The organism is Sphingobacterium multivorum (assembly GCF_900457465.1).
GTDB lineage: Bacteria > Bacteroidota > Bacteroidia > Sphingobacteriales > Sphingobacteriaceae > Sphingobacterium > Sphingobacterium multivorum.
This window is the reverse complement of the sequence record NZ_UAUU01000009.1, coordinates 1-57,671: the sequence shown is the minus strand read 5'-3', so window position 1 is coordinate 57,671 and position 57,671 is coordinate 1. Positions and strand designations below refer to the sequence as shown.

Below are 57,671 nucleotides of genomic sequence, written 5' to 3'. Positions count from 1 at the left end.
ATTCCGTTCGCGAACGCCGGGCACCAAACAAGTGCTTAACAGTCAAAGATAAACCCTTGATTGCCGTACGAAATGCATGCGAAGCCGTTTTAAATATCATATCCTATGCTATAACTAAAATTCGCCAAATTGCAGAGATGGCCATACAAAGAAAAGCCAGCGGTGTCAATACTTTCCAACATAAACTCATCAGCTGGTCTGCACGTAACCGTGGTAATGTCCATCGAATCCACATTTGGATACCAACAATAAATAATGATTTGGCTAATGTCCAAAATATTCCCCACACTAAACCTGTGGTCCAATCGGCCAAGCGTATTGCACCTATGTTTGGTAATGGTGTATTCCAAGCGCCTAAGAAGAGAACAACTCCCAACATCGATACCAAAAACATCATGGCATACTCCGCCAAAAAGATAAAGGCAAATTGTATCCCGCCGTACTCCGTATGAAAGCCTCCGACCAATTCAGATTCGGCTTCCGGGATATCAAAGGGAGCACGATTACACTCGGCAAGGGTAGCAATAAAGAATATGATGTAGGTGATAATCAAATGTGGAGCCTGAAAGATGTTCCAGGCGAAGAGGCCTCCGATCTCATTGACTTCCCAAAAACCTAAGAATTTAATGCTTCCATTAGTTAGGACTCCTTGTCCAATGGCGATTTCATTCAAATTTAGGGTCTGGGTCAGCATAACGACCGTAATCAGCGAAAGGCCTACCGGTATTTCATAGGATACCATCTGTGCAATGGCACGCATGGAACCCAATAAAGAATATTTGTTGTTAGATCCCCAACCTGCCATTAAAATACCCAAAGCATCAATGGAGATGATGGCCATAATAAAGAACAAGCCTGTATGTGTATCCGCAGGGATAAAATCTTTGGCCCAGGAATAACGGCAAAACCTGTAAATACAGCAACGAAAATAACGATAGGAGCAACTCTAAAGAGTATTTTATCGGCCGATGAGGGGGTAATTAATTCTTTTTGTAATAATTTGAGAATGTCGGCAATCGTTTGGAGACTGCCATACTTTCCTGTTTCCATCGGTCCTAGACGATCTTGTACAAATCCCGCGATCTTACGCTCGGCATATACTGCAAATAAGGTAAAGGCTGCTATAAAAGTGAAAATAGCAATGGGAACCAAGATATGTAGTATTGTTTCTAACAAGTCTTATTTATAATGATTTTTAATAAGAGACCAATGAATACGCAAACTTAACGAAAAACAGGGAATTTAGATAAGGAAAAATTAAAATATACTTAACAAGTAGATTATCGTGACAATAACGTAACGACGGTGCATCCGATAGTGTTCGAGTGGGTGGTTTCGGACAGCTGTAAAGTTCTCCATGTTGGTTGGGGTAGAAATAAAAAAAGCATCCCCGAGGGATGCTTTTTAAGGATATAAATCGAAATCGGATTAGCGATTTGAAAATTCAACGTAGTCGCGTTCTGTGTGGCCAACGTATACTTGTCTAGGACGACCGATAGGCTCTTTGTTTTCACGCATTTCTTTCCATTGTGCAATCCATCCTGGTAGACGGCCTAAAGCAAATAATACGGTAAACATATCTGCTTTGAAACCTAATGCGCGGTAGATGATACCTGAATAGAAGTCAACATTCGGATAAAGTTTTCTGTCGATGAAGTATTGGTCATTCAATGCTGCTTCTTCGAGTCTTTTAGCGATATCCAATACCGGATCTTGAACGCCTAATTTTTCCAAGATGTCATCACATGCTTTTTTGATGATCTTAGCACGAGGGTCGAAGTTTTTGTAAACGCGGTGACCGAATCCCATCAGACGGAAAGGGTCGTTTTTGTCTTTTGCTTTAGCAAGATATTTTTCAGCATCACCACCATCATTTTTAATGGCCTCCAACATCTCGATTACAGCTTGGTTTGCACCACCATGTAATGGTCCCCATAATGCATTGATACCCGATGCAACAGATGCATAAAGGTTTGCATTGGATGAACCAACGATGCGAACAGTAGATGTTGAACAGTTTTGCTCATGATCAGCATGTAAAATCAACAATTTGTGCATGGCGTCAATCACCACAGGATCGAATGTTTTTTCATCATTCACTTCTCCAAACAGCATGTTTAGGAAGTTGTCAATGTAACCAAGGTTGTTTTTTGGATAAACGACAGGATGACCCAATGATTTCTTTTGAATCCAGGAAACGATCGTTGGCATTTTTGCCAAAAGATTGATGATCGTTTGATCCTCTTCTTCGTCAGTTAAGTTAGGATTTAAAGATTCTGGGTAAAATGCCGATAATGCGCCTACTAAACACGAAAGTTGGCCCATTGGGTGAGATTTGGATGGGAATCCAGCGAAGAAGTTTTTCATGTCTTCGTGAATCATCATTTGCTTTTTGATGTCAGCTCTGAATTTTTCCAATACCTCTTTTTTGGGAAGTTCTCCATAAATCAACAAATAAGCAACTTCCAAGAAAGTCGATTTCTCTGCCAATTGTTCAATTGGATATCCTCTATATCTCAATATGCCTTTTTCACCGTCAAGGAAAGTAATCGCACTTTTCGTTGCACCTGTATTTTTGTATCCTGGGTCTAACGTAATAAATCCGCTTAGATCTCTTAATTTCGAAATATCAACTGCTTTTTCATTTTCAGTACCGACAATGACCGGAAGGTCATACGAAGTGCCGTCTAAATTTATAGATGCTTTATCTGACATGTTTATATATTATCTTATATCTGATTTGTTATGCTAATCTCACAAATTTAACTATTTGATATTTAAAATTGAAAGTTCTTTTGGAATTAAAATGACATGACTGCGTCATTTTGGATAATATTCACGAATTATTTACTTAAATAAGCAAATAATTTATTCAAATTTAACATTATCTTATTCTGCAAAAATATCAATCTATTTTTCGTTGCGCAACCTTTCCATTGTCTTCGTAGTTGCCGTGTTTGCCCGATCCGAAAAAAGGTAGTATGACAAAACAAACCAGAATAATGGACGTTAGTGTCAGAATTCCTGTAGTCCACAATATTTTGCTGAAGTTTTCCGCCTCCAATAGCTTAATACCCCAAAGTCCCAAAAGGAAATAGGTGGCAACGAAAAGGATCACCAGGGTGAATAATATGCCGAATATATATTTCATAGCTGAATTAATTTATGGGTTGTGAATGGATTGACCTCAGTATATTGAGCTGAATCGTACCGATTTACATTTTAAAATATCTCATGGGATAGCTATCACTTTTAAGGTTGAATCTCCCGTAATACACTAGATTTTATTGAGAATCTGTTTTTTTAATGTGTCGAATTCTTCTTGGGTAATGATATTCTCACGAAGCAGCAGCTGTAGCTTTTGGAGTTTCTCGACAAAGTCACCCTCTTGCTGAATATGATCTTTGATCTCCTCTTTTTGAAGGTCGAATTGCTTTCCGAGTTCCATACCGACTCCCAGTTGTGCACCTACACCAGCAATTCCGCCTTCATTTTTAGCTGCGTCGCGTAGTGCCCGTAATTTTTCTAATTCAACATAGCTCAGACCTGCCTGTAGCGCTGCTTGATTTTGTGTGCTTAAATCGGCGATTTCTCCAATTCTTCGTTGTGTATTGGCATCAAATTGAGTTCCTAGGATTTTGAAATCCGTAATGTCGAGACCAAGGTCATTAAAGTCTTGTGTAACCGCGGTCTTGATGTCGTTGGAAAGTAATCCCAGTTGACTGTCAATCTCATTGTAACCCAGTTTCTTTTGTGCAATCTGCGCGATAATTTGTTGGGGGATCCGATTATTGATGATGTCTTGAATAACAGCTGTGTTAACCGTATTTTGATTCGCCACAATGTTTTTATAGAAATGTACAGGTTCCTTGATGAGGTAAGAGAACGTACCATTCAAGCCGATTTCTATCGGTAAATTGTAATGGGGGTCGATATATTTAATAGGTGTTCCCGTTCCCCAAGATTGATTGACAATAGCGGCTGTACGGAAAAAGTAAATGTAGAGCTTATGTTCTGATTCAAAATTTTGCCGCAAACGTGCTAAAGTAGTAAAGAATGGATGGTTGTCCGTTTTCAGATTGTATGTGCCTGCCTCGGTCAGCAAGTTTTCACCTTTTCCTTCGTAGACGAGGATGCAGCCCTGCCCTGGAGCAAGGATCAGCTTACTGGAATTTTTGATCTCATTCCTTTCAGATGGAAATTTATACCATAATATTCGGGGATCCTGGTTTTTCCACTCAATGACCTCAGAAAGCTGGTTGTTAAAAAGATTAAATAGTCCCATAGTGTTTAATTTAGTGTGTCGAATTTGGGGTTATACCCTTCAAACTTGTTGATTTGTTTGCCATTATTATCAAAATAATAATAATTGCTCCCGTCTTTTACAATAAAACCATCCTTTAACAGGCATCCATTTCCATAAATGGACTTTAGGTCTGTGCTGATCGTTTTTTGTATGGCCCCCGTTGTTATATCCAGCAACTGGATCTGTAAGGGGTCGTCCTCAGCAGGTGTCGGCTTATACGCAATGAGAAGTGTTTTGTCATTTTGAGCAACCACTACGGGCTGGAAGTAAAGTCTGCCCGGTGTAAAGTCTTTGAAACTGATCAGACGGGCTCCTTTAAATTGCCATGGATTTATCAAGACCTTTTTGTATGGATCGCGGTCGGTAAAAATACCTGATCCGCCGTAATCCTTATCCCAGGAAAAGCGTGGGCTATCTTTGGGAAATCCATATTGATATTGGTAGCTGTACTGGATTAACTGAATTTTTTCTTCTGGGTAATAACTTGATTTACTTGAAAAGGTGAATTCCGTTTTTGTTGTTGGGTTGGGCAGCTTTTTCCTTCTTTCATCGTACAGTTGTTTATCGGGAATAGATTTGTTAATTAAGGGGTAATAAGCTAGGTTTTGTCCTTCATTGTTGACAATCTGATAGGCAGAGCCATAGTCTTCGTATTTAAATTCAACTTTAGCGATGCCTGTGCTTAAAGATGGAGCATCTTTTACATAGTTCTCTAGAACACTTTTATAAGTGAGTGTATTTCTGTCCAGCTGATAAATATATTTGGATTTGACGATGATATAAAGATGCTGATCTTCAAATACCTGAAGTTTGACGTCGCTGCTCGACAGTTCGACGGGAGTTTCCATCAAAGTCTTAACCCATTCTTTCTTACCAGTTTTTGGGTCGAAGAGCCCAATATAAACCTTATTGTCCTTGCCTTCGTCCATTCGCCCCCTGAAGGTTCCGACATTACCGACGACGACGATATGTGGCGTATTATCTTTATCCAAAAATAGCGTGTTACTTGCGTAATTCCATTCCAGCGGTTGGGCTTCTTCTTTTTTCTCTGCTGTATTGGAAGTGCTGTAAGTTGAATAATTAGACGCTGGCTTTTTGGAAAATAGAGCACTTAGGGCTCCAATGACAAACATCAGCGCAATAAAGCCCACAACAGCAAATAATACAATCCGTATTGCTTTATATTGATCTTGGTTGTTGCGTGGGTAGTTATAGTTGTGGTTGATATTGATGTCATCACTATCCAGAAAAAATTCTGTTCCACAACTATCGCATTTGTAATAATCGGGGCGTAGTGTGGTGATTTTTATACTACCACAATGCGGACATTTGATCGCTTTGATATTTTTGGCCATTTATCTTTCTTGTATTTGTTTAAACCATCTCCTTTTGGAGTGAACGGTGCGACTGATTGCTATCAATTTCACACAGCGAAAACTCCTGTTTTTTCCATTGATGAAGCGATTTATGAATGAATTTAGAATTAAAATAAACGTATAACAAATTTTTTGCCAGCTAACTTATATTCGTCGGATTTGAGTTTAAATGCGCAGGAAATGAGCTATTTCTTTTTTTTAAGGGGTTACAAAGTCCCTATTTGCGTGAAGATCACAAAGGCAATAAAAAATATTTTTGGTATTTACGAATTATTCGTAGATTAGTAGTGGATTAGAAAAAGGAAGATAAAGATATGGAAAAATTAACAGCACAGGAAGAGCAGGCAATGCAATCGATTTGGAGCCTCAATGGAGGTTTTATAAAAGAGATCTTGGATAATGTAAAAGGTGAGAAGATGCCTTATACGACTTTGGCTTCGACAGTAAAAAATCTGGAGCGCAAGGCTTTTGTGAAGGCAGTACGCTACGCCAATGCCAAACGCTATGAGCCGATGGTGAGTGAGGAAGATTATAAGGCTAAGTTTATGAATTCCTTTGTGGGCGATTATTTCAAAAATTCCTATAAGGAAATGGTTTCCTTTTTTGTACAGGAAGAAAAACTGACCGCCGATGAGTTAAAGGAGATTATGGACATGATTAAGCATAATAAATCTTAATCGCATGGAAAGTCTACTAACCTATATTATACAAGTCAATCTGTTGTTGGGTATTATCTATCTGGGATATATCGGACTGTTGAAAGGCTTGACATTCTATTTTTTAAATAGAGCCTACTTCTTAGTAGGGGGGCTATTTGCTTTCCTGTATCCATTTTTGGATTTAAAGTCTTTGTTTGTACAGCGCGGATTGAATATGGGGGTCGTAGGCGAGCAAATTTCGCTTTATATGATGGAACCGGAGGTTCAACAGCAGCTGACATTAGGGAGGTTGGTGGAAATCATATTTATGGCCGGTGCTGTTTTATTGTTATTAAAATTTGTATTTCAATTATTGAGTTTATTGCGAATTCATCTGAATTCGAGGTCCGATCAATGGCGGACGTATCTATTTCGGAATGTACTGATTCCTATTGTTCCGTTTTCGTTTTTGAATAAAATCTATGTCAACAAAGACCAGCATCTGGATGCTGAGCTAAAAGATATTTTTAAGCATGAGGATATTCATGTGAAAGGCCTTCACAGTTTGGATATTTTATTGTTTGAAATGATATTGGTGTGTTGTTGGTACAATCCTTTCGTCTGGCTCATGCGCAGGGCCATTCGCCAAAATTTGGAGTTCTTGACTGATCAACAGGTTCTCGATAAAGGAATTGACAAGCAGACGTACCAATACAGCCTATTGAATGTGTCCAAAAAGGGCACTTCAGTAGGATTGAGCAATCAATTTAATTTTAAACTTTTAAAACGTCGTATTATGATGATGAACAAGAAGCGATCATCGAAAATAGAGCTTAGTAAATACGCCTTTCTTTTACCCATATTTTTGTTGACGGGAGCAGCATTTACAGTAAGTAAAGCGGAGGGTAGTATTGAGGGGGTCGTTGAGAAGGCAAATGAAACTGTATTACCTATTCCGTTGCCAACAGTTGATTTAAGATCTCAGACAGATCAATCAAATATGAAGGCTACTTCGTTAACGGATACTTTGGCTAAAGCACATCAAGTGGAGACAAAAGATTTTACGGAAATCAAGAGATCCGCTATTGATTTCTCTAAAGATCAAAAGTATTTTGTGGATAATAAATTGGTCTCTAAAGCAGAGTTTTTGGCTATTCCTGAAGGAAAACTGGCAAAGTACTGGTTTTCGAATGATAGTGATCTGATCAAGTATCGGACGAAGTCTTCAATTGATATTGCTGGCGGAGCAGTTTTGGCCAATACTGTCGAGATGCAACAACATTCGGATATAGCGCAAAAGAAATTGCGCTGTGTTATGAATGGTATTGTGCAGGAAAAAACGTTTACTGTAGATGATATCGATCCAAATGCTATAGCGTCAGTCTCGGTATTACAGGGTAAGGCTGCTATTGATAAGTATGGTGAAGATGTTGGGAAAGATGGCATCCTTGAAGTGGAATTGAAAGAAGGAGCTCATATTGGTAAAGACGCGACTAGATTGAAAGGAAATACTATTGGGATAGAGGTTCGTGCCAATGCAGACCCTAGAAGTGAACCGCTTTATATTGTGGAAGGAAAGGAAGTTAATTCAACCATTATGTCTGCCATTCCGGGGACGGAAATCCAATCGATTGATGTGATTAAAAATAATGCTGCATCAATATATGGTGAAAAAGGGAAGAACGGAGTTATTCTTGTTAAGTTGAAGAAAAATGGTTCACCAAAGATCACAAATCAGACCCTTACTTTTACTTATGATAAAAAAGAAGATGCAGGTAACGTTGACAAGATGAAGGTGAATGGAAACCTCTCGGAAGTTGTTGTAATGGGTTATAAAAAAGAAGATGCGAACGAACCCGAGCTCAAGGGCCGAGCGCAGGGAATCCCTGGAAATATCATCCGATTGACAGATGATGGATCTGGAAAAGTCGCTGCCCGTAATATTAAATTTCGCAGAGTTCATGGAGCTAAGGGCAATCCACTATTTGTTGTCGACGGAGAAATTGCCGCAGACAAAAAAATCAAAGATTTGGATCCGAATACAATTGATAACATTACGATCTTAAAAGATCAAAATGCTACTGCACTATATGGTGATCAGGCGGATAATGGCGTCATCATTGTGAACACCAAGTCTTATGTAAAGGAACACCCTGAAATATCTTCTGATGTAAAGGACCGTCTATCGGGAAAAGTGAGAAAAGTAATTAAGACTGAGTTGGGGAAGGAACAAGGTGAAGCGATTAAGAAATAGACAAGGTCGATACAATAAAAGCACAAGAGTTACACAGGAAAAAGCCGATATATTCGGCTTTTTCTGACTTATTTTGTATTCAGATTTGTCATCGTCAGCTCGATGCCGATATTGATAAAACTCTGGATCATTTTAACAGAATGGTCAATTAAAGCCGGTAGTTCAGCTTGTTCCTCTTTGTCAAAAGGACCTAGTACATAATCGACTTGTCTACCTTTTGGGTAATTATCGCCAATACCGAAACGTAAGCGCGGATAAACCTGTCCGCCACAAAGCTGTTCTATGGATTTAAGTCCGTTATGACCGGCGCTGCTTCCTTTGGGTTTCATGCGTAGCGAGCCAAATGGAATGGCCAGATCATCTACAATCACCAATACATTCTGAATTGGAACTTTGCATTGTTGCATGTAGTAGTTGACGGCCTTGCCACTTAGGTTCATGTAAGTTGTAGGTTTAATCACAGTAACATTGTGCCCCCGTTGCTTAAATTCGCTATAGTAGGCCAACTTGAGCAAGGAGAAACTGGCGCCAGCCTGTTTAACCAGCTCGTCGGCAACCATAAAACCAATATTATGTCGTGTATCGGCATATTCACTGCCAATGTTGCCTAATCCAACGATAAGATAATTCATGCTGCAAAAATAGAAATTTAATAAACAAAAAAAGCACCGAATTTCGGTGCTTTCTGTAGTATTTTAAAATCTTGCTCAGATTATTTTTTACCACCTTTAGATGCTTTAGCAGCTTCTTGTTCAGCTTGACGCAATGCACGAGACATGATTACTGATACGATTGTATCATCAGCATTGTTCAATACTTTTTGCGTTTTCCAATTGAATTTGACCTACACGAACTGATTTACCAACTTCTAAAGATTCCATTGGTACGGCAATTTCTTTGTGGCAAGTTTGCTGGTAATGCTTTTACGCGTAAATTACGTAATTTTTGAACTAATTTACCCCCCATTTTAACACCTGGAGAAGTTCCTGTTAATTTGATAGGGATATTCAATGATACTTCTTTATCATCAAATAATTCTAAAAAGTCAACGTGTGTAACTAAATCAGTTAATGGGTGGAATTGTGCGTCTTGAACGATAGCTCTTTTAGTTTGACCGTCAATGTTTAATTCAACAATGATTACGTCTGCAGTGTAAAGAACTGGTTTCAAATCAGCTGCGGATACAGAAAGAGCTGTTTTGCTCTGTACCACCGTAAAGTACTGCTGGTACTAAACCTTGGTAACGCAATTCTTTTGCATCTCTTTTTCCCTACGTTCTGTCTTACAGAACCGCTAATAGCAATTGATTTCATCTTTTAATTTTTTATAAATTTGAGGTGCAAAGATAATCTAATTTCTGATATTATCAAAAAAATACGATTGTTATTGGTTCGAGAACAGGCACTTATTCAAGGTCCTTAATCTTTCCATGTCTATGAACAGACCTATTCAACGCTACTTGGTTTAGCCTAATATATGATCAAATTAATATCAACCCTTATATTTAAAAACCGGTATAGAGCTCGTTTAACAGGGAAATAACAGGGGGTTAATAGGGGTTTACCCCTATTAACCCCCTGTTATTTCCCTGTTATCCCCTTGTAATCCCCCTTTAAATCCCCTGCTAATATAGGAATTGAGATAAATCAATTGTTAACTTGTGTACGAGATAAAAAAGCTATAAAAAAAAAGACCTTGGCCACTGAGCTGAATGCTTTTCTGTACCAAGGTCCAATATCTAGGATCTAAAACGCAAAGATTATTCTACTTCAAATAAATCAGAGATTGAAGAGTGTTGATTTACACTGGTGATTGCTTTTGCAAATAAATCAGCCGTTGATAATACTTTAATTTTAGTCGATTGTTTTGCTTTTTCTGGATCCAATTGAATGGTATCTGTTACGATCATTTCTGACAATACCGAGTTTTCAATTGTTTCATATGCCTTTCCGGATAACACTGCATGTGTACAAACGGCTCTTACGGATTTTGCACCATTTTCCATGATAAGTGCTGCTGCTTTTGAAAGTGTACCAGCAGTATCACAGATGTCATCGATCAAAACAACGTCCTGACCTGTTACGTCACCGATGATAGACATCGATTCGATTTCGTTTGCACGTTTACGACGTTTGTCACAGATAATAACTTCTGCATTGAAAAATTTAGCAAAGGTACGCGCTCTGTATGAGCCACCCATATCTGGGGAAGCAATCGTTAGGTTCGGAAGTTTTAACGATTTGATGTAAGGGACAAAAATGATAGAACCATCCAAATGGTCAACAGGGATATCGAAAAAACCTTGGATTTGTGCTGCGTGTAGGTCCATTGTCATGATACGGTGGATACCAGCTGCAGTCAACAGATTGGCGATCATTTTTGCGCCAATAGCAACTCTTGGTTTGTCTTTTCGATCTTGTCTTGCGAAACCAAAGTAAGGGACTACCGCTGTGATATAATGCGCTGAAGCTCTCTTCGCTGCATCTGTCATCAATAATAATTCAAAAAGATTGTCGGTAGGTTGGTTGGTAGATTGGATGATGAATACATCACTTCCGCGAACTGATTCATTGTAGAATGGTTGAATCTCACCGTCGCTAAACGCGATAATGTTTTGTCTCCTAGTGGTTTCCCGTAAGATTGTGCGATTTTTTCGGCTAGTTCTGTAGTGCCAGAACCTGCAAATAGTTTAACCGTGTTGAATTGCAAAGGCATGGTTTTGTATATTTATGTTGGGTTATTGTATTGTCGTTTATTCAATATTTTTATTCCCTTACTGTTTTTTAAAGTTAAACATTAAAAAAAATGGATTGTTTTCACAATCCATATACCTTAACTTTAAAAGTTGTCCGACCTGGATTCGAACCAAGACAAACAGAACCAAAAACTGTCGTACTACCCTTATACTATCGGACAATGTCTCTAAAAAGTCAACGTTTCCGCTTTTCTCTTTTTGACGACGCAAAGATAGAGATTTGTTTTAAAAATCAAAATGTAAATTTAAAAAAATCTAAACCCTTTTATAAATAATAAGCCTTGCATATAACGCAGAAAAGGCTTGCATTTGCAAGCCTTTTCTATTGTTTGTTGTCCGACCTGGATTCGAACCAAGACAAACAGAACCAAAAACTGTTGTACTACCCTTATACTATCGGACAAACAATTCAAAAGTGATTGCTATCGTGATGATGTCGTTCACATTTGATGATGCAAATATACGGACTATTCTTATTTCTGCAAATAAAAATGAACTCAAAAGTGTATTAGGGCTGATTTTCAAAGAAATAATTTTTGTTTGCTCCTGAAAATTCAGTGTGCTAACCTTTTTTTTCGGTAAGGAGATCCCATCAACACGTTGTAAAGTGTACAAGTATACTTGGACGTGCTTTCTTTGTCGCCAATATTAGATCGCGTAATGAAATTTTTTCAATTAATATGTGTTAAAAAATCAGAATAAAGTTCATTTCTTATTAACTTATCCTTATTTTCGAGCCGTATTATAATACTTTTTACAGTTATCATTTTATGAACTATACTAAAATCAACAATCTTTTAGGATGGATATGTGCGCTAATAGCAACATTAGCGTATGTCATGACTGCCGAACGATCGACGAGCTGGTGGGACTGTGGCGAGTTTATCGCTTCAGCCTTTAAACTTCAAATTGTGCACCAGCCAGGAGCACCTTTATTCTTAATGATTCAAAATATATTCTCAAACCTTGCCGGTGGAGATGTTACACGAATTGCGTTCTGGATGAATGTAGGATCGGCGGTATGTAGTGGTCTGACCATTTTGTTTTTATTTTGGACAATTACAGCTTTAGCAAAGAAAATCGTTGTAAAGGGTGTTGATGGATCATATACATCAACCGATTTAATCAAAATATTCGGCTCGGGCGCTGTTGGTGCATTGGCTTATGCATTTACGGATACCTTTTGGTTCTCAGCGGTAGAGTCCGAAGTATATGCCATGTCTTCTTTATGTACGGCGGTTGTATTTTGGGGAATTCTAAAATGGGAAAACCACGCCGATGAAGCTGGTTCAGATCGTTGGTTGATCTTTATCGCTTACGTGATGGGGCTTTCTATAGGTGTTCACTTATTGAACCTTTTGGTGATCCCGGCAATAGCTTTGGTGATCTATTTTAAACGTTCGAAAACAGTCACGTCATCAGGAGCCATCAAAGCTTTCTTGATCGGTGTCGTTGTTTTGGCGCTCATTTTATGGGGTATCATTCAATACACCGTTAAAGCGGCAGCCTATTTTGACCTGTTCTTTGTGAATAGTCTGGGAATGGGCTTCGGTACTGGATTTAACTTATTCATGATTTTAGCGGTGGCTCTTTTCGTATATGGTATCTGGTATTCAATCAAAAAGGTCAAACCGATGCTAAATCTGATCTTGATCAGTGCAGCATTTATCATTTTTGGTTATAGCTCTTTTGCCATGATTATGGTACGTGCAAAAGCAAATCCGACGTTAAATAACAGTGATCCAGATAATGCATTTTCTTTTGTAAGTTATCTTGGTCGTGAGCAATATGCAAGTGAGCCTCTTTTAAACGGACCTACATTTGATGCGCAGGTAGTTGATGCCGAGCCGACGTATACGTACAGAAAAGACAAGGACAAGTATACAAAAGTGGAGAACGGCATGGATTATAAATACGATAAAACCATGTTTTTTCCGCGTGTCTACAGTTCACGAGATCAGGGACATATTGAATATTATCGTGATTACTTAAAAATCCCGGAAGGACAGTCGCCGACTTTTGGCGATAACCTGAAATTCTTTTTCAGTTATCAGATTGGACACATGTACGGACGTTATTTCTTATGGAATTTTGCAGGCCGTCAGAATGACCAACAAGGTCAAGGATCATTCACAGAAGGTAATTGGATTTCAGGTGCTAAACCTGTAGACCAAATGCATGTCGGTGGACAAAATGCCATTCCAGATTCATTGAAGACTGATCCTTCGAATAACAAATATTATTTCTTGCCTTTGATCATCGGTCTAATCGGTGCCTTTTGGCATTTTGGAAAGAGACAACGTGATGCGGGAATTGTGGGGTTGTTGTTTTTCTTTACAGGATTAGCAATTGTTTTATATTTAAATCAAAGTCCGCTTCAACCGCGGGAACGTGACTATGCGTATGCAGGTTCTTTTTATGCCTTTGCCATCTGGATCGGGCTTGGGGTTTTCGCTATCGCGGATTATTTAAGCAAAAAAGTGGATGGTAAAGTAGCGGCCGGTGCTGCTACAGTTGCTTGTTTATTGGGTGCTCCGGTATTGCTGGGCTTCCAAAACTGGGATGATCACGATCGTTCGGAGAAAACAACTGCACGTGATTTAGCGAAAAACTATTTAGCATCTTGTGCACCGAATGCGATTTTATTTACTTACGGCGATAATGATACCTATCCTTTGTGGTATGTACAGGAAGTTGAAAATTATCGTCCAGATGTACGCGTGGTGAACTTAAGTTTATTGAGTTCGGACTGGTATATGCGCCAGATGAAGCAAAAAGTGAATCAGGCCGAAGGTTTACCGATCAATATCGATGACGAAAAATTCAAAAAAGGCGTTCGAGAAGTGCTTTATTATCAGGATATGAAGGTTCCCGGACATGTGGATCTGGATTTGATCATGCAGATTTTATTGTCTGACGACCAGAAGAACAAATTGGAATTGAGAGGTGGTAAGTTTGAAAACTTCTTGCCAACCAAAAACTTTAGCCTTCCGGTGAATAAAGAATCTGTTCTGAAAAATAATGTCGTTCCTAAAGCTTGGCAAGAATCTATTGTCGATACCATGAGCTGGACCTACAATAGAAATTATATCTCTAGGGCAGAATTATCAATCTTAAACGTATTGTTGAATAACGATTGGAAACGTCCAATTTATTTTGCGGCAACAGTTCCAAATGATAACTACCTTGGTTTAGATAAATATCTGGTCCAAGAGGGCTTTGCACTGCGTTTAATGCCGATTGCAACTCCTGCCGGGGCGGAAGGTACATTGGTTGATACACAGTCTGCTTATAAAGACATTACTACGAAATACCAATGGGGTAATATGGCACATGCTTCTTACCTGGATCCTGAATCTTACCGCATGATTACCATGATTACAAATACGGTAATGGGCGGTACAGCGACACAGTTGATGATGGAAGGTCATAAGGATGAGGCGCGTAAAGTCGCTGTTGAAACCTTTGAGAAAATGCCAAAACGTGTTTATTTGATGCGTGATATTTTAGGCTATATTCCAATTGTCAATGTGTTGTATGAAACTGGTGAAACGAAGCGTGCAAATGAAATCGTAAACCGTAATCTGAAGTTTATGACCCAAAACATGCGTTGGTATCAGGATATTGCACAAACGAAGCCTGAGCTGGAATATTCAAATATAGGTACAGCATTACGTGCTTTGGGTGCCTATAAGAGTATCTTGGCCTCTACCTCGGAAAAACAATTGCTACAGCAAGTGACCGATTTAGAAAAATCGTATAAACAACAGTATGGTGTTGAGTAACAATTAGAGACATCATTTTAACCGAAGGAGCTGCCCTTTACTACAGGTATTCGAAAGGAAAAACACTTTTTGATGCGATGTAGGAAAGGGCGGCTTTTTTTTGATTATTTTTTCTTAGCTTAACACCATATAAAACCAACCTTAAGTTATGATGAAACGTCAATTAAAATTGTGGGATGCAGTTATGCTGGTCATGGGGTCGATGATCGGAAGCGGTATTTTTATTGTATCGAGTGATATGATGCGGCAGCTGGGATCCGGATATTGGTTGGCGATAGTTTGGTTATTGACCGCATTAGCAACTGTTGCGGCGGCAATCTGCTATGGCGAATTGTCGTCTATGTATCCGAAGGCTGGGGGACAATATACCTATCTGACAGAAATATTTGGGAAGCCAATTGGCTTTTTATATGGCTGGAGTTTATTTACAGTTATTCAAACGGGAACGATAGCAGCTGTAGCTGTAGCCTTTGGTAAGTTTACAGCCTACCTTATTCCGCAGTTAAATGATGCAGCGCCGCTATTTCAGCGTGGAGAGTTTAAGATTACCTGGATACAGATTGTCGCTATGGGTGTTATTATTCTCCTGACCTTTATCAATACAAGAGGGATCAAGAGTGGAAAAGCTGTTCAATCTTTCTTTACTTCAGCAAAAATCATTGCGCTGGTTTTACTGATTTTAGGCGGTCTGTTCTTGATTAAGGAAAATCATTTTTCAGAAAATATGGCTTATGGCTGGGATTCTTTTCAAAATTTGAAAGGTGCTGGCTGGTCGCAGATCTCGGGGGGCGTACTGATGGGGGCATTAGCTGCTGCAATGGTAGGTTCGGTATTTAGTAGTGTGGCCTGGGAAAATGTAACGTTTGTTTCCGGAGAGATTGTCAATCCGCAGCGTAATGTTGTTCGGGCATTGGTTATCGGGACGAGCTTGGTGATGTTGCTCTATATAAGCTGTAATTACATTTACCTAGCGGCATTAAATAGAGAGGAAATTGCTTTTGCGGCAAATGATCGTGTTGCCATAGCGGCGGCTGAAAAAATATTAGGACATACGGGCACGATAGCGATGGCGATTCTGGTTATGATCTCGACCTTTGGCTGTGTTAATGGACTTGCGCTGTCCGGAGCGCGTGTTTTTCAGACCATGGCAAAAGATGGATTGTTTCTGAAGCAGGCGATTCCCAATAACAAATATGATGTGCCCGCACGATCGTTATGGCTTCAGGGAATCTGGGCTTCCTTACTTTGCCTGAGCGGACAATATGGCAATTTACTGGATATGATATCTTTTGTTATTGTTATATTCTATATGATTACAGTGCTGGGCGTTATTATTCAACGTATCCGGAGACCGGATTTGGAACGTTCCTACAAAACCTTCCTCTTTCCGATTACACCAATCTTGTACCTGTTGATAGGTACCGTATTTTGTGTATTATTAATTATCTATAAGCCACAATATACCTGGCCAGGCTTTATACTTGTATTAATCGGTGTACCAGTGTATTTTTTTGCACGGAATAATAAACGTGCCGAGCTAGATGAATAGTCGCTACCTATAGCATTTCGATGTTATGGAATTTGCTGTAAATGGTTGGCAATGCGTATTGTATATAACTTCAAAATCTGGTAATGTGCTGGAATAATGGCTTTGTAAATTTCCCGGAAAGGAAGATAATCTTTGTTTAAATCACTTTTTGTTATTGTGCCAGTTGGATGCAAATATTGAAATTAATTGCCCTTCAAGGCTTCGTTTTTGTTAAAAAAAGTGTAGCTTTGCTCAAACATTCCCATAATGAAACAGTCGATTTTATTAGACGGACCAAAATTTCAAATCACAATTCAAAGACTATGTCGTCAATTGATTGAGAATCACGGTGATTTTTCAAATGCTGTCGTCATAGGTATTCAACCCCGAGGAACTTTCTTAGCGAGACGCATCGTCAAAGAGCTTGAACAAATGATCGGAAAAGAGATTTTAGTTGGCGATTTGGATATTACCTTTTATCGCGATGACTTCCGTACGAAAGGGAATACTGGTCCAATCTTAGCAAATAGCACAAATATCAATTTTATTGTAGAAGGTAAAGAGGTGATCTTTATAGATGATGTCTTATGGACAGGACGTACTATTCGTGCGGCAATGGATGCTGTGCAGGCATTTGGCCGTGCAAGAAGAATAGAATTGCTTGTTTTGGTCGATCGCCGGTTTTCTAGACAGATCCCTATTCAGCCCGATTATATCGGAATACAGGTAGATTCTATTGATTCACAAAAAGTAATTGTTAACTGGAAAGAATCAGAGGATCAGGATAGTATTATCTTGATTACAGAAAAGAAGGCGTCAGCTAGGGATTAATAGCGGTGTCATGACGATACTGAAGGTTATTGTTGACCTTTGGAAACAGGCACTTTCAATAAAACCTTCATGACTTCGCAGACGCCAACAGCAATGAAAGCAAACTGAAGGTTCTTTCTGGCCAATAAGATCAGACACTTTCAGAAAAAAAATGATTAGTAAATATTTGAATATACTATAAAATGTCATCTGTAGCAGAACAATTAAGTACCCGCCATTTATTGGGGATCAAAGATCTAAATGAGAACGATATCCAATTGATCCTGGATACAGCAAGTAATTTCAAAGAGGTATTAAATAGGCCAATTAAAAAGGTTCCGTCATTACGGGATATTACGATTGCCAACGTGTTTTTTGAAAATTCTACACGTACACGCTTGTCTTTTGAACTAGCTGAAAAGAGGCTTTCTGCGGATATCGTGAATTTTGCAGCATCCTCCTCTTCCGTAAGTAAGGGGGAGACACTCATCGATACGGTGAACAATATTCTGGCCATGAAGGTTGATATGATTGTAATGCGACATCCCTATGCTGGGGCTGGGGTATTTCTAAGTAAACATGTTGATGCACAGATTGTCAATGCAGGTGACGGAGCACATGAACACCCTACACAAGCTTTGCTTGATTCATTTTCAATTCGTGAACGCTATGGCGATGTAGCTGGTCGTAAAGTAGCTATTGTTGGGGATATCACACATTCACGCGTTGCCTTGTCGAATATCTTATGTCTTCAAAAGCAAGGTGCTGAAGTGATGGTTTGTGGTCCGACCACATTAATTCCTAAACATATTACCTCATTGGGTGTAAAGGTAGAGCATGATTTGAGAAAAGCGCTGAACTGGTGCGATGTTGCAAATATGTTACGGATTCAATTGGAGCGTCAGGATATTGCCTATTTCCCTTCCTTAAGAGAATATTCCATGCTATATGGATTGAATAAAGAGATTTTGGATTCTTTAGAGAAGCCAATTACAATTATGCACCCCGGACCAATCAATCGAGGGGTCGAAATCACATCGGATGTCGCGGACAGCGAACATTCAATTATTTTGGATCAGGTTGAAAATGGTGTTGCTGTGCGCATGGCTGTCTTGTATCTACTAGCAGGGCAACGCGGATAGTTGAAATTGGTTTCGCCCTGCGTTAATGCACGTGGGAGACTAAATAACACTGTTTTCTAATGCTACAATAGTATGCCTGACTTTATTTTTTGTCGGGCATATTTTTTGTGCAAAATTTCCGTTATAATACAGGATTATTCACAGATGTTAATAACTTTTGTGTAAAATAGCTCAATTAAAGTATAATTTAGTAATATGAATAAAACTATCTCCCTAAGAAGTGGAGATTTGAATTGATTTTCAATAAATTTGGGGCTATCTTAAAGCCTTTCATGGCTGAGAAGCTTTTGATAAATTCGCCGGTTAAAGCAAATTTATCGCGGGTTGGAGGGAGATTCATTTACATTTGCAGATAAATAACATATTAAGGTTTCACATATTATGTATAAGAAGATTTACCAGGTGGGAGTTGCATTAACCGTTATGGCGACGCCAGCATTAGCGCAACAGACAGAATGGCAACAAATCAACAAGGCGTACAAAACAGGAATGGAATTGTATGAACGCGGAAAATTTAGTTCTGCTTCAGCCCAATTTGACCGTGTTGAAGCTTTGCGGACAAAATCCAACTTGCAATTGGACGAAACAGAGGAACTTTCTTTGTTGAAAGAGAACGTACGGTATTATCAAGCAGTTTGCGCACTGGAATTGGGCGAATCTGATGCCGAAAACCGTTTTCTGAAATACATTAAGGATTTCCCTGTCAGTGCAAATGCTAAAGCAGCTTATTTTCAAATCGGTAAATCCTATTATGCTAAAAAAGATTATGTTAAGGCCTTAGAGTGGTTTAATAAGATCGATAGCAAAAATTTAGCAGGTAAAGAAAATGTAGAATATCGCTTTAAATATGGATACGCTTCCTTTATGACTAAAGACTATAAAACGGCGAAACCATTATTTGAAGGATTGAAAGATCAAAAAACTGAATTTCAGGAAGCTTCCATCTATTATTACGCGTATCTTTCTTACTTAGACGCCGAGTATAAAACGGCGTTGAATGAATTTGAGCGTTTGAATGGATCCAAACAATTCGAAAATAGTTACCCCTATTATATCACTGCTTTGTATTTCTTGGATAAACGCTACGACGATGTATTGGATTATGCATTGCCAATTTTGTCGCGGACAAAACAAGAAAATGAAACAGAGATGTTCCGTATTATAGCGGCAACATACTTTATCAAAGGTGATTTAAAAACATCAAAAGAGTATTACGATAAATTCCAGGCACAAGATCAAGGTAAGACGCAGAATAATCAGGATAGCTACCAAATCGGTTACATCGCTTACAAATTGAAGGATTACGATAAAGCGATCACGGAATTGGAAAAAATGACCGAGCCTGACGCTTATTATCAGTCTGCGATGATTACCCTAGGTGATGCTTTCTTGAAGAAAGGCAATAAGCAATCTGCGCGTAATGCATTTTTCCGGGCTTCGAAATTGGATTTTGATCCGGCAATGCAAGAAGAGGGCTTATTCAACTATGCTAAGCTTTCGTATGAGTTGGAATTCCACCAAGTGGCTTTGGCTTCTACACAAGAATACTTGAAAACGTATCCAAAATCGAAACGTTTGGAGGAAGCGAAAACTTTACTTGCTGAAGTATTGTTGAGTACAAAAAACTACCGCGAAGCAGTTGATATTTTGGAATCTATCCCTAAACGTGGAAAAGAAGCAAACGCAGCTTATCAAAAGGTAACCTACTACAGAGGTTTGGAATATTATAACGAGCGTGCTTTTGAAAATGCAATTTCCCTATTCATGCGCTCCGAAGAGTTCCGTTATGACGAGGAAATTTACGCTTTAGCCACCTATTGGAAAGCGGAAGCCATGTACGAAGTTCGTAAATATGGTGAAGCGGTTACAAATTTCAATAAATTCTTACGCTTGCCGGGAGCTAGCAAAACGGATGTGTATGGCTATGCCAATTATGCGTTAGCCTATGCGGCTTTCCGTAATGGTAACTACAGCACGGCGGCAAATTACTTCGAGCGTTTCTTAGCGTCTGGTGGTTCGAAAGGAATTGAAATGAATACACGTAATGATGCAATTGCACGCTTAGGTGATTCTTATTTCTCTTCGAAAAACTACGGTAGAGCATTAACAGAATACAATAAGTTAATCTCTTCTAAAGCTCCTAGCCAGGATTACGCTTTATTCCAACGTGGTATTATTCAAGGATTACAAGGGGATAACAATGGTAAAATTTCAACATTGAATGCTGTTATTGCGCAATTCCCGAGTTCGAATTATGCCGACGATATTGCTTTTGAGATTCCTTATACACGTTTCTTGATGGGAGAAAGTGATCAGGCAATTGCAGGCCTTCAAACAATGGTTGAAAAATATCCGCGCAGTAGTTATGTGCCACGTGCTTTGGTGACGATTGGTCTGGTTCAATATAATCAAGATAACAATGATGCTGCATTGGCAACTTTCCAACGTGTAGTTGACCAATATGCATCAACAGATGAAGCAAGACAGGCCATGCGTTCCATTGAGAACATCTATTTGGACAAAGGCGATGCAACAGGATATATCAAATATGCAATGGGAACAAATTTAGGTGACGTTTCGAAATCTGAACAAGATTCACGCTCATTCTCGACTGCGACGACTTTATTCTCCAGAGGTAATTATCAAGGGGCGGTGGAAGCTGTAAATGCATATTTCGACAAATTCCCGAAACCAAATCAAGAGAAATATGCACGTTTTGTTCGTGCTGAAAGTAACGCAGCTCTGGGTAATACAGAAGATGCATTACATGATTACAATATTATCTTGAATGACTGGACGTCTCCTTATACAGAACGCACGTTGATTTCGGTTTCCAATTTATATTTGAAACAAAAGAAATATAACGAAGCGACACAGTTGTTGAAAAAACTGGAGCTTACTTCTGAGTATAAGGCTAACTATGGTTTCGCAATCAATAACTTAATGGTCTCTTATTTTCAGATTGGGGATTATAAAGAAGCCTTAAATTATACCAATGCTGTCAAGAATTACGAGAAGTCTTCGGAAGAGGAGATCGCAAATGCCTTCTTGTATGCCGGCAAATGTTATGTGAAGCAGAATAAGAAAACTGAAGCCATGAAAGAATTCAGTTTAGCAGCATTGAAGAGCCGTACCGTCTTCGGTGCAGAAGCAAAATACAATGTTGCAGTGCTTCAATTGGAAAATAAACAATACGATGCTTGTATTAAGACAGCTATGGATCTATCTGATAATTTCTCTTCGTACGAATATTGGGTAGCGAAAAGTTTTATCACTATGGCAGATGCTTATGCAGGTAAGGGGGATACTTTCCAAGCAAAAGCTACACTTGAATCGATTGTGGATAACTATGATGCGAAAGATGATATTTTGCCAGCAGCAAAAGAACGTCTAAATAAATTGAACAACAAAAAGAAATAGGATACAATGAAGAAGTTGCAAAATAGAAACGTGAAGAAATATACTTTAGCAGCGCTTTTTGATGGGCGTGGGATTGAATTCTTTTGCACAGGAAACAGGCAAGAAGAATGATCCTGAAAAACCGGTCACTATCGATTCTTTTGATGTTGTTCGTGATTATAAACCAATTCTTGCGGATGCTGTAAAAATCCGCCGCAGTCCGGATATGACCAACAAACGGGAATACCAACCCAAATTGTCCTACAACAATATTTTGGACAAGAAATTGGATATCAATACGGGGTTGAAACAATTGAATGTACAGGAGATTCCTTTTGCGCAACCTTTTGAGCATAGTAGCAACTATGTCAAATTTGGTATCGGTAACTATAACAGTATATTGGGAGAGGCTTATTTAGCTTCTGAGCAGTTTGAAAACACACGATTTGGCTTATTTGCAAAGCATTTGAGCCAAAAGGGTAATATTGATGGACAGAAGTTCAGTACACAGGATATCGGTATCTTTGGTCGCCGTGTATTGGATGCCGTAACCGTTAAAGGTACCATCGGATACAATCGTTATGGAACGAATTTCTATGGTCAGACTTTTGACCAATCGGGAACAACTTTGTTGAATACAACTCCGGATAAACAGACCTTTACAGATATCTATTTGAATGGAGAGCTCTCAAGTAATGTGGATCCGAAGAATGAGCAGGCATTAAGCTATTCCGCAAAAGTTGATGGCTATTTGTTTAAAGATGCCTACAAAGCCAAAGAAAATTCGATCGCATTATCCGGTATTTGAATAAGCGTTTAAGTGCATTCAATGTTGGGGCAAATTTAAGCGTGACAATGAATAACGTGAAAGATAGCGCTGAGGTAAAAAATCATTGGCGGTTATCAATCCATATATTCGTTTTAAGGGCGACAACTATAACGTAACCTTGGGTGCGAATTTAACTTCTGAATTTGGCGATAGCTCAAGATTCAATATTTTCCCATCGGTGGAGGCTGATTTTGCATTGGCACCTGAATACATCTCTTTGTTTGCCGGGATTAATGGTGGCGTAAAACAAGCTTCTTTCCGTAGTTTCGCTAAAGAAAATCCGTATTTGGCTCCTAACGCTAAAATGATCAACTCGATTGAGAAAATGAATGTTTATGCAGGTTTAAAAAGGAAATGCCGGTGCAACATTTGGTTATAAAGTAAAGGTATTCTACAAGCAGATTGAAGGACTGCCTTTATTTAAAAATAGTGCATTTGGCGATAGTCAAAATGGTTATGTGCCTTGGGCTTTTGATGTCGTTTATGATGGCCGTGATCAATAAGGCTAAACATATGGGATTGGAAGGAAGAAATCAATGTACGTCTTTCACAGCTGGTTAATCTAGGCGGAAAAGTGTATATAGACGATTATAAATTGAGTGATGAGGAAGAAGCATGGGGCTTGCCCAAATTCCGCATGCAAGCTTAATGCACGCTTCAATATTTCCGATAAATTTTTCGTAGATGCTGAACTTTCTACACAAGGCAATACCTATGCATATATTTATGATTATAACACAGATGGCAGTCGTATTGCCAACAGTGGGCATAAGGCAACAATAGGTTCATTTGCTGATCTTAATGCGGGCGCAGAATACCGAATCAAAAAACAATTTGGTATTTTCGTCAAAGCAAATAACATTTTTGGAAAAGAATACGAACGTTATATGTATTACCCAAGATTGGGCTTTAATGTAATTGGTGGTCTTAATTATTCGTTTTAACGAATTAAGATTATAAATTTGCATCTTAAAACATAGTGCGCGATGAATCTAGGCAAAAACATCAATAGTTTATTAAAACGTTATGCGGAAGTATACGTGCCCGGAATAGGTGTGTTCAAACGAATTCATTCTCCGGCTCAGTTCGATAAACAAAATAATGTGTTTTTGCCACCAATTTCTTATGTTGAGCTGGACTACTCTGCTCAACATGGGTTTAATATTGTTCATTATATCCAACAGCAGGAAAACTTGGGCCTAAATCAGGCACAACAGATCTTGTCGGAAACTGTTGAGAACCTGCGGGCTGATTTGGGGCAATTTGGACAGGTCAAATTGGATGATCTTGGCTTATTGATTAGTTATGGCGCAAGTTTAGTCTTCAAACCCTTGGATCTATCTGGATTCGATTTCCAGCCCGTTACAAATCTTGTTGCACCAGAGATTGAAACAGTCGTTTCTTCTTTGGAAGAAGCGAAAGAAGAAGAACTTACGAACTTAGCTGTTGAAGATGACCCTGTTGTTGAAGAAGATCCTGTAGTGGAAGCTGATCATAACATAGAGCCTGTCGGGGAGTCTATTTCGGATACGGCAGATGATCAAGACGAAACGATCGAGGTTGAAGAGGAAACTGAAACAGCACACGAGCCGGCCGTTGTAAAGGATCCTGTATTGAATGAGACTGTACAGGAAACTGAATTGGCAAATGATCTTAATGATGATGAAACCGAAGAATCTCCATTAACAAAAGAGGAAACGGAGGAGCTTGAACCTGTGGAGGCAGCTTTGATAGCTGGTAGTAATCAATCGGTTACTCCAGAGGAAGAAATCACTTCAAAAAAAGAAATCGGTGCTATTGCGTCGGCTAACGCCAATTCGGCATATGCACCAAATATCTATGAGGAAGAGCCGCGTAATTCAAATGCGATCTGGTATTGGATGACTGGAATTATTGTGCTGGCAATGGTTGCTGTTGCGGTCGTTTACACCAATCCTGCATTAAAGGATTCGTTATTCGGGTCGACCAAACCTGTCGTAAAGACGGCAGATACCCTTGTTCAACAAAAGCCGATCATACCTGCTGATACCTTGTCCAATACGCAAGCCGATAGTTTAAAGCAAGTCGATTCATTGGTTAAGCGTAATGTAGCCGATTCTGTTAAAAAGACAGCTGCTGTACCAGCGACCAATGCTGCAGCAAAACCTCCGGTTCTGGAAGCAAATCCTGTGATTAAGGAGTCCATTCCTGTTGCTCAACCGCGATACCAGGTGGTCATTGGATCAGCAAAAACTATGGCAAGCGCCGAGCAGGAGGCACAACGTCTTCGTGCGATGGGCTATAAAACAGCACGGGCAGTTGAAGGGAAAAATAAAAAAGATAGAAAGAAAATTATCTTAAATACCTACATGACAAATGAGGAAGCACAGCTTGCGAAGAAGTCGGTACTCAATAAAATTAAGGATGCTTGGGTAGAAAAGATCTTATAAAAGTTAAAACTATATAAAACTATTAATAATTATGTCATTAGTACAAGATACAGCACGGGTTGCTGTGGATTCGTTTAATCAAGCTGCACAACAACCATTACCTGCTGCTGCGCCTACAGAAAACATGAGTTTGATCGATATGATGATCAAAGGGGGATGGATTATGGTTCCAATCTTACTGTTGTTCTTTATTGGATTGGTTATCTTTTTTGAGCGTTATTTGACGATTCGTCGTGCTGCAAAATATGATAACAGCTTAATGTCGCAAGTAAAGGCAAATGTGTTGTCGGGGAACTTGGATTCAGCGTTAGCTGTAGTTCGTTCAAGTAACTCAGCTTTGGGACGCATGTTGCAAAAAGGCTTATTGCGTGTCGGCAGACCGATCAAAGATATTGAAGGAGCGATCGAAAACGTGGGTAAATTGGAAGTTGCCAAGTTAGAAAAGAACATCAATATTTTGGGTATTATTGCTGGTATTGCCCCTATGCTTGGTTTCGTAGGTACAATCTTTGGAGTAATTAAGATTTTCCACGACGTGGAATTAGCAGGTGGTATTGATATTGCTTCTGTATCTGGGGGACTATATGTAAAAATGGTATCGTCTGCATCAGGTCTTGCGGTGGGTATCTTAGCTTATTTAGGCTACCATATCCTGAATATGATGGTGGAACGATTGATTTTACGGATGGAAACGGATGCAGTAGAATTTATTGATTTATTGGATGAACCCGGAAGATAATGAACTTACGAAGTAGAAAAAATAAACCATCTGCGGAAGTACATACTTCAGCGCTGAATGATATCATGTTTTTCCTGATGTTATTCTTCCTGTTGGCTTCTGCAGTTTCTAATCCGCAAGTGGTGAAGCTATTGTTGCCAAAGTCAAGTGCGGGAGAACAATCTGTTGCTAAAAAGACCGTCACGGTATCGATTACAAAAGATTTGGGCTATTTTATTGATAAAACACCCGTTCCAATTGAAGGATTGGAGGCTGCAATTCAATCCCAAATGGCTGCAGGCGAGGAAGTGACAATTATGCTCTATGTCGATAATACGGTTCCTATTCAAAATGTTATTTCTGTTATGGATGTAGCTAATCGATTGAAGATTAAAGTGGTATTGGCAACAGAACCCAAAAAAGATAAGTAAGAATAATTAAACTTTTTGAGAGTTTATTGTTCATATGTTAATATAGGAGATTAATGCGATGAGATATCATCTTCAACATGAAGAAAATAATTTCCCCAAAGCGCTGGGGATATCGACTCTAGTCATGGCATCGTTGCTCTTGATTGGTTTTTTTGTTGTTTTTAAGGCACAGGCTCCGGATGAATATGGAATGGGGGGAATGATCGTTAATTATGGGACATCACCCGAAGGTATGGGGGATGACTATATGAGCGTTGAGGAACCTTCTGTAGATCCCAATGCGAATAATGAGCGCCCAGACCGTATCGATCCTGTCGAAACACCTACCCCAACTCCAACGCAACAAGTTGCGGAGAAGGCAGTCGCTACGCAAGATCTGGAAGATGCTCCTGCGGTAACAAAAACCGAAAAAAAGGTAGTATCAAAGGCGCCTGAAACCACCAAAGAAGTGAAGGAAGTGGCTCCGCAGGCAAACGCTAAAGCACTTTTTAAAGGGAATAAAAATAATGGTAAAGGAGCTGGTGATGGTACAGGAACAACACCTGGAAATCAAGGTTCCAAACTAGGTGATCCTTTAGCAAGTAATTATGGCGAAGGAGGATCTGGAAACGGTAACATGATGTTGTCTATTGAAAACCGAAGCTTTACGCAACGGCCAAGTATCGACGACAATGGACAGCAAGCAGGAAAGGTTGCTGTGGAGTTTAGAGTCAATAAGCAAGGGGTTATCACCTATGCGCGTGCTGGTGTAAAAGGAACGACGATCACCGATCCATCGTTATTGGAGAAATGTGAGCGTGCTGTACGTGGCGCTAGGCTAAACCAATTGCCGAATGCTCCCGACTCACAGACGGGACGGATTGTGTTCAATTTTAGATTAAGATAAAAATCATTCACATGAATGCTTATAATGAGGCAATTGAGTATCTGTATACTCGATTGCCTATGTTTACAAGGGATGGCGCCTCTGCCTTCAAAAAAGACCTTGACAATACCATCAAACTTTGCGCTGCGTTGGACGACCCACAGCGAAAATTCAAAACTTTACATATTGCTGGCACAAACGGAAAGGGATCTACCTCCCATATGTTGGCCGCTATTTTGGCCGAAGCAGGCTATAAGACCGGTCTCTATACTTCACCACATTTACTGGATTTCAGAGAACGTATTCGTGTCAATGGAAAGTTATGTGAGCAAGAATTTGTTGTCGATTTTGTCAATACCCATCGCGAGCTTATAGAAGAAGTCAGTCCATCCTTTTTCGAAATTACTGTAGCCATGGCTTTTGATTATTTCGAGAAGAAAAAGGTTGATATCGCTGTCATTGAAGTCGGCCTTGGCGGGCGTTTGGATAGCACCAATATTATTCAGCCTTTGCTGTCCGTAATTACCAATATCGGTTTTGATCACATGAATCTTCTCGGTAATACACTGGCAGAAATTGCTGCGGAGAAGGCGGGAATTATCAAAAGAGATACACCTGTCGTTATTTCGGAATATGCCGAAGAAACGGCTGCTGTGTTTGTGGATAAAGCAGCGATGGAGCATGCGCCGATACAATTCGCTTCTGACAAGTATGAGACCAAGATGCTGGCAGTCGACCAAGATTATTTAACAGTGCAGGCTATTGATCCTAACGGTCATCAAGCAACATATCAGCTCGATCTTAAAGGCTCTTATCAGGTGAAAAATCTTGCCGGCGTGTTATTAGCTGTGGATGAGTTACGTCAACTGGGCTTTGAGATCAGTGATCAACATATTCATCGCGCGCTGAAAAACGTGCAAACAAGTACAGGAATTCAAGGGCGGTGGCAACAATTGTCTAAGGATCCATTTATCATCTGCGATACAGGGCATAACGAGGACGGAATTCATGAAGTGCTCAAAAATTTGGCGACAACGGTTTATGATAAATTGCACTTTGTGATAGGGGCAATGCGTGATAAGGATTTATCCCATATGTTGCCTTATCTGCCGAAGGATGCAATCTATTATTTCTCCGCTCCGGATATGCCGCGTGCAATGCCAGCGGATGTGTTGCGAAAAGAAGCTTTGGAATTTGGTCTAGTTGGACTCGATTATCCATCCGTGGAAGCCGCGTTTGATGCAGCAAAAGAGGCGTATCAGCAAGGTAACCTAATTTTTGTTGGCGGAAGCAATTTTGTTGTTGCGGAAGTGCTGGCTAGTTTGACGCACGACTAGGAATATCACCTTTTCTCGCAAATAAATCTGCGGGAGGAATTAGAAATTGATCATAAAAAGGGAGCTGCATGACGTGCAGCTCCCTTTTTATACTTTTGTACCGTTGGTCATTAGTCATTGATTGTCAATTCACCACGAATATCCTTTTCAATCCAATAGGCGACTTCTTTTTGATCTTCTAACTCACCTTGAAGATACATCAATTTAGTTACTGCCGCTTCAAATGTAAGGTCGTAGCCATTGAGCACGCCGATAGATTTAAGTCCTTGTGAAGTCTCATAACGACCTAATTCAACAGACCCTACTTTACATTGTGAAATGTTGAGGATATTTTTACCTTGTTCAATGGCTTCCTTCAATAAATCCAGAAACCAGGTGTCGGTGGTTGTATTGCCCGATCCAAATGTTTCCATAACAATGGAGCGGACATCGGAATCCAGGACTGCTTTGATAGTTTGTGCAGAGATTCCCGGAAATAATTTTAATACAGCTACCCTGTTGTCCAGTTTGGTATGTAGGATAAATTCTTTATCAATATTATTTAATAAAGCATCTGTATTGTATTTGAGGTGAATACCAGCTTCGACCAATACAGGATAGTTTGGCGATCTAAAGGCCTCAAATTTGGCCGAATTATATTTAAATGAGCGATTGCCGCGGAATAATTTATTGTCGAAAAGAATACATACCTCTTGGATAATGGAGATGCCATCCTGCTTCGCCGAAGCGATTTCCAACGCTGTCATCATATTCTCCCTGGCGTCCGTTCGGATCTCACCGATAGGTAGCTGAGAGCCGGATAAAATGACCGGTTTTTGGAGTCCTTCCAACATAAAGCTCAGTACGGAGGCCGTAAAAGCCATTGTATCGGAACCGTGTAGAATAACAAAACCGTCGTAATTCGCATAGTTATCCTTAATAATTTGTGCCATTTCAATCCATATTTCAGGCTTCATGTTGGATGAATCGATAATAGGTTCGAAAGAGTGCACGGTCAGCTTATAGTCTAAGCGACTTAAATCAGGGAGATTACGTTTGATCAATTCAAAGTCGAAAGGAACGAATGTTCCTGTTTCATCTTTAACCATTCCAATGGTCCCACCTGTGTAGATAATAAAGATATTATGCATTGAGTTTTGAAATTATATACCAAATATACGTTTTGAATTTTCTGTTGTGATTTCGGCGACCTTCTCGACGGAAATCTGATGCAGATCAGCTACTTTTTGAGCGACGTAAACCAAATAGCTGCTCTCATTTTCTTTACCGCGGAAAGGGACAGGTGCCAGATAGGGTGCATCGGTCTCAAGAACGATATGCTTCAAGTCGATTTCTTTAACGACTTGATCTAAGCCCGCTTTTTTAAAGGTAACGACCCCGCCAATACCAAGGGCGAACCCTAAATCGATCGAATGATGGGCCTGCTCCAGGCTGCCCGTAAAGCAGTGCAGAACGCCAAACAGTCTGTCGTCGTGGAGTTCTTCCAATAATTCGAACAATTCAGTAAAGGCTTCCCGACAATGGATATCGATTGGTAAATTTAATTCTTTAGCCCATTGAACCTGAGTTCGAAAGGCATCTTTTTGAATTTCAAGCGTGCTTTTATCCCAATAAAGATCCAGCCCAATCTCACCTATGGCATGGACTTTGTTTGTTTCCAAGCTCTTTCGGATGGTTTCTAACTCTTCCACATAGTTTTCCTTTACGTCGCAGGGATGTAATCCAAGCATGGGAAAACAATGTTCTGGATAAGCTGCTACGGTATCAAATACAGGTTTTATGGAAGCGCTATTCACATTCGGCAAAAAAAGGCGTTGTATGCCATTATCAAAGCAACGTTGTAGATGTTCTTGCAGTTTTTCGGTTCCTGCATGGTAATAAATGTGTGTATGTGTATCTGTAAGCAACATAGTTTTCTGCGTGGAAGCAGTGGGTTAGGGTAAAAACTTGTTTTTATTATTATCGAATAAAGTGGTAGACTTAATTACCAAAATTTCAATTCGATCTCCAAAGATAACTTATTAATTAGCAAAAATGAAAATTAATACTGGATTCCTTCGATTGAGATGAATTCCTTTTTCGTATCTTGGAAAACGCCATTAGGAGGAGGACCGCCCCTTCATGCCATGAGGACAGTAGTAACGATTATTATTGCCCCTTGGAAAGATAGGTCGTAATAAAAAGAGTCAGAAGTCAAACATACCGTAAGATTTACTGTTAAATAGATAAAAGAGGCGGTTGTTGTCCTATTTTTATAAGAATAAATGAATCATATGATGAATAAGAGGTTATGCCTGGGTTTGTTGACTTTGGCGTCGGTTATGTTTATAAACAAACTACATGCGCAATCATTGATTGACCCATCGATAAAAGACATTATTCAAAAAGCCTTTCAGACAAATAAAGAATTGAAATTGAAGGCTTACGAAGTCGATAAAGCACGTCTGGAAGCTGATGGTGTTAAAGCAAATCGGTTGCCGCACGTCTCCGCACTCGGGCTATACGGTTATGTACATAGCAATGGGAGTATTGATATTCCTACAGTTAATATTCCTTTGTTGAACCTAGGCCTGTTTGAAGGAGCAACAGGATTTAGTATGCATGGGCAAGCTGCTTATGCGGGAGTGTCTGTAAAGCAGATTATCTTTTCCGGATTACAGATTCCGAATGGAATAAAAGCATTGCAGGAGAAAGCTGCGGCACAACAATATTTAGAATCGGCCAGTCGAGAGACACTCTCTAAGGATATTATAGCATCATTTGATCAATTAATGTTGTTGGATGAGGTGGATAAATTAATTGTAGATTCTGAAAAGCGATTAAAAAAAGAGCAGGAAAAGGTGAATAAAGCGATTCAAAATGGACTTGCAATACCTTATGATCGAGATAAATTGAAATTGGCATTACTGGAATTGGAAGAGAAAAAGGTAGAACTTTCTGGCAATCGGGATTTGTTGTGCCAAAAGATCGAACAAGAAACTGGCGTGTCTTTTCAGGAGGTTGGTGGAATTCATTATCGACTTAAACCTATATTTTTGTCAGAGCTACCACGTGATGTCGAACAAAGATCCGAATTGAAAGCGCTAGATGCTTCTTCAAAAGCGTATGAATATCTGTATAAAAAAGAAAAGGGGGGAGCTCTTCCTGCTGTCTTTGCCTTTGGATCTGCAAACTATCTGAATGTTTTCAATTCTAAACTCACGGTGAAAGACCAACCCCTGTTTGGTACAGTCAATTTGCCACTTAATTCCATCAAGGGAAGTCCCAATGTCATGGTCGGCGTAGGGGTTAAATGGGATCTCTATACCGGCGGGGAACATCACAATAAAATTAAGCAAGTCAAACTCGATCAACATATCAATACGACCAAGCGGGAAGATACGCAGGAAAAGTTAAATCTATTATTGAGCAAGAATACAGTCACCTATACGACTGGCAACCAAAAGTTGAAAGTGGGAGAACAGCAGTTGAAAGTTGCCGAAAATAACCTTTCTATGGCTGTTAAACAGTATCAAGCCGGCTTAATAGATGTTACGGAGTTGTTGGCTGCTGAAAACGATTGGTACAAAGTTAATTTGGGTTATTTTAACAATGTATTGCAGCAACGTACTGCTGCGGTCGAATTACTACATACATCAGGAAAATTATTACAAACTATACATGAGTAACATGAAGAATTTATATGGGATATTATCGCTGTTTATTTTTGTTTCTTGTACAAATCAAGTGAAGGAGAAGCCTATTGAAGGTAAGGTGGAGCGTGAGCAGGTGACGGTTGTGACAAAGGTCCCGGGAAAAATTGCGAAGCTTCTGGTTGAAGAAGGGGACTTTGTGCATGCGGGTGATACCTTGGCTATTTTGAGTATTCCCGAAGTGGATGCTAAAGAAGAACAGGCAAAAGGGGCACTACAGTCTGCTGATGCACAATATAACATGGCAGTCCGGGGCGCTACGAAAGGACAACTCGTGCAATTGCAAGCGAAGGTAGATGGACTTAAGGAACAATATGAATTTGCGAAAAAATCTATAGGTCGCTTGGATGCCCTTCTGCAGGACAGTCTTATTCCACAACAAAAGTACGACGAGACCTACGCCAAATATCAGGGAGCCAAAAATCAATATCTTGCAGCACAGGCTGAATTAGCTGAAGCAAGGGGTGGGGCTAGACAGGAACAGCAGATTATGGCCTTGGGGCAAAAAGAACGTGCACTTGGAGCGATCTCTGAAGTCAATGTTGCTGCGCAGGAGAAATATGTCATTGCTCCACAGGACATGAGTGTGGAGACGATTAATCTGAAAGTCGGTGAATTGGCGATGGCTGGTTATCCCATTATAAATGGTTTCCTCGATCGATCGACCTATTTTAGATTCACATTGCCCGAAAATAAAATGGGGAGACTTCAAAAAGGAGAGGTCGTGGAGGTAGAAATTCCTTATTTGAATCACAAAAAGGTTAAAGCGAAGGTGATTAGTATTAAAGCCTTAAATTCGTATGCAAGCATCGCCTCAGCTTATCCTGATTTCGATCCGCAACAGGCTGTATTTGAATTGAAGGTTATCCCTGAAGATGCTGCCGGTAGCAAAGATTTGTTAACAAAAACGCTTGTGGTTCTCCATGCGAATTAAAGAGCTTGACTGTGAAAAAATTTTTAGAATTGATCCAACGAGAGTTTAAGCTCTTCTTCAATAATAAAGTGCTATTGATGCTTTTTCTGGGGGCACCTGTATTGTACGGTGTTTTGGTGGGGCACGTCTATCAACAAGGTAAGGTAACGCATATGCCGATCATTGTGGTTGATGAGGATAATAGCCCCTTAAGCAGTTCATTTATTGATATGCTTTCCGATAATGAGAGTATTGACGTTGCCCGTGTATTACCGTCCTTATTTGATTCAAAAGATATTGCCATGCAATATGAGGCAACAACGATTGTGCATATTCCTAAGGGTTTTGCATCTGGAGTACAACAGGGACGTTTGCCCGAAATGACTGTTTTCGTAGATGGTGCCAATACGTTGACCTCCAATACAGCCATGATGGCTGTTAATGTTTGTGCCTCGACGTTGAAAGCGGGTATACAGATTCAGGCTCAAATGAAACGTGGTGTTCCCGCAAAGATTGCTGCACAGCAGTACGAACCTTTTAAGACAACTTTTGTTAAGCAAAATATCCGAAGTGGAAATTACCTGTATTTTATGCTGCCGGGAGTGCTTATTACCGTGCTGCAGCAGGTCTTGCTCTTAGGCTTGGCTTTGTCTTTTTCCTCCGAATTTGAAGGTAATACATTTCCAGAGCTTGTACGTAAAATCGGTAATCCAATTGGGCTTATTCTTGTTAAGATATTACCTTATGTTTTGATGTCTATTGGTATTCTGGTTTTATATTGGGGTTTTGGTCAGTATTACCGTATGCCTTTACAGGCCGAGTTTGGGCGCTTTGTCCTGTGTACTTTCGTCTTTCTGCTCGCCGTATGTTTTATCGGTGTACTCGTCAGCATTGTCCTACCTTCGCAATTGAAATCGACAGAAGTCCTTATGGTCATTGCAACGCCAGCATTTATCTTGAGTGGCTTTACCTGGCCGTCGAGTCTAATGCCAGGATGGGTACAGGCAATAGCAAATGTAATCCCATCAACCCATTATCTACGAATTTTTAGGTTAATGTTTATTCAGCATGCTGAAAATTACCATACCGATAAGGCCCTGATCGCGTTAACCATCATTATGATCATCAGTTTTATATTGGCCGTAGTAATACTGTGGCTAAAAATACGGAAGATCAAAAAAGAAGATAAGAAGGTTAACGCATAACCAATAAAAACAGGAATAACAAAAAAGCGGTTTCAATTTGGTGAAACCGCTTTTTTGTTAACTGAAATTTACAGTCAAATTATTTTTTTGCTGCTGGAGCTTTCGTTGCAGGAGCTGTTGCCGCTGGAGCAGTAGTTCCAGTAGGCGCTACCATGCCTGGAGTTGTTGCTGTAGGAGCAGGAACTTTTCCAGGTTTAATATCCAATACTTCTACTTCAAATACTAAAGGAGCATATGGAGGGATAACACCTGAAGGGCGATCGCCATAAGCCAAAGATGAAGGAATGACTAAAGTTGCTTTTGTACCTTTGTTAAACAATTGGAAAGCTTCAGTCCATCCTGGGATCACACCATCAACACCTAATTGGAACTTTAATGCCTCATAAGGACGTTGAGGGTTGAAAACTTTCTCTTTTTTAGCTACATCTGGAAGATTTGTATCAAATACTTTTCCTGTAGTTAATGAACCTACATAGTTCACATGAATAGAATCACCTACTTTTGCATTTGTTCCTGTTCCAGGTTTCGTGATTACGTATTGAAGACCTGAAGCTGTTTTTGTTGTTTTCAAGTTTTTATCCTTGATATATTTTTCAAGTTTAGCTGGTTCAGCAGATTTGTGTTTGTTCAATTCTTCTTCAAAATATTTCTGAACTTGTTCGCCCAATTGTTGGTCTGTCAATTTTCCTTTTTTGAAGTGTTTTTTGACTTTTGATCGAATAAACAATGAATTTATCTGCAAACTCTGGTTTTGGTTGGTGTGTTTTAGCAGCCATAGAATCCAAGTTGATTTTGAATACCAAGCTATCGCCTTCACCTACGTATTTGAATAAACCAGTAGGGTCACCTGGATTTTTTTGCGATGATACTATCTGGATATAATTGAACGATTTGAGGGACTCCCATGTCATATGTACTTTGCATTGTAGAATCTCTGTCCGTTTTCACAACCATGTCAAGTGCTAATAAATCGCCTGATACTGCTTTTTCTTTTGCATTATCATCTACGATTTTATACTCAAGACCACCTTCAGCCTTTTTGAATTTTTGGCATGACGTCATCAAAAGACCGGCAGCCGCGAAAAATAGAATTGGCTTTCTTCATTTTCTAATGTATGTTACGATATCTTATTTTGTTAATATTTCTTTATAATTTGGTAAAACCGATTTGAATTTAGCAATCACTGCTTCGAGGCTTTCTTTCGAATTACCGCCTGAAGCGTTAAGATGCCCACCCCCATTGAAATATAATTTACAGATCTCATTGCAAGGAACTTCTCCAATCGAACGCAAAGATAGTTTAATTTGTTCATTTCTGTCAATAATTAAAGCAGCCAATCGAATTCCTTTAATTGAAAGTGCATAATTGACCAATCCTTCGGTATCGCCGGTGATAACTTCAAACTGCGCGAGATCCGCTTGGTTACATGGATAATGGCGGTGTTATATTCATGGATAACCTCTAGACGATTCAGTAGACAGAACCCTAAGAATTTCAGGCGGCTTTCAGACGAACTATTGTATATCTCTTCGTGAATAGCCCAGTTTTGTGCGCCGCAATCAATGAGTGATGCCAATGATGCGGTGAATTTCAGCAGTGGTCGAACGGAAGCGGAAAGAGCCCGTATCGGTCATAATACCGGTATATAAGCATGTCGCCATGTCAGCACTGATATGGTCTGGATCTTGCATCTCATGGACCAAGAAGCGATAGATCAATTGTGCAGTCGCTGCTGCAGATGAATCCCAAAAAGCGTAGTCTTCAAATCCTTCCGGATCCAAATGGTGATCAATCATACATTTGATTGCCTTCGCTTGACGAATAGGTTCACCCATCTCGTGAATACGGGCAAGACCATTGAAATCCAAGCAGAAAATTAATTCAGCTGCGTCAATCTGTTGATCGTGCAGGTCAATATCCTGTGTATAAATTTGTACATTTTCCAAGCCAGGTAACCAATCCAAAAAGGCAGGAAAGTCTGACGGTACAATGAGATTTACCTGATGTCCTTTCGCGGTCAACCAAAAATACAATCCTAGAGATGAACCCAAAGCGTCCCCATCTGGTTTGTAGTGCGTTGTAATTACAATACGTTTTGGTTCAGCCAATAACTCTTTTAATTCTTCCGATTTCAGCATAGTCATATTAAGTCTGCAAACCTACTATAAAAAAATTAGATTAGACAAATTTTTTATAAAGATCTTTTTGCATCTTATCGCGTTTGGTGTTGATTCTAAAAAAATGATTTTCAGGTTTTTAAAACTTATATACATAGATCTTGAAATCCCGCTTCATACAGATTAGATAATTGGCATTGTCGCCATAGTTAATCGGTCCATAATAGAATTTTGAAAAACCTTCTACAGGGAATCCTTCCTGAACCAAGCCATCAGATCCGAAGACATAGATCATGCGATTGTCGGTTCCTACGCCAATGATATCAGATTTACCTATTCGTTTAAAAAACAACGGTCTGTTACTGGCCTCTTCGATGAATTTATATTCAAAGTAGGAAGAAGAGTCTCTTACACTGTAGGCATTCAGTTTGTTGTTGGCTAGAATAACAAAGTCTCTGTCGGCACCACCGCTAATATCTTCAAAATTAAAGAAAGCATCTTTGCCCCAGTCACCCAGTTTTATTTTTTTGGTTTCGCCCTCGAAAGGAATTTTGAAGACACTACCTTTATTGTTTGCCAAGTAAATGAAGGAGTTCTTCTCATCCGAGGCCGCAACTAAACCAATTGGATTTTTAACACTTTCTCCATCGGTATCCAATGTTTTTTTATGGATGACCTTACCATTTTGATCAAAGAAATAGACGGAAGCAGTGCTTGTACCGGCAATAATATAATTGGTCTGCCCTAGACTGGTTGTTTTTAAATCGAATAAAATTCGCCCGTCCACGCTATTATTTTCAAAGCCCTCCACTTTTTTGCCGTCGAGTGTATAGGCAAGAATGCGGTCTGTTGCGGGAATGTAAATACGTTGCTCTTTATTGAAGGTGGCAATTGTAGCCCCATAAGTCGCCGAGTATGGCAATTCAACTGAAAAACCGGTTCGGTTTTTACCATCTGGCATAAAACGATATAAGCGGTTTTTTGTAACGGCGACAATACTGAGATCCTGTAACTGAATTGGCTCGCCCAAAATTTCACCTTGGAAGAGGTTCTGCCAAAGCTCTTTTCCATCCGGCGAAAATGCATGTACCGTGTGATCTTGTTCTTGAATCAGGATAAACTTATTCTTCCCATCTTGATCTAAAATCCAAGGTTTATTGATAATTCGGTTCTCCAGTTGAGCTGTCCATTCTGGTTTGCCCCCCAGTCTCGTATCACTCTTAAAGAGTGCATATAAACTGGACGAAAATGTGCCTTGGTTGCCACTTAGCTGATAGGACCATGAATAGAAATTTTGAAAGCCATATTCATCCTCATCTTTAAAGTTCTTTGCGAAATCAGCTTTTAAGTTATCCAGAATATTGCTTTTACCAGCCTTAGGTTCTAAATAGAACGTTACGTTACTGCGGCTATTCTGCAATGCTGCATGATTTTTGAAAATTGCAGTACCCGAAAGAAATTGCTTTTCCCGGAAAGATTCACGATAATCTCGCAAGATACCTGTTCGGCCAGCAACAACCATGATATTGTCTACAATAGTGAAATAGGGTCGGGTAAAGCTCTTGAAAGGTTCTCCAAATAATGCATGTAAAAGATTCGAATATTTAAATTGATAGATCGAATCCCCTACAGCAGTACTGAATTTCTTAAGATTATCGGCAAATTGTGTGGAATCCGAAATGCTAATCAAACCAATCGCATCCTGATTGTCCAGTTCCGCGAGTGCAAATTCATCGTTGAAAATTGGCGCAATAATACTGTCAAATGATACTTTGCTGTCCTCTTCAAAGTTTTTTATACTTTTCGTCAATCGAGCGTCTTCTTTTTGTTGTACTAACAAGGCTTTTAATCCGCTGCGGAAACTACGGGGATCAGAGATACTAAAGTCTATATAAGATGCTGCATTTTTAGGGAGATAGTTCCCCAGAGCTTGCACTTGAGCCGTCTGCGTGGCAAATAACTGTAAGTAGCTATTTTTGCTCGCCGTGAGATCTGTTTCACCCTTAAAGATAAAAGCATCCTTTTTGAAATTCATGTTCCAGGACGTTTGGCCCTTCAGCGAATCGATCAGGTTGAGATAGGTACCAAATTTGGATTTCATTAGTATTCGAGCAATTTGCGACAGTTGCTCATTGAAAAAATAGAGACTAAGTGGTGTGTTTTTATTATTATGGTTTACGAAGAACTCGATTTGTTTGGTACTTATTTTCTTAACCTGTTTATCAAAGATCTGGGAAAGCACCTGCTTAGAGTAGCTGGCGAAAATGATTTCGTGGGAATAGGCACAATAAAGTGTACTATCCTTAGTACCTTGATTAAGCCCATAAAATCGTTGGCCTAAGGTGTCAAAGGGTTGTATCTTGTAGTTTTTACCGACGTTTCCAAGCAATGTTGCCAGCGCGTTATTATCAATGCTTTGACCAACCTGAACGCTATATAGCGGAGTAATCTGATCTTTTTCCTGATGAAAAGACAGTAATACTTGCTGCCCCGCTACAAGAGGTGCTAGCTGTTCGCTACGTAATAATTCGTCTTTAAGACGTTCCAAATTACTGAAATTGCGTTGGCCAATAATGGCTTTAAAGAGCTCATAGTCGTTAAAGATCGTATCTACAGTCTGATCATTGGCAAAGGAGGCAATGGTTAATGTATTTTCAGGAAGATATTGTAAAGCTTTAGAATCTTGTTTATTGTTTTTATTGAAGTCTCCAAAAAGATAGATCGTAGCCGCGATGACCGCGATGAATAATATAACAGTGATGATGATTGTTTTTTTCATCCTTTTTATTTTTTTCAATGCCTGATAAGAACTCGAATAAATCGTCACTAACCCGCTGGTCGATACGATTAAAAATGCAGTTTTTAGCAGAACAACTATTTATGAGGTACTCATTTTCTTTTCAGCAGATAAGTACACTAAACTTGTTTTTTAAATGGTGATGAAGTTATCATGCGGCAGATGTTTATCAAGGATATACAAATCTTGAACCTCGTTCAAGATCTTGGTGAGCTGCACGATGCTCATGATGATTCATACGTAAAACAAACCTAATAAAAATATATGGGAAGAGATAGAAAATCGTTGCTATAATGCGCCTTTGTAATAGAAATTTAACAAAAAATTCCTTATTTTGCTCTGTTTTTAATACATTTATCGCTAGAAACTCATTTTCAGCATTCACTTTAACATAATGAATAAGAAAATCATTTTAGCCGCTTCGTTGTTGGGAGCATTAGCTGTAATATTAGGTGCCTTTGGCGCTCATGGTCTAGAAGGAAAGGTAAGTACATATCATATTGAAACTTGGAAAACTGCAAACCAGTATCATTTCTATCATACCTTCGCCCTGTTATTTTTATCTACTTTTTCGCGAGCAAAGACGTACTCGATTAAAGTATCATTTATTGCTTTCCTCATTGGTATACTTTTTTTCTCAGGATCGTTGTATGTCTTAAGTGTGCGAGAAATAACCGGCTTTGGCAATCCGTCTATTTTAGGACCTATCACGCCTTTGGGAGGATTGTCTTTGATCGTTGGCTGGGTTGCGCTATTTATAGCAGCGCTAAAAAATAAATCGTAATCCTATTTAATTGCCTATGTCGATACGAAATCATATTCGTATTTAATCATAACAGAGCCTTCTTGAATAAATTCAGGAAGGCTTTTTTAGGTTACAATGGATTGACCAGTGATCGCTTGGCTTTCACACTCCGATGTCGCTTTGGCGCCGTATGATTGTAGACGGTTTTATGTATTGCCGGAGTCGTTTGACCGCTATTCCTGAAGGTTTTTTTGTACTTTTATACCATAATTTGAATTTATGTCCAATCCACAATCTACGATTTTTAGTGAAAGAGATACGCTGTTTGTTGATGTGGTCCTACCACTAGCATTAGCAAGAACATATACGTATCGTATTCCGGTTGACTGGAACGATCGTGTGCAGGTCGGTGTACGAGTCATCGTGCAATTTGGACGGAATAAGATCTATTCTGCGGTTGTCAAGTCTATTAGCCAGGAAGCACCAAAGCACTATGAAGCAAAGTATATTTTGGACATCATTGATGAAAAACCCATTGTCGATTTAGCTCAGTTTAAACTTTGGGATTGGCTAGCCGATTATTACATGTGTAGTTTGGGTGAAGTCATGCAGGCTGCGCTGCCCTCGGCATTGAAGCTGGCCAGTGAGACCAAAGTCGTTTCATCGATTGAGGAAGAATTTGACCGTTCCACACTATCAGATAAGGAGTATCTCATCATCGAAGCTTTGGAGGTGGCGGGAGAACTAAAAGTCAATGATATTGTGAAATTGCTGGGACAAAAAACAGTCTTCCCTATATTAAAACAATTATTTGACAAAGGAATTGTTTTGATTTCTGAAGAGATTACAGAACGATATAAACCCAAGACCAAAGCATTTTTGCGTTTTGCGCCCGACTTTCGAAATGAAGATGCAAAAAGAGAATTGTTGGACAGCTTAAACCGTGCACCAAAACAACAAGATGCGGTATTGGCATTTATGCAGCTGGTCAAAAAAACGGAGGAAATTACGCGACCCATGTTGACGGAGGCCTCGGGCTGTGGTAACGGTGCAATTACGGCTTTGATTGATAAAGGTGTTTTTGAAATAAAGGAAAAGGTTGTATCCCGGTTTCAGGGGGAGGATATCGAACTGGATGCCAATTTTCAATTTAATGAAAATCAGCAAAGGGCTTATACCGAAATACAAGCGTCGTTTGAGGAGAAGGACGTTACACTGTTGCATGGTGTGACTGCTTCGGGAAAAACACAAATTTATATACGGCTTATTGAACAAGCAATCGCTGCGGGAAAATCAGCTCTCTATCTACTGCCTGAGATTGCGCTGACAGCGCAGATTACAGCGCGCTTAAAGTTGCATTTCGGCGATAAACTGGGGGTGTACCACTCTAAGTTTAATGATAATGAGCGTGCCGAGGTGTGGCATAAAGTCATGAAGAATGAATTTCAGGTTGTGATTGGGGCTCGTTCTTCCGTCTTTCTGCCATTTCAGGATTTAGGGATCATCATCGTTGATGAAGAGCACGAAAGCTCCTATAAGCAGTTTGATCCAGCCCCACGTTACCATGCCCGCGATACGGCCATTTACCTCGGATTTCTACATCAGACCAAAGTACTATTGGGATCCGCGACGCCTTCTTTGGAAAGTTATTACAATGCCAAAGCTAAGAAGTATGGCTTTGTGCAGCTGCTTGAGCGTTATGGCAATGCCCAATTGCCAAGTATTGAGTTGGTGAATATTCCCGAAGAAGGAAGAAAGGAAAATATGTTTTCCTATTTTTCGGGTATCTTGTTAAAGGCAATTGAAGAAGCTGTAAAAAATAAAGAGCAGGTTATATTATTTCAAAATAGACGTGGGCACACGACAATGATCCAGTGTAATACCTGTGGATTTGTTGCAAAATGTGTCAATTGTGATGTCAGCTTAACCTATCACAAGAGCTCTAATATGATGCATTGCCATTACTGTGGTCATGTGGAGCCTCCACTTCGTGTTTGTCCAGCCTGTGGAATGCCCCATATCGAAAGTAAAGGCTTCGGTACAGAACGGGTAGAGGAAGAACTTGAAATCCTGATGCCCGAAATCCGCATCGGTCGCTTGGATCTGGATTCCACAAAAGGCAAATATGGTTTCGACAAAATTATCACGGCTTTTGATGAGCATGAATTTGATGTTCTTATAGGGACACAAATGGTCGCTAAGGGGCTCGATTTCGGAAGAGTAAGCCTTATTGGTGTTGTCAATGCAGATACGATCATTAACTTTCCGGATTTCCGTTCGTATGAACGATCATTTTCGTTATTTTCCCAGGTAGCAGGACGCGCAGGTCGACGTGAAGCCGGCGGAAAAGTTATCATCCAGAGCTACACCACGAATCATCGGGTTTTAGAACAGGTGGTCAATAACGATTATGAAGGGATGTTTATGACTGAAATTACAGAACGTAAAAACTATCTTTATCCTCCTTTCTACCGTCTCATTCGGATTGATATTAAACATACGGATTTTCAGAAATGCTATGATTCGGCCAATCGTTTTGCCTCGGCGCTGCGGCAACAGTTGGGTGCAAGGGTATTGGGACCGGAGCCGCCTTTAGTTTCTCGTGTGCGGAATAATTTTATCCAGACCATTACCTTGAAGATTGAGCGAACAAATATTAGTATTGCAAAGGTCAAGGAATTGATCCGTTCGGTGCTCCTCGATTTTGAAATCGATAAAACCAATGCTGGTGTGCGCGTTCAGGTCGATGTAGATCCCTATTAGTGACAGCTATTGCCCGCATTAACTTGTAAAAACGAGCGTTCTTGGTAAACTTAAATCACATGCGCTTATCGTTTTCTTCGCGGCCAAATTCAAGAGGTCAACGGAGGTTGAGCCTAAGGGAAAGATGATTCGGAAAATAAAGCAAATTAACTTGAAAATACGTACAGTGTTGGTATTGAATTATTTGTGATTAATTCTGTTTAATGTGCCTTTTAAAAGGTAAATTTGAAACATCATGGCGTACAAGTTTATTGATAATTATCGGGAGAAAGGTGCTCGTAAGAAATTGGTTGAACATCTAAAAAGCCGGGGCATTGCGGACCAGAAAGTATTAGATGCCATTGGCAAGGTACCACGTCACTATTTTTTTGATGAAACATTCTGGAATCAGGCCTATCGGGATATTGCTTTTCCAATAGGTGACGGACAAACAATTTCGCAGCCGTATACCGTCGCCTATCAATCTGAACTGCTCCACGTGAAAAAAGGAGATAAAGTACTGGAAATTGGTACGGGATCGGGGTACCAAACCTGTATCTTGTTGGAACTTGGCGCAGAAGTGTATACTATCGAACGTCAGGAAAACCTATATCAACGAACCATTCAAGTGTTGCCCTACATGGGCTATAAACCAAATTTCTTTTTAGGTGATGGCTCCAAGGGAATCGAAGAGCACGCCCCTTATGACAAGATTATTGTCACTGCAGGTGCGCCTTTCGTGCCAGAGGTTATGTTGAAGCAGTTGAAAATGGGCGGAATTTTTGTGATCCCTGTAGGAGACGAAAAATCGCAAAAGATGATGACGATCATTCGGGTAGGTGAAAATGATTTTGACCGTATCGAATTGGATACGTTTCGTTTTGTGCCTTTGGTGGGTGATCAAGCTTGGTAGGAGATCCATTCAACCAGTTCCGATGGCCTCCCCAAGGTCTGCGAGTGACAATCGAGCCCTTGTTTCATGAGCAGATGCAAAATAGCCATGATTAAATTGAAATGAACGTGAAAGAATAAATATTCACCTTATGACGCCAACTGCAATACAATATGACCAGAAGCATCGCGAAACCGCTTCAACTGTGGTCAAATTAAATAAACAAGTCAACACGCTCAGCTTGTCGCGGCTATTTGTGATACTCGGTGGCGGAGCGTTGTTATTTTATACCTTTCAACTGGAAAGCCTTCCGCTGGTTTTTTTCTGCTTTTTTGGACTATTGTTCCTATTTGCCTATCTGGTGCGGAAGCAGAGCCAGTTAGAGCTTCAGAAGAACTATTTTGAAGCTTATCTGAAAGTTTTGGCAAATGAACAGGCCCTAGCAGAAGGGAAACTAAACATGTATGACCATGGTGAGCATTTCGAAAACGGAGCTCATCCTTATAGCTCCGATATGGATATCTTTGGCACATACTCCTTATTCGCGCAGATAAATCGGGCAACGACCAAACAGGGGATTGATCTTTTGGCTTCTTGGCTTGATGCGCCTCTCCAAAGCAATCAAATTCAACGCAATCAAGAAGCATCACAGGAACTCGAAAATGAATCCGAATGGATATGGGATTTTCAGGCAAAGCTCTTGGCCAATCTGAACCATAAATTGGATATCAAGGCATTTTTGACAAATTACTTTCAAGACCGAAATTTTCAATTCGGAAATGCTTTTATGCGATTTTATATCAAAGCAGGCCCTGTTTTATTTTTGGTCGTTTTAGCGGGCAGCTTTTTCGTGCCAAAATTGGCTGGAGTGGCAACCTTGATAGGACTATTTCATATTCTTTGGGCATTGGCCAAAGCAGGAAGTGTGAGTATGTTCTCGTCGCGAATAGACAAAATTGGTGGCGTGCTGGGATCATATGCAGATGCGATTCAATCGATCGAAGACCACGCATGGAAGTCTATTGCTATGCAGGAGATCGCCGGAGAGCTAAAACAAAACCGGGGAACAGCATCCATTTCCTTTGCCTTTAAAAAACTCGCTGGTCTTATTAACAACTTGGACGCACGGAATAATGTCTTTGTTGGGCTATTTCTAAACCTATTTCTCCTTTGGGACTTTAGACAAGTATTGGCTATTGTTTGATTGGAAGAATAAATACGAAAACGAGATTCTGAATTCATTCGATACCTTGGCTAAGGTGGAGGCTGTCACTAGTCTTGCTATTTGGAAGAGAAACCATTCGTCTTATAGTTATCCAGTAATTTTGGATAATCCGCTGGAAAATAAGATTGACGCGCAAGGGTTATATCATCCACTGATCCCAAGCAGTCAGGTCGTCGCCAATGATTACAGTAGTATAGATCATCGTGTTGCTTTGGTAACAGGTTCAAACATGGCTGGAAAGAGTACATTTCTGCGGACAGTAGGTATTAATGCAATTTTGGCTTATGCCGGAGCTGCGGTTGCAGCGACTTCTTTTCAGCTCCCGATTTACAAACTAATATCCTATATGCGCATCAAGGATAACCTGAATGAAAGTACGTCGACATTTAAAGCAGAACTGAATCGGATGAAATTTATATTGGATACAGTTTCAGTACATAGCGATAGCTTTTTTCTAATCGATGAGATGCTTCGTGGAACAAATTCAGTCGACAAATATCTTGGCTCCCGTGCAATCATAAAGAAACTGGTTCGATTGGACGGTAAGGGTATGGTGGCTACACACGACTTACAACTGTCCAGTTTACAAGAGGAATTCCCGGGAGATATCAAAAATTATCATTTTGACATTCGTGTTGATGCGGGGCAGATGCTGTTTGATTATAAGCTGAAGATAGGGGAATGTAAGATATTCAATGCGTCGCTTTTATTGAAAGGTATAGGCGTGGATATTGACGAAAATATGGAATAAAAATGACGGAACTGGAGCTAGATTGGTTTACATTTGTCTCCTCTTAAATCCACTAAATAATACAATAAATGACTTTACAAGAACGTATTGATTTATCAGAAACACATGTTTGCACGACCGTGTTTCCGTTTTTGACAAATCATCACGATACTTTATTCGGCGGCAAGGCGATGTCCATTATGGACGAAGTATCGTTTATGGCTGCGACACGATTTTGCCGCAAAACGTTGGTGACTGTATCGACAGACCGTATTGACTTCAATAAGGCAATTCCTTCCGGAAGTATTATTGAAGCGGTCGCGCGGGTTCAAAATGTAGGCCGGACCAGCTTGAAGGTGAAGGTCGACATATTTTTGGAACATATGTACAAGGAAGGAAGAGAATTGGCCATTGAGGGTGTTTTTACATTTGTTGCCCTTGATGAAAACAGACAGCCAATTCCAGTCCTTGAAGGCTTGGATATTGAATAAAATTTTAGCTTCCGAATGCGGAAACTCAAGGGAGATTTTTTAAAATTATAACATGGAAATGGGTCGCAGATTGCAATGCGACCCTTTTTGTCATTCGTTTCTCTTGATGGGGCGGAGGTCGTTAAGTTCTTCGGCTGTAAATAAACGATAATGAACTTTGAAAGTTTTACCCAGTGGGGTTTCCAATGAGAATCCCCCCGGACCAAATCCATCCAGCACATCGAGTGTGAAATGCGCATGTTTCCAATATTCAAAGAGATCCCGATCCACCCAAAACTCATATCCTTCGGCTAATCCGATCATGGCGTCATTTGTCCTAGGAAAATAACCTCCTTCCTCAAAACACTGTGGCTGTGTACCCTCGCAGCAACCTCCGGCCTGATAAAACATTAATTTACCATGCTTCGCTTCAAGTTCATGAATGAGCTCCCTGGCTTTTTCAGTGATGTCTAGTCTATTGATCATGGTGAAATTCGTTTATGTGTTTTAGCGTTGACGAATAGGAAATTCAGCTGAAGGGGCAGCATTTGCTCCCCCTAAACTCGGGTATCTAGCTGTTCGAAAAGAATACCCGGTACGCTTCAGTTAAAAGAAACCAAGTTTTTCTTTACTGTAGGAAATCAACATATTTTTGGCCTGTCTGTAATGGGCAAGCATCATTTTATGGTTTTCCCGTCCAATTCCTGATTGTTTGTATCCGCCAAATGGGGCACCCGCTGGGTAGGAGTGATACTGATTTACCCAAACACGTCCTGCTTGTATGGCACGTGGGATCTGATAAAGCTGATGTGCATCTCGGGTCCATACACCTGCTCCGAGACCATACATGGTGTCGTTGGCGATAGCAATTGCTTCTTGTTCATCCTTGAACGTGGTGACTGCCAACACGGGGCCGAAGATTTCTTCCTGGAAAATACGCATGCTATTATCGCCTTTGAATAGGGTAGGTTTGATGTAGTAGCCTTCTTCAAAACCAGCACCGACATTGTTTTCATCACCGCCGGTCAATACTTCGGCCCCTTCTTCTTTGCCAAGTTTAATATAGGACATAATTTTGTCCTTTTGGATCTTCGATGCCTGAGCACCCATCATTGTTGTTGGGTCTAATGGATCGCCCACTTTGATCTGATTAACCCGATCGACTACTTTAGCGATAAATTTTTCATAAATGTCCTCCTGGATCAGTAAACGAGAAGGACAGGTACAAATTTCGCCCTGATTGAGTGCGAATAATACGGCTCCTTCCACTGCTTTGTCCAAAAATGCATCGTCTGCATCCATAACCGAACTAAAGAAAATATTGGGCGATTTCCCACCCAATTCTAGGGTTACCGGAATGATATTTTCAGTCGCATATTGCATAACCAAACGTCCAGTTGCTGTGGAACCAGTGAATGCTGCTTTGGAAACCTTTGGGTTTGTGACCAAAGAACGACCAAGTTCTGCGCCGAAACCGTTAACGATATTGACTACTCCGGCAGGAATCAGATCACCGATAATCTCCATAAGGACAAGAATGGATGTGGGTGTACTTTCAGCAGGTTTTAATACGACGGTGTTCCCTGCGGCAAGGGCCGGAGCTAGTTTCCATACGGCCATTAGAATCGGGAAATTCCATGGAATAATCTGTGCAACAACTCCGATTGGTTCGTGTACAATCAGTGACACTGTATTGCTGTCCAATTCGCTTATGGACCCCTCTTCAGCGCGGATTACACCAGCAAAATACCTGAAATGGTCGATTGCCAATGGGATATCGGCATTTAATGTTTCACGTACCGCTTTTCCGTTGTCTATCGTTTCAACGGCGGCGATATATTCTAAATTAGCTTCAATGCGGTCAGCAATTTTATTGAGGATAATACTTCGTTCTGTAGCCGAGGTTTGTCCCCAAGTTTCAAAAGCTTTAGCGGCGGTGTCGACAGCGAGATCCAGATCTTCTTTTGTTGAATGGGCAACTTGAGTAAACACTTTTCCATCTACCGGCGAAATATTATCGAAGTATTTTCCTTGAATTGGTGCGACAAATTTACCACCAATGTAGTTGTCATATCGTTCTTTGAACGATGGTCTTTTGATTGCGCTCATATGGTTTATTTATTAATTATTTTTAATCCCTTCTTATCAAAGTTAGCCAGCAATTATTCAATGGTGTAGCAGAATTGATCCAAAACATAGCACAATTGTGGCACATAACTTTCGCTCATAGTTTATTTTATTTATTATATTTGATTGACTGCCAATTATATTTAATTGTTGCACTATGGAAAATAGGACGCTGATTCATACATTGCCATTTTCGCGGAAGGGGGAGCTCAGCACATTAGTGGAGAACCGACGCGCATTTACGTTAGATAGCTTGGAGCTTAATATCTACGAAACATATCGGATATCGCAGCATGTACCTTTATGTTTTGATGATTTGGTTATGATTAATATGATCCAGGGTAAAAAAATCATGCATTTGGAGAATGTAAAGGCTTTTGACTATCTGCCCGGTCAGATGATGGTGTTACCTGCATCGGTGGCTATGCATATTGATTTTCCAGAAGCGACCCTCGACCAGCCCACGCAGTGTACCGCTTTAACAATTCATAGAGAGAAGATAGCAGCAGTCTTAGATTATCTAAATGAGTTTTATCCAAAAGAACATGTCAATCAATGGCGGCTTGATCCGGAGTTTTTTCACCTGTACAATTCGACTGAGCTTGCCGATCTGGTGAACAAGTTGTTTCAGATCATTATTAGTGAAAATCCGTTGAAAGATGTGCTTGCAGATCTGACCTTTAAAGAGCTTACGATTCGGCTACTTCAGTCACAGTCGATGATGGCATTAAAAATTGGGAAGTCGCCCAACAAAGTACTGTTACACGTGCAGGAATTTATTCAGAAACATATTACCGAGAAAATTTCAATTGGTCTATTGGAGCGGACTGCTCACATGAGCAAAGCGAGCCTTACGCGGATGTTTAACCGTGAACTTGGACTTAGTCCAATGGAGTATGTGATCCAACAGCGTATCGAGAAGGCAAAAAAGATGCTTTTACTCACCCGTAATGTAAAGGAGTCGTGCTATGGGGCAGGATTTAATGATGTCAACTACTTTGTTCGGCTTTTTAAAAGCAGGGTAGGCATGACGCCAGGCGCATTTGTCCTGGCGCGTTAACCTAAAATTTCATCACGCGATCAAGCTCACGTTTAACATCTCTTTCTTTGATGTTTTCTCGTTTGTCAAAATCTTTTTTACCCTGTGCCAAGGCAATTTCAACTTTGGCAAACCCCCGGGCACTGATAAAGATGCGTAGGGGTACAATGGTAAAACCACGTTCTTCCCCTTTCTCTTTCAGTTTTTTTAATTCTCTTTTTGTCAATAGCAGTTGACGGTCGCGTTTTGCTTCATGGTTATAGAAAGATCCCATGGAATATTCGGCAATGTGCATGTTACGGATGTATAATCCGTCCTCAAAAAAACTACAGAAACTATCGTTAATATTTGCCTTTCCTTCGCGTATGGATTTTATTTCTGTACCCAATAATCGAATTCCTGCAATGTACTTGTCCAGTAAGTGGTATTCAAAAGAAGCTTTTTTATTTTTATATTGATATCTGAAGATAAAGCCATATATTGTTGTATATTAGTAAGTCTATACCATTGCTATTGCAATGAACCTAAATGTAACTAATTATAGGATAATTTAAAGTTCGCAAATATAATTATTAAAATTGTCTTATTTTAAAGTAGAATTGTGTGGGCGGATGTTAGCGGAGTATTAAAATAAAATTAACTGTTTTGGGCGATGTGTTAAAAATATGACTAAATTTAAGTGAAAGTCAGATTATGTTTTCGTATGTTTGCAACGTTTTTTGGAATTATTGTGAATATATACAACGTAGCATTTCAACTTACATTGTGGATATAGCAGATTTTTAGTCGGAGACCGAGTTTTTTATATAAAAGTCCAATTCGATAATTTTGTTTGTTACAATAACATCTAAAAGTTAGAAATAGTTTTAGAAATACATTTTTATCGCATGAGTAAAGGAAAGTTAGGCGAGAAAATATCGCAATTTAAGATTGTTGAGGAGTTGAAAGCTAAGGGCTTATATGCCTATTTTAGACCTATTCAATCAAAACAAGATACCGAAGTAAAAATCGATGGTAGACGTGTGTTGATGTTTGGTTCTAACTCTTATTTAGGGTTAACGACTGATACACGTATTATAAAAGCAGCGCAAGATGCTTTGGAAAAGTATGGTACTGGATGTGCTGGATCTCGTTTCTTAAACGGTACGTTGGATATTCACGTGGAACTGGAAGAAAAATTATCTGCTTATGTAGGTAAAGAAGCCGCTATTCTGTTTAGTACAGGATTCCAATCAAATCTAGGGCCTTTGTCATGTCTAATGGGACGTAATGATTATATTTTGTTGGATGAGCGTGACCACGCATCAATTATTGATGGTAGCCGTTTGTCTTTTTCCAAAGTAATCAAATACGGACACAATAATATGGAGGACTTACGTGCTAAGTTATCACGCCTACCTGAGGATAGTGCGAAGTTAATTTGTACGGATGGTATCTTTAGTATGGAGGGGGATATTGTTAATTTGCCTGAACTTACGTCGATTGCCAATGAGTTTGATGCTGCAGTAATGGTCGACGATGCACACAGTTTAGGTGTTATTGGGCACAAAGGAGCTGGTACAGCTTCTCATTTTGGGCTTAATGATGATGTAGACTTGATTATGGGTACATTTAGTAAATCGTTAGCATCTTTAGGTGGATTTGTCGCAGGTGATGCAGATGTGATCGATTTCTTAAAACACAATGCGCGCTCTGTGATGTTCAGTGCTTCAATGACTCCAGCTTCGGTTGCTTCAACATTGAAAGCTTTGGAAATTATTCAAAATGAGCCTGAGCATATTGAAAAATTATGGAAAAACACAGATTATGCCAAAGCACAATTACTGGATCATGGGTTTGATCTAGGTGCTACGGAAAGTCCTATTTTACCAATCTTTATTCGTAGCAATGAAAAAACGTTCTGGGTAACTAAAATGCTCCAAGATGATGGTGTATTTGTTAATCCAGTTGTTTCTCCAGCAGTTCCTGCAGAAGAGTCTTTGATTCGTTTTTCATTGATGGCGACACATACTTATGACCAAATCGACGAGGCTATTGAGAAGATGGTTAAAGTATTCAAACAAGCTGAAGTTGAAACATTAATATAAAATCTAATCGTATGATTCAGATTATACCCGTTGAAACAAAGAAACAAAGACGGCTCTTTATAGATTTCCCTCATAGTCTCTATGAGGGAAATCCTAATTATGTACCTGCCTTATTTCTTGAACAAAACGATTTGCTTTCCCCTGACAAGCATCCCTTTTATAAACATTCCCAAGCACAACCTTTTCTAGCTTATCGTAACGATAAGATTGTCGGTCGTATATGTGCCATCTGGAACAATAACCATAATGCTTTCAATCATGTGAATGAAGGGCAGTGGGGTTTTTTCGATTGTATAGATGATCAAGAAGTCGCAAACGCGTTATTTGAGACTGCAGAGAAATGGGTTAAAGCTAAAGGAGGGGATACGATCGTTGGGCCGATCAATTTATCAACCAATGATACCGTTGGTTTATTGGTTGACGGTTTTGATAAGCCTCCAGTAGCCATGATGCCCTACAATTCACCGTATTACATCGACTTGATTACCAATTCGGGTTATGGACATAAAGTGGATTTGAGAGCTTACTTGGTCATGGAAAAGTCGGCGGATAAACGTTCAGTCATGCTTTTGGATAGACTGGAAGAGCGTTTGAAAAGATCTGGCATTACATTGCGTCAATTCAATGTGAAGGATTTTAAAAACGAGGCAGCAAAAGTTCGTGATATTTATAATAGAGCATGGGATAAAAATTCGGGTTTTGTTCCGATGACAGAGGACGAATTTAATTATACGGCCAAAGATCTAAAAATGATTCTCGATCCACGTTTTGCTATCGTTGCGGAGAAAGATGGTGAGCTTGTTGGCTTTGGTCTAGGGATACCTGATATCAATCAAATCCTTATCAAAGTGAAGCGAGGACGTCTACTTCCTACGGGTATTTTTAAATTGTTATTTGGAAAGAAAAAAATCAACTTGCTTCGTGTACTCATGTTAGGGGTATTGGAAGACTACCGTAAACTTGGTATTGAAGCATGTCTGTATGGCCGAATTATAAAAGAATCAAAAGATTCTAATATCAAAGGGGCCGAATGTTCGTGGATGTTGGAGCATAATTACATGATGAACCACGCTATAGAACAAATGAATGGAGAATTGTACAAACGTTATCGTTTGTATCAAAAATCATTATGATAGAAAAAGTATTAATCACCGGAGCGAGTGGTTTTGTAGGCTATCATTTGACAAGAGCAGCGAAAGAGGCGGGGATGGAAGTTCATGCCGCGGTGAGGAAGTCAAGTGATGTTTCAGAAATTCGCTCCGTTGTAGATAAATTTGTTTATCCGGATTTCTCTGATGAAGAGTCTATCAGCGAATTACTGGAAGCGGAAAACTATACCTATGTTGTTCATGCTGCGGCAATGACTCGTGCCAAGCACGAAGAAGATCTCGAAAAGGTCAACGTTGGTTATACAAAAAACTTGGCATCTGCTTGTTTTTATTTAAAAACTCCCATCAAAAGATTTGTTTTCGTTAGTAGTCTTGCGGCAATCGGTCCTGTTAGCTACGATGCTAACCTTATCGATGAGAGCAATCCCTATCGCCCTGTTACGGCCTATGGTCGTAGTAAACGGAAAGCGGAGCTCGCCTTGGATGATTTTAGAGATCAGCCACTAACGATTTTGCGCCCCACTGCAGTATACGGCCCTCGTGAAAAAGATATTTTTATTGTTTTTAAAACAATGAATGGCGGCCTGGATGCCTATGTTGGCCGCTCTCCTCAAAAGCTTAGCTTTATTTATGTTGCTGACCTGGTGCAGGCGATCATTCATGCCTGTCGTTTTGATCAAGGAGGAAAGCAGGTGTATAACCTCAGTGATGGGCAGGTGTATGGCCGTTATGAGTTGGCTAGATTTTTCAAAGAGTTTAGCCAAAAGAAAATGATTCGTATGCATATTCCTTTTGGTGTCGTGAAGACTATCGCGGTTATTTTTGAACGATTGTATAAAAAATCTAAAGCAATACCTGTGCTATATCCGGAGCGACTGAATGAACTTACAGCTGAAAACTGGGGCTGTGATATCTCGGCGGCTCAACGTCAGCTACAATACCAACCTAAATATGATTTGAAGAAAGGCTTAATGGAGGCATTGGCTTGGTATAAAGAAAATAAATGGCTATAATCGCAGATAATGAGTGAGTTAAAAATAAATAAAAAACTTTTTCAGGATAGAAAGAGAACAAATATCTTAAGTGAACCCGAACAAAAACTTATTTCGTACGTCGTACCTCGAATTCCAAATTGGATTACCTCGGATGGACTTACGGCAATTGGATTTTTAGGCTCCTTAATGATATTGGGGAGTTTTATCTTGGCTGAATATGTTGATATTCGCTATTTGCTTCTAGGGATCCCTGGTTTCTTTGTGCAGTGGTTTGGTGATTCATTAGATGGTCGTATCGCATTCTACCGTAATAAATCCCGTCGCTGGTACGGTTTCGCGTTGGATATTGTAATGGATTGGATTAGTACGGTTTTTATAGGATTGGGGTATGTGCTGTATACCGTGGGTGATTTTAAGTATCTGGGATTTACATTGGTCGCATTGTATGGCTGGGCAATGATTATTTCTCAGCTCAGGTATAGAATTACCGATAAGTATACGATAGACGCCGGAATTTTGGGGCCTACTGAAATTCGGGTGATTATTTCATTGGTTATGTTATTTGAAGTTTTAATGCCTGGGTCTATTAATTGGTGTGTACTGTTAATTTGTATCGCACTTTTTATAATTAATACAAATGATACACGCCTACTTCTTAAATTAGGCGATGAAAAAGATAAAGCGGATAAACTGAAAAAACAACAGGAGGAGGCTATTTAACGATGTCTTCAAAAGTTATTACTTTTTTAAAAGCCCAACTCTCCGCCTTTTTAGGCGGATTGTTTGATTTTGGAGTATACTCTGCTTGCTATAAGCTACTTCATATCAGTGCTCCTTTTTCCAATGTAATTAGTGGTAGCCTTGGTGCTGTTGTTAATTTTTTGATCAATCGATACTGGTCCTTCGGTAGCACGCAAAAGTCTGTCGGCAGTCAGTTATGGAAATTTGTGATCGTCGTTTGTGGTAGTATCACATTGAAGTCTACCGGAATTCATTTTCTGGTCGATGTATATCATGTAAACTTTTTGTTTTCGAAACTGGTTGTTGAGTTGCTTGTTTCTTTGGGTTTCAACTATACGCTTCAGCGTTTTTGGGTTTTTAAAGCTGAAGAGAAATCGTAATTTCCTTATTTTTTACGAATCAGCTTTAGCTGTTTTCAGTTCCATTTCTTTTTCTGTTTCTTTCGATTTCGCGTAATCTCTTGCTACCATTTTTCGGTTTAGCAGGATATTAGTTTAGTTATCGCTCTAAATCAAAAGAAGGTTGTTTGACAGCCCATCCCTGTTGTATTTCTGTGAATCTATGTTATTGTCCGGTGCTGTGCCAAATGAGACTTTGGTCGTTGGCCTTACATTTTTTGTGTCGGCTATATGATAATATGGATCCTTATATGTTTATCCGTTTCTAAGCTAGTTTGTCATTTGAGTTGGTATTCCGAAGCAAATGCTGCTCCGCTCCATCGTTAAATTGGGGTATTCCCCAGTCTGATGTTGAACCCTTGAATTGTTGTTGTTTCTGTATTTATACCGTGTTTTTCCGAGTTGTTTTCGTGTTGTAGCGTTGCTGGGAGTTTTTCGGCTGCGGTTCCGATTGGCGTTGCCCTTTTTTAGGGACATCCGGGGACATGGCCGCGTTCGGAGCGTCATTTGCCCGTTTTGGCAGCGGGGTGAGTGCGGGCTTAGAGTCGGAGACAACACGGACTCAACACGGACAGAACACGGTTGCAGGGCAAATCTGCCCCGACCATGGTACGAAGCCGGGGGGAAGGAGGGCTGGGAGGTTCCCGCTGGGGCTGCGGTGTAGCCGGAGTCCTATCCCCAAGCGGAAACCTAGTTAGCGCTAACTAGGGAAGAGTTGAGTATTCTTTATTCCTTAGTTTAGCTTTTGTTTATATTTAGCTTAGCAATAGGTTAGGTTTTGTTTAGCTATAACCTATATTATACCTAAACAAAACCTAACTAAAACCTAAACTAAACCTAAGTAAAAGGGTGAGAAAGTATCGCTATAAAAGGAGGTATTCCGGTCCTACCAGTATCCGCCCGTTCCCGTCCATCGGCTATGGCTGGCTCGCCCTCTGTCGGCTGCGCCTGTGCGCACCGTCTTTAACTGGCATTGAGCCGAGCGGGCTACCATAGTGATCCCGAGCTTAGGCAGATCGAACAATACAATGTCCATCCATGTTTCCGCTGCAGAGCCTGTATCAAGTCCCGGTTCCGCGGATGTCCGTGGTGCGATCCAATTTTCAGGATCATCCATGTTTCCCCCGCAATGTCCAGGTTAGATCCCGGTTCCCGTCCCTATCCTGTGCCGGATCCGGCGTTCCCAGCCTTCCGCCCACCTGTTTTACAAAAAGAATCTCGCACCGTTACAGGTAGTTAAGGGGAAAATGAAATAAATAAGAACAAAAGGCTTGGAAGTTTGTTAGTAAACTCCCTATCTTTGCACCACTCCGCAAGGGAGGGACGGTTGCTTCGAAAGAAGGAATCCTGAAAAAAAGAAGGGTTTAAGGGAGTTTGGCAGGATTTAAAATCCCGCTGGGTTTATTTTAAACGCGGAAATCGGAAAAGAGAAAAGAAAAAAAACTTCAGAAAGTTTTTGGAAGTTCAAAAAAGATTTCTACCTTTGCAGTCCCAACGGAAACGAAGGGAAAAACAAAACGATAAAGACGGCGCAATGCCCTCGGAATATAGCGGATACGGAAGTTGAAGCGACAAAGTTCTTTAAGAAAACACAATCATGTAAGCGTGACGAGTAGACAGACGAAAGTCGAAAGTCATGAACAAATTCAAGTAATTGTTCAATTCGATCCAAGATCAGAGATATAAAAAAAGAATTCTGATTATTATAAATAGTTGGAATCAAAAACTTCATTTTACAATGGAGAGTTTGATCCTGGCTCAGGATGAACGCTAGCGGGCAGGCCTAATACATGCAAGTCGGACGGGATCCATCGGAGAGCTTGCTCGAAGATGGTGAGAGTGGCGCACGGGTGCGTAACGCGTGAGCAACCTACCTCTATCAGGGGGATAGCCTCTCGAAAGAGAGATTAACACCGCATAACATCAACAGTTCGCATGTTCGGTTGATTAAATATTTATAGGATAGAGATGGGCTCGCGTGACATTAGCTAGTTGGTAGGGTAACGGCTTACCAAGGCGACGATGTCTAGGGCTCTGAGAGGAGAATCCCCCACACTGGTACTGAGACACGGACCAGACTCCTACGGGAGGCAGCAGTAAGGAATATTGGTCAATGGGCGGAAGCCTGAACCAGCCATGCCGCGTGCAGGATGACTGCCCTATGGGTTGTAAACTGCTTTTGTCCAGGAATAAACCTAAATACGTGTATTTAGCTGAATGTACTGGAAGAATAAGGATCGGCTAACTCCGTGCCAGCAGCCGCGGTAATACGGAGGATCCGAGCGTTATCCGGATTTATTGGGTTTAAAGGGTGCGTAGGCGGCCTATTAAGTCAGGGGTGAAATACGGTGGCTCAACCATCGCAGTGCCTTTGATACTGATGGGCTTGAATCCATTTGAAGTGGGCGGAATAAGACAAGTAGCGGTGAAATGCATAGATATGTCTTAGAACTCCGATTGCGAAGGCAGCTCACTAAGCTGGTATTGACGCTGATGCACGAAAGCGTGGGGATCGAACAGGATTAGATACCCTGGTAGTCCACGCCCTAAACGATGATAACTCGATGTTGGCGATAGACAGCCAGCGTCCCAGCGAAAGCGTTAAGTTATCCACCTGGGGAGTACGCCCGCAAGGGTGAAACTCAAAGGAATTGACGGGGGCCCGCACAAGCGGAGGAGCATGTGGTTTAATTCGATGATACGCGAGGAACCTTACCCGGGCTTGAAAGTTAGTGAAGAGTGCAGAGACGCACTCGTCCTTCGGGACACGAAACTAGGTGCTGCATGGCTGTCGTCAGCTCGTGCCGTGAGGTGTTGGGTTAAGTCCCGCAACGAGCGCAACCCCTATGTTTAGTTGCCAGCATGTCATGGTGGGGACTCTAAACAGACTGCCTGTGCAAACAGAGAGGAAGGTGGGGACGACGTCAAGTCATCATGGCCCTTACGTCCGGGGCTACACACGTGCTACAATGGATGGTACAGCGGGCAGCTACATAGCAATATGATGCTAATCTCTAAAAGCCATTCACAGTTCGGATTGGGGT

Annotated in this window: 47 protein-coding genes, 1 rRNA gene and 3 pseudogenes (1 of these 51 running past the window's edge); 31 read left to right on the top strand and 20 right to left on the bottom strand. The window is 40.2% G+C overall.

The features are described from left to right. From DTA23_RS11945 to DTA23_RS11920, 7 genes are all read right to left on the bottom strand, one after another. On the bottom strand, positions 1-100 hold the 5' portion of the coding sequence (locus DTA23_RS11945; protein WP_112374867.1) for a NuoI/complex I 23 kDa subunit family protein. 464 nt of this gene lie to the left of the window's left edge; only the first 100 of its 564 coding nucleotides appear in the window; it begins with the start codon at positions 98-100; its stop codon lies off the left edge, out of view. Positions 101-103: 3 nt separating this feature from the next. After that, complete coding sequence (locus DTA23_RS11940; protein WP_370445099.1) at positions 104-841, bottom strand: complex I subunit 1/NuoH family protein; 738 nt, start codon at positions 839-841, stop codon at positions 104-106. After that, positions 805-1,176 (bottom strand): NADH-quinone oxidoreductase subunit H, encoded by a 372-nt coding sequence (locus DTA23_RS30400; RefSeq protein ID WP_370445097.1) that lies wholly within the window; start codon positions 1,174-1,176, stop codon positions 805-807. The genes DTA23_RS11940 and DTA23_RS30400 overlap by 37 nt, the downstream gene beginning before the upstream one ends. 252 nt (positions 1,177-1,428) lie before the next feature. Next, positions 1,429-2,715 carry a citrate synthase gene (locus DTA23_RS11935; RefSeq protein WP_046672763.1) on the bottom strand — a complete coding sequence of 429 codons (1,287 nt, stop codon included), beginning with the start codon at positions 2,713-2,715 and terminating at the stop codon, positions 1,429-1,431. A gap of 190 nt (positions 2,716-2,905) precedes the next feature. Then, a complete protein-coding gene (locus DTA23_RS11930; RefSeq protein ID WP_112374866.1) occupies positions 2,906-3,151 on the bottom strand; it encodes a hypothetical protein in 246 nt (81 codons plus the stop codon). Positions 3,152-3,277: 126 nt separating this feature from the next. Further along, on the bottom strand, positions 3,278-4,285 hold the full coding sequence (locus DTA23_RS11925; RefSeq protein WP_112374865.1) for an SPFH domain-containing protein: 1,008 nt from the start codon (positions 4,283-4,285) through the stop codon (positions 3,278-3,280). A gap of 5 nt (positions 4,286-4,290) precedes the next feature. Next, positions 4,291-5,661 carry a hypothetical protein gene (locus DTA23_RS11920; RefSeq protein ID WP_112374864.1) on the bottom strand — a complete coding sequence of 457 codons (1,371 nt, stop codon included), beginning with the start codon at positions 5,659-5,661 and terminating at the stop codon, positions 4,291-4,293. A gap of 335 nt (positions 5,662-5,996) precedes the next feature. Here DTA23_RS11920 and DTA23_RS11915 point away from each other — a divergent pair, with 335 nt between their 5' ends. Both DTA23_RS11915 and DTA23_RS11910 read left to right on the top strand, forming a co-directional pair. Beyond that, positions 5,997-6,359, top strand: a complete 363-nt coding sequence (locus DTA23_RS11915) for a BlaI/MecI/CopY family transcriptional regulator (RefSeq protein WP_046672759.1) — start codon at positions 5,997-5,999, stop codon at positions 6,357-6,359. Between the two features lie 4 nt (positions 6,360-6,363). Further along, a complete protein-coding gene (locus DTA23_RS11910; RefSeq protein WP_112374863.1) occupies positions 6,364-8,574 on the top strand; it encodes a M56 family metallopeptidase in 2,211 nt (736 codons plus the stop codon). A 68-nt stretch (positions 8,575-8,642) separates the two neighbouring features. On the opposite strand, the gene pth is transcribed toward DTA23_RS11910, so the two are convergent. From pth to DTA23_RS11895, 3 genes and pseudogenes are all read right to left on the bottom strand, one after another. After that, positions 8,643-9,206 (bottom strand): aminoacyl-tRNA hydrolase, encoded by a 564-nt coding sequence (pth, locus tag DTA23_RS11905; RefSeq protein WP_070561240.1) that lies wholly within the window; start codon positions 9,204-9,206, stop codon positions 8,643-8,645. Between the two features lie 80 nt (positions 9,207-9,286). Continuing rightward, positions 9,287-9,887, bottom strand: a pseudogene (locus DTA23_RS11900) (50S ribosomal protein L25/general stress protein Ctc). Between the two features lie 446 nt (positions 9,888-10,333). Beyond that, positions 10,334-11,289 (bottom strand): annotated as a pseudogene (locus DTA23_RS11895) (ribose-phosphate pyrophosphokinase). 810 nt (positions 11,290-12,099) lie between these two features. Here DTA23_RS11895 and DTA23_RS11875 point away from each other — a divergent pair. The 13 genes from DTA23_RS11875 to DTA23_RS11825 all read left to right on the top strand — a co-directional run bounded on the left by DTA23_RS11875 (position 12,100) and on the right by DTA23_RS11825 (position 28,602). Next, the gene (locus DTA23_RS11875; protein WP_112374862.1) at positions 12,100-15,114 is read left to right on the top strand and encodes a glycosyltransferase family 117 protein; all 3,015 of its coding nucleotides are present in this window, start codon (positions 12,100-12,102) and stop codon (positions 15,112-15,114) included. A gap of 148 nt (positions 15,115-15,262) precedes the next feature. Next, the gene (locus tag DTA23_RS11870; RefSeq protein ID WP_236560287.1) at positions 15,263-16,663 is read left to right on the top strand and encodes an APC family permease; all 1,401 of its coding nucleotides are present in this window, start codon (positions 15,263-15,265) and stop codon (positions 16,661-16,663) included. A gap of 246 nt (positions 16,664-16,909) precedes the next feature. Then, complete coding sequence (pyrR, locus tag DTA23_RS11865; RefSeq protein ID WP_112374861.1) at positions 16,910-17,473, top strand: bifunctional pyr operon transcriptional regulator/uracil phosphoribosyltransferase PyrR; 564 nt, start codon at positions 16,910-16,912, stop codon at positions 17,471-17,473. Positions 17,474-17,655: 182 nt separating this feature from the next. Further along, positions 17,656-18,594, top strand: a complete 939-nt coding sequence (locus tag DTA23_RS11860; RefSeq protein WP_046672752.1) for an aspartate carbamoyltransferase catalytic subunit — start codon at positions 17,656-17,658, stop codon at positions 18,592-18,594. Between the two features lie 381 nt (positions 18,595-18,975). Then, entirely contained in the window at positions 18,976-22,014 is a 3,039-nt protein-coding gene (locus DTA23_RS11855) for a tetratricopeptide repeat protein (RefSeq protein ID WP_112374860.1), read from the top strand. Positions 22,015-22,075: 61 nt separating this feature from the next. Continuing rightward, complete coding sequence (locus DTA23_RS29115; protein WP_256603541.1) at positions 22,076-22,801, top strand: hypothetical protein; 726 nt, start codon at positions 22,076-22,078, stop codon at positions 22,799-22,801. Between the two features lie 85 nt (positions 22,802-22,886). Continuing rightward, the gene (locus DTA23_RS29110) at positions 22,887-23,201 is read left to right on the top strand and encodes a hypothetical protein (protein WP_256603540.1); all 315 of its coding nucleotides are present in this window, start codon (positions 22,887-22,889) and stop codon (positions 23,199-23,201) included. Between the two features lie 223 nt (positions 23,202-23,424). Next, on the top strand, positions 23,425-23,766 hold the full coding sequence (locus tag DTA23_RS29105) for a TonB-dependent receptor (RefSeq protein WP_256603538.1): 342 nt from the start codon (positions 23,425-23,427) through the stop codon (positions 23,764-23,766). A gap of 42 nt (positions 23,767-23,808) precedes the next feature. Then, on the top strand, positions 23,809-25,251 hold the full coding sequence (locus tag DTA23_RS11845; RefSeq protein ID WP_112374859.1) for an HU domain-containing protein: 1,443 nt from the start codon (positions 23,809-23,811) through the stop codon (positions 25,249-25,251). A 31-nt stretch (positions 25,252-25,282) separates the two neighbouring features. Continuing rightward, positions 25,283-25,990 carry a MotA/TolQ/ExbB proton channel family protein gene (locus DTA23_RS11840; protein WP_112374858.1) on the top strand — a complete coding sequence of 236 codons (708 nt, stop codon included), beginning with the start codon at positions 25,283-25,285 and terminating at the stop codon, positions 25,988-25,990. Then, positions 25,990-26,400 carry an ExbD/TolR family protein gene (locus tag DTA23_RS11835; protein ID WP_046672748.1) on the top strand — a complete coding sequence of 137 codons (411 nt, stop codon included), beginning with the start codon at positions 25,990-25,992 and terminating at the stop codon, positions 26,398-26,400. The genes DTA23_RS11840 and DTA23_RS11835 overlap by 1 nt, the downstream gene beginning before the upstream one ends. Before the next feature lie 58 nt (positions 26,401-26,458). Next, complete coding sequence (locus DTA23_RS11830) at positions 26,459-27,286, top strand: energy transducer TonB (protein ID WP_046672747.1); 828 nt, start codon at positions 26,459-26,461, stop codon at positions 27,284-27,286. An 11-nt stretch (positions 27,287-27,297) separates the two neighbouring features. Then, positions 27,298-28,602 (top strand): bifunctional folylpolyglutamate synthase/dihydrofolate synthase, encoded by a 1,305-nt coding sequence (locus DTA23_RS11825; protein ID WP_112374857.1) that lies wholly within the window; start codon positions 27,298-27,300, stop codon positions 28,600-28,602. 110 nt (positions 28,603-28,712) lie between these two features. Here DTA23_RS11825 and DTA23_RS11820 read toward each other — a convergent pair whose 3' ends face one another. Beyond that, positions 28,713-29,732 carry an asparaginase gene (locus DTA23_RS11820; protein WP_046672745.1) on the bottom strand — a complete coding sequence of 340 codons (1,020 nt, stop codon included), beginning with the start codon at positions 29,730-29,732 and terminating at the stop codon, positions 28,713-28,715. A gap of 12 nt (positions 29,733-29,744) precedes the next feature. Then, positions 29,745-30,512, bottom strand: coding sequence for a TatD family hydrolase (locus tag DTA23_RS11815; protein ID WP_112374856.1), 768 nt, complete (start codon positions 30,510-30,512; stop codon positions 29,745-29,747). 363 nt (positions 30,513-30,875) lie between these two features. Between DTA23_RS11815 and DTA23_RS11810 the strand changes: the two genes are divergently transcribed. From DTA23_RS11810 to DTA23_RS11800, 3 genes are read left to right on the top strand one after another with little or no spacing between them, the layout of a single operon-like run. After that, positions 30,876-32,270: a TolC family protein gene (locus tag DTA23_RS11810; protein WP_239468756.1), complete on the top strand. Its 1,395-nt coding sequence runs from the start codon at positions 30,876-30,878 to the stop codon at positions 32,268-32,270. Position 32,271: 1 nt separating this feature from the next. Further along, positions 32,272-33,228, top strand: coding sequence for an HlyD family secretion protein (locus DTA23_RS11805; RefSeq protein ID WP_112374854.1), 957 nt, complete (start codon positions 32,272-32,274; stop codon positions 33,226-33,228). Positions 33,229-33,239: 11 nt separating this feature from the next. Next, a complete protein-coding gene (locus tag DTA23_RS11800) occupies positions 33,240-34,412 on the top strand; it encodes an ABC transporter permease (protein ID WP_112374853.1) in 1,173 nt (390 codons plus the stop codon). A gap of 79 nt (positions 34,413-34,491) precedes the next feature. Here DTA23_RS11800 and DTA23_RS11795 read toward each other — a convergent pair whose 3' ends face one another. The 5 genes from DTA23_RS11795 to DTA23_RS11780 all read right to left on the bottom strand — a co-directional run bounded on the left by DTA23_RS11795 (position 34,492) and on the right by DTA23_RS11780 (position 39,309). Further along, positions 34,492-35,154 carry an FKBP-type peptidyl-prolyl cis-trans isomerase gene (locus tag DTA23_RS11795; protein ID WP_172462396.1) on the bottom strand — a complete coding sequence of 221 codons (663 nt, stop codon included), beginning with the start codon at positions 35,152-35,154 and terminating at the stop codon, positions 34,492-34,494. Between the two features lie 386 nt (positions 35,155-35,540). Then, entirely contained in the window at positions 35,541-35,786 is a 246-nt protein-coding gene (locus DTA23_RS30395) for a DHH family phosphoesterase (protein WP_440591179.1), read from the bottom strand. After that, positions 35,738-35,989 carry a hypothetical protein gene (locus DTA23_RS30390; protein ID WP_370445095.1) on the bottom strand — a complete coding sequence of 84 codons (252 nt, stop codon included), beginning with the start codon at positions 35,987-35,989 and terminating at the stop codon, positions 35,738-35,740. Before DTA23_RS30390 ends, DTA23_RS30395 begins: the two co-directional genes overlap by 49 nt. Beyond that, positions 35,973-36,551, bottom strand: a complete 579-nt coding sequence (locus DTA23_RS30385; RefSeq protein WP_370445094.1) for a DHH family phosphoesterase — start codon at positions 36,549-36,551, stop codon at positions 35,973-35,975. Before DTA23_RS30385 ends, DTA23_RS30390 begins: the two co-directional genes overlap by 17 nt. 118 nt (positions 36,552-36,669) lie before the next feature. Beyond that, entirely contained in the window at positions 36,670-39,309 is a 2,640-nt protein-coding gene (locus DTA23_RS11780; protein ID WP_146753065.1) for a hypothetical protein, read from the bottom strand. 412 nt (positions 39,310-39,721) lie between these two features. Between DTA23_RS11780 and DTA23_RS11775 the strand changes: the two genes are divergently transcribed. The 6 genes from DTA23_RS11775 to DTA23_RS11750 all read left to right on the top strand — a co-directional run bounded on the left by DTA23_RS11775 (position 39,722) and on the right by DTA23_RS11750 (position 46,152). Continuing rightward, positions 39,722-40,111, top strand: a complete 390-nt coding sequence (locus tag DTA23_RS11775; protein WP_046672738.1) for a DUF423 domain-containing protein — start codon at positions 39,722-39,724, stop codon at positions 40,109-40,111. Positions 40,112-40,351: 240 nt separating this feature from the next. Next, positions 40,352-42,835 (top strand): replication restart helicase PriA, encoded by a 2,484-nt coding sequence (gene priA, locus DTA23_RS11770; RefSeq protein WP_112374849.1) that lies wholly within the window; start codon positions 40,352-40,354, stop codon positions 42,833-42,835. A gap of 235 nt (positions 42,836-43,070) precedes the next feature. Beyond that, positions 43,071-43,727 carry a protein-L-isoaspartate(D-aspartate) O-methyltransferase gene (locus tag DTA23_RS11765; protein ID WP_046672736.1) on the top strand — a complete coding sequence of 219 codons (657 nt, stop codon included), beginning with the start codon at positions 43,071-43,073 and terminating at the stop codon, positions 43,725-43,727. Positions 43,728-43,857: 130 nt separating this feature from the next. Further along, positions 43,858-44,910: a hypothetical protein gene (locus DTA23_RS11760; RefSeq protein WP_112374848.1), complete on the top strand. Its 1,053-nt coding sequence runs from the start codon at positions 43,858-43,860 to the stop codon at positions 44,908-44,910. Next, positions 44,903-45,682, top strand: coding sequence for a MutS-related protein (locus tag DTA23_RS11755; RefSeq protein WP_112374847.1), 780 nt, complete (start codon positions 44,903-44,905; stop codon positions 45,680-45,682). The genes DTA23_RS11760 and DTA23_RS11755 overlap by 8 nt, the downstream gene beginning before the upstream one ends. Before the next feature lie 68 nt (positions 45,683-45,750). After that, on the top strand, positions 45,751-46,152 hold the full coding sequence (locus tag DTA23_RS11750) for an acyl-CoA thioesterase (protein WP_070561224.1): 402 nt from the start codon (positions 45,751-45,753) through the stop codon (positions 46,150-46,152). A 90-nt stretch (positions 46,153-46,242) separates the two neighbouring features. Here the strand turns inward: DTA23_RS11750 and DTA23_RS11745 are convergent, their stop codons facing one another. Continuing rightward, on the bottom strand, positions 46,243-46,617 hold the full coding sequence (locus DTA23_RS11745; protein WP_112374846.1) for a DUF779 domain-containing protein: 375 nt from the start codon (positions 46,615-46,617) through the stop codon (positions 46,243-46,245). A gap of 120 nt (positions 46,618-46,737) precedes the next feature. Beyond that, positions 46,738-48,240: an aldehyde dehydrogenase family protein gene (locus tag DTA23_RS11740; protein ID WP_070561223.1), complete on the bottom strand. Its 1,503-nt coding sequence runs from the start codon at positions 48,238-48,240 to the stop codon at positions 46,738-46,740. Between the two features lie 175 nt (positions 48,241-48,415). On the opposite strand from DTA23_RS11740, the gene DTA23_RS11735 reads away from it, so the two are divergent. Beyond that, positions 48,416-49,318 (top strand): AraC family transcriptional regulator, encoded by a 903-nt coding sequence (locus DTA23_RS11735; protein WP_046672732.1) that lies wholly within the window; start codon positions 48,416-48,418, stop codon positions 49,316-49,318. Position 49,319: 1 nt separating this feature from the next. Here DTA23_RS11735 and smpB read toward each other — a convergent pair. Further along, positions 49,320-49,774 (bottom strand): annotated as a pseudogene (gene smpB, locus DTA23_RS11730) (SsrA-binding protein SmpB). A 410-nt stretch (positions 49,775-50,184) separates the two neighbouring features. Between smpB and spt the strand changes: the two are divergent. The 6 genes from spt to DTA23_RS11695 form a co-directional block, all read left to right on the top strand. Beyond that, on the top strand, positions 50,185-51,384 hold the full coding sequence (spt, locus tag DTA23_RS11725) for a serine palmitoyltransferase (protein WP_046672730.1): 1,200 nt from the start codon (positions 50,185-50,187) through the stop codon (positions 51,382-51,384). Positions 51,385-51,395: 11 nt separating this feature from the next. Then, entirely contained in the window at positions 51,396-52,517 is a 1,122-nt protein-coding gene (locus tag DTA23_RS11720) for a GNAT family N-acetyltransferase (RefSeq protein ID WP_088162962.1), read from the top strand. Continuing rightward, entirely contained in the window at positions 52,514-53,506 is a 993-nt protein-coding gene (locus DTA23_RS11715; RefSeq protein ID WP_070561221.1) for an NAD-dependent epimerase/dehydratase family protein, read from the top strand. Before DTA23_RS11720 ends, DTA23_RS11715 begins: the two co-directional genes overlap by 4 nt. A 9-nt stretch (positions 53,507-53,515) precedes the next feature. Further along, on the top strand, positions 53,516-54,208 hold the full coding sequence (locus DTA23_RS11710; protein ID WP_112374844.1) for a CDP-alcohol phosphatidyltransferase family protein: 693 nt from the start codon (positions 53,516-53,518) through the stop codon (positions 54,206-54,208). A gap of 2 nt (positions 54,209-54,210) precedes the next feature. Beyond that, on the top strand, positions 54,211-54,609 hold the full coding sequence (locus DTA23_RS11705) for a GtrA family protein (RefSeq protein ID WP_112374843.1): 399 nt from the start codon (positions 54,211-54,213) through the stop codon (positions 54,607-54,609). A 1,753-nt stretch (positions 54,610-56,362) separates the two neighbouring features. Further along, positions 56,363-57,671, top strand: a 16S ribosomal RNA gene (locus DTA23_RS11695); the annotation flags it as partial.

Coding starts and splice junctions, on each gene's coding strand:
- DTA23_RS11940 (WP_370445099.1), bottom strand. CDS start 841: ATGGCCATCATCTCCATTGATGCTTTGGGTATTTTAATGGCAGGTTGG.
- DTA23_RS11935 (WP_046672763.1), bottom strand. CDS start 2,715: ATGTCAGATAAAGCATCTATAAATTTAGACGGCACTTCGTATGACCTT.
- DTA23_RS11930 (WP_112374866.1), bottom strand. CDS start 3,151: ATGAAATATATATTCGGCATATTATTCACCCTGGTGATCCTTTTCGTT.
- DTA23_RS11925 (WP_112374865.1), bottom strand. CDS start 4,285: ATGGGACTATTTAATCTTTTTAACAACCAGCTTTCTGAGGTCATTGAG.
- DTA23_RS11920 (WP_112374864.1), bottom strand. CDS start 5,661: ATGGCCAAAAATATCAAAGCGATCAAATGTCCGCATTGTGGTAGTATA.
- DTA23_RS11915 (WP_046672759.1), top strand. CDS start 5,997: ATGGAAAAATTAACAGCACAGGAAGAGCAGGCAATGCAATCGATTTGG.
- DTA23_RS11910 (WP_112374863.1), top strand. CDS start 6,364: ATGGAAAGTCTACTAACCTATATTATACAAGTCAATCTGTTGTTGGGT.
- pth (WP_070561240.1), bottom strand. CDS start 9,206: ATGAATTATCTTATCGTTGGATTAGGCAACATTGGCAGTGAATATGCC.
- DTA23_RS11875 (WP_112374862.1), top strand. CDS start 12,100: ATGAACTATACTAAAATCAACAATCTTTTAGGATGGATATGTGCGCTA.
- DTA23_RS11870 (WP_236560287.1), top strand. CDS start 15,263: ATGATGAAACGTCAATTAAAATTGTGGGATGCAGTTATGCTGGTCATG.
- pyrR (WP_112374861.1), top strand. CDS start 16,910: ATGAAACAGTCGATTTTATTAGACGGACCAAAATTTCAAATCACAATT.
- DTA23_RS11860 (WP_046672752.1), top strand. CDS start 17,656: ATGTCATCTGTAGCAGAACAATTAAGTACCCGCCATTTATTGGGGATC.
- DTA23_RS11855 (WP_112374860.1), top strand. CDS start 18,976: ATGTATAAGAAGATTTACCAGGTGGGAGTTGCATTAACCGTTATGGCG.
- DTA23_RS29115 (WP_256603541.1), top strand. CDS start 22,076: ATGGGCGTGGGATTGAATTCTTTTGCACAGGAAACAGGCAAGAAGAAT.
- DTA23_RS29105 (WP_256603538.1), top strand. CDS start 23,425: ATGAGGAAGAAGCATGGGGCTTGCCCAAATTCCGCATGCAAGCTTAAT.
- DTA23_RS11845 (WP_112374859.1), top strand. CDS start 23,809: ATGAATCTAGGCAAAAACATCAATAGTTTATTAAAACGTTATGCGGAA.
- DTA23_RS11840 (WP_112374858.1), top strand. CDS start 25,283: ATGTCATTAGTACAAGATACAGCACGGGTTGCTGTGGATTCGTTTAAT.
- DTA23_RS11835 (WP_046672748.1), top strand. CDS start 25,990: ATGAACTTACGAAGTAGAAAAAATAAACCATCTGCGGAAGTACATACT.
- DTA23_RS11830 (WP_046672747.1), top strand. CDS start 26,459: ATGAGATATCATCTTCAACATGAAGAAAATAATTTCCCCAAAGCGCTG.
- DTA23_RS11825 (WP_112374857.1), top strand. CDS start 27,298: ATGAATGCTTATAATGAGGCAATTGAGTATCTGTATACTCGATTGCCT.
- DTA23_RS11820 (WP_046672745.1), bottom strand. CDS start 29,732: ATGCATAATATCTTTATTATCTACACAGGTGGGACCATTGGAATGGTT.
- DTA23_RS11815 (WP_112374856.1), bottom strand. CDS start 30,512: ATGTTGCTTACAGATACACATACACACATTTATTACCATGCAGGAACC.
- DTA23_RS11810 (WP_239468756.1), top strand. CDS start 30,876: ATGATGAATAAGAGGTTATGCCTGGGTTTGTTGACTTTGGCGTCGGTT.
- DTA23_RS11805 (WP_112374854.1), top strand. CDS start 32,272: ATGAAGAATTTATATGGGATATTATCGCTGTTTATTTTTGTTTCTTGT.
- DTA23_RS30385 (WP_370445094.1), bottom strand. CDS start 36,551: ATGCTGAAATCGGAAGAATTAAAAGAGTTATTGGCTGAACCAAAACGT.
- DTA23_RS11780 (WP_146753065.1), bottom strand. CDS start 39,309: ATGAAAAAAACAATCATCATCACTGTTATATTATTCATCGCGGTCATC.
- DTA23_RS11775 (WP_046672738.1), top strand. CDS start 39,722: ATGAATAAGAAAATCATTTTAGCCGCTTCGTTGTTGGGAGCATTAGCT.
- priA (WP_112374849.1), top strand. CDS start 40,352: ATGTCCAATCCACAATCTACGATTTTTAGTGAAAGAGATACGCTGTTT.
- DTA23_RS11765 (WP_046672736.1), top strand. CDS start 43,071: ATGGCGTACAAGTTTATTGATAATTATCGGGAGAAAGGTGCTCGTAAG.
- DTA23_RS11760 (WP_112374848.1), top strand. CDS start 43,858: ATGACGCCAACTGCAATACAATATGACCAGAAGCATCGCGAAACCGCT.
- DTA23_RS11750 (WP_070561224.1), top strand. CDS start 45,751: ATGACTTTACAAGAACGTATTGATTTATCAGAAACACATGTTTGCACG.
- DTA23_RS11745 (WP_112374846.1), bottom strand. CDS start 46,617: ATGATCAATAGACTAGACATCACTGAAAAAGCCAGGGAGCTCATTCAT.
- DTA23_RS11740 (WP_070561223.1), bottom strand. CDS start 48,240: ATGAGCGCAATCAAAAGACCATCGTTCAAAGAACGATATGACAACTAC.
- DTA23_RS11735 (WP_046672732.1), top strand. CDS start 48,416: ATGGAAAATAGGACGCTGATTCATACATTGCCATTTTCGCGGAAGGGG.
- spt (WP_046672730.1), top strand. CDS start 50,185: ATGAGTAAAGGAAAGTTAGGCGAGAAAATATCGCAATTTAAGATTGTT.
- DTA23_RS11720 (WP_088162962.1), top strand. CDS start 51,396: ATGATTCAGATTATACCCGTTGAAACAAAGAAACAAAGACGGCTCTTT.
- DTA23_RS11715 (WP_070561221.1), top strand. CDS start 52,514: ATGATAGAAAAAGTATTAATCACCGGAGCGAGTGGTTTTGTAGGCTAT.
- DTA23_RS11710 (WP_112374844.1), top strand. CDS start 53,516: ATGAGTGAGTTAAAAATAAATAAAAAACTTTTTCAGGATAGAAAGAGA.
- DTA23_RS11705 (WP_112374843.1), top strand. CDS start 54,211: ATGTCTTCAAAAGTTATTACTTTTTTAAAAGCCCAACTCTCCGCCTTT.